The 53,878-nt window shown below is 70.3% G+C and carries 48 protein-coding genes and 2 pseudogenes (1 of these 50 running past the window's edge); 35 read left to right on the top strand and 15 right to left on the bottom strand.

All coding sequences use genetic code 11. The features are described from left to right. Positions 1-250 precede the first annotated feature (250 nt). Entirely contained in the window at positions 251-664 is a 414-nt protein-coding gene (locus ABT063_RS36110; RefSeq protein ID WP_351064425.1) for a pyridoxamine 5'-phosphate oxidase family protein, read from the bottom strand. 111 nt (positions 665-775) lie between these two features. Between ABT063_RS36110 and clpB the strand changes: the two genes are divergently transcribed. Next, complete coding sequence (gene clpB, locus ABT063_RS36105; RefSeq protein WP_351064423.1) at positions 776-3,397, top strand: ATP-dependent chaperone ClpB; 2,622 nt, start codon at positions 776-778, stop codon at positions 3,395-3,397. Positions 3,398-3,591: 194 nt separating this feature from the next. Continuing rightward, positions 3,592-4,119, top strand: a complete 528-nt coding sequence (locus ABT063_RS36100; protein WP_351064421.1) for a YbjN domain-containing protein — start codon at positions 3,592-3,594, stop codon at positions 4,117-4,119. A gap of 31 nt (positions 4,120-4,150) precedes the next feature. On the opposite strand, the gene ABT063_RS36095 is transcribed toward ABT063_RS36100, so the two are convergent. After that, positions 4,151-4,537 (bottom strand): hypothetical protein, encoded by a 387-nt coding sequence (locus ABT063_RS36095; RefSeq protein WP_351064420.1) that lies wholly within the window; start codon positions 4,535-4,537, stop codon positions 4,151-4,153. Continuing rightward, positions 4,524-4,949, bottom strand: a complete 426-nt coding sequence (locus ABT063_RS36090) for an HAD-IA family hydrolase (protein WP_351064419.1) — start codon at positions 4,947-4,949, stop codon at positions 4,524-4,526. Before ABT063_RS36090 ends, ABT063_RS36095 begins: the two co-directional genes overlap by 14 nt. Before the next feature lie 8 nt (positions 4,950-4,957). Between ABT063_RS36090 and ABT063_RS36085 the strand changes: the two genes are divergently transcribed. From ABT063_RS36085 to ABT063_RS36070, 4 genes are all read left to right on the top strand, one after another. Then, on the top strand, positions 4,958-5,224 hold the full coding sequence (locus tag ABT063_RS36085) for a hypothetical protein (protein ID WP_351064417.1): 267 nt from the start codon (positions 4,958-4,960) through the stop codon (positions 5,222-5,224). Between the two features lie 779 nt (positions 5,225-6,003). Beyond that, on the top strand, positions 6,004-8,958 hold the full coding sequence (locus tag ABT063_RS36080; RefSeq protein WP_351064415.1) for a CHAT domain-containing protein: 2,955 nt from the start codon (positions 6,004-6,006) through the stop codon (positions 8,956-8,958). Positions 8,959-8,985: 27 nt separating this feature from the next. Continuing rightward, on the top strand, positions 8,986-9,324 hold the full coding sequence (locus tag ABT063_RS36075) for a CU044_2847 family protein (protein ID WP_351064413.1): 339 nt from the start codon (positions 8,986-8,988) through the stop codon (positions 9,322-9,324). A 335-nt stretch (positions 9,325-9,659) separates the two neighbouring features. Then, on the top strand, positions 9,660-10,007 hold the full coding sequence (locus tag ABT063_RS36070; RefSeq protein WP_351064411.1) for a DUF1330 domain-containing protein: 348 nt from the start codon (positions 9,660-9,662) through the stop codon (positions 10,005-10,007). Positions 10,008-10,031: 24 nt separating this feature from the next. Here the strand turns inward: ABT063_RS36070 and ABT063_RS36065 are convergent. Beyond that, positions 10,032-10,469 (bottom strand): annotated as a pseudogene (locus ABT063_RS36065) (aminotransferase class I/II-fold pyridoxal phosphate-dependent enzyme); the annotation flags it as partial. A 173-nt stretch (positions 10,470-10,642) separates the two neighbouring features. Between ABT063_RS36065 and ABT063_RS36060 the strand changes: the two are divergent. The 3 genes from ABT063_RS36060 (at position 10,643) to ABT063_RS36050 (ending at position 14,480) form a co-directional block, all read left to right on the top strand. After that, positions 10,643-11,197 (top strand): Uma2 family endonuclease, encoded by a 555-nt coding sequence (locus ABT063_RS36060; protein ID WP_351064409.1) that lies wholly within the window; start codon positions 10,643-10,645, stop codon positions 11,195-11,197. A 322-nt stretch (positions 11,198-11,519) separates the two neighbouring features. After that, positions 11,520-13,613, top strand: coding sequence for a hypothetical protein (locus ABT063_RS36055; RefSeq protein WP_351064407.1), 2,094 nt, complete (start codon positions 11,520-11,522; stop codon positions 13,611-13,613). 120 nt (positions 13,614-13,733) lie between these two features. After that, entirely contained in the window at positions 13,734-14,480 is a 747-nt protein-coding gene (locus ABT063_RS36050) for a UPF0158 family protein (RefSeq protein WP_351064405.1), read from the top strand. A 222-nt stretch (positions 14,481-14,702) separates the two neighbouring features. Here the strand turns inward: ABT063_RS36050 and ABT063_RS36045 are convergent, their stop codons facing one another. After that, on the bottom strand, positions 14,703-15,893 hold the full coding sequence (locus ABT063_RS36045) for a pyridoxal phosphate-dependent aminotransferase (RefSeq protein ID WP_351064403.1): 1,191 nt from the start codon (positions 15,891-15,893) through the stop codon (positions 14,703-14,705). A gap of 129 nt (positions 15,894-16,022) precedes the next feature. On the opposite strand from ABT063_RS36045, the gene ABT063_RS36040 reads away from it, so the two are divergent. From ABT063_RS36040 to ABT063_RS35945, 20 genes are all read left to right on the top strand, one after another. Further along, on the top strand, positions 16,023-16,376 hold the full coding sequence (locus ABT063_RS36040) for a hypothetical protein (protein ID WP_351064401.1): 354 nt from the start codon (positions 16,023-16,025) through the stop codon (positions 16,374-16,376). Positions 16,377-16,937: 561 nt separating this feature from the next. Next, on the top strand, positions 16,938-17,516 hold the full coding sequence (locus tag ABT063_RS36035) for a DUF2617 family protein (protein ID WP_351064399.1): 579 nt from the start codon (positions 16,938-16,940) through the stop codon (positions 17,514-17,516). Positions 17,517-17,576: 60 nt separating this feature from the next. After that, positions 17,577-19,214: a polyamine aminopropyltransferase gene (locus tag ABT063_RS36030; protein ID WP_351064397.1), complete on the top strand. Its 1,638-nt coding sequence runs from the start codon at positions 17,577-17,579 to the stop codon at positions 19,212-19,214. Between the two features lie 84 nt (positions 19,215-19,298). Next, positions 19,299-20,084 (top strand): SRPBCC domain-containing protein, encoded by a 786-nt coding sequence (locus ABT063_RS36025; protein WP_351064395.1) that lies wholly within the window; start codon positions 19,299-19,301, stop codon positions 20,082-20,084. 71 nt (positions 20,085-20,155) lie between these two features. Then, positions 20,156-20,944: an aldose epimerase family protein gene (locus tag ABT063_RS36020; RefSeq protein ID WP_351064394.1), complete on the top strand. Its 789-nt coding sequence runs from the start codon at positions 20,156-20,158 to the stop codon at positions 20,942-20,944. A 10-nt stretch (positions 20,945-20,954) separates the two neighbouring features. Next, complete coding sequence (gene pyrE, locus ABT063_RS36015) at positions 20,955-21,503, top strand: orotate phosphoribosyltransferase (protein WP_351064392.1); 549 nt, start codon at positions 20,955-20,957, stop codon at positions 21,501-21,503. A gap of 177 nt (positions 21,504-21,680) precedes the next feature. Continuing rightward, positions 21,681-22,712, top strand: coding sequence for a class II fructose-bisphosphate aldolase (fbaA, locus tag ABT063_RS36010; protein WP_351064390.1), 1,032 nt, complete (start codon positions 21,681-21,683; stop codon positions 22,710-22,712). An 80-nt stretch (positions 22,713-22,792) separates the two neighbouring features. Then, entirely contained in the window at positions 22,793-24,292 is a 1,500-nt protein-coding gene (locus ABT063_RS36005) for an MFS transporter (RefSeq protein WP_351064388.1), read from the top strand. A gap of 330 nt (positions 24,293-24,622) precedes the next feature. Beyond that, a complete protein-coding gene (locus ABT063_RS36000; RefSeq protein ID WP_351064386.1) occupies positions 24,623-25,036 on the top strand; it encodes a DUF3151 domain-containing protein in 414 nt (137 codons plus the stop codon). Between the two features lie 161 nt (positions 25,037-25,197). Beyond that, entirely contained in the window at positions 25,198-26,037 is an 840-nt protein-coding gene (locus ABT063_RS35995) for a tryptophan 2,3-dioxygenase family protein (RefSeq protein WP_351064384.1), read from the top strand. Continuing rightward, on the top strand, positions 26,030-27,298 hold the full coding sequence (kynU, locus tag ABT063_RS35990; protein ID WP_351064382.1) for a kynureninase: 1,269 nt from the start codon (positions 26,030-26,032) through the stop codon (positions 27,296-27,298). Before ABT063_RS35995 ends, kynU begins: the two co-directional genes overlap by 8 nt. A gap of 240 nt (positions 27,299-27,538) precedes the next feature. After that, a complete protein-coding gene (locus tag ABT063_RS35985; RefSeq protein ID WP_351064381.1) occupies positions 27,539-28,459 on the top strand; it encodes an alpha/beta hydrolase family protein in 921 nt (306 codons plus the stop codon). A gap of 394 nt (positions 28,460-28,853) precedes the next feature. Then, positions 28,854-29,894 (top strand): alpha/beta hydrolase, encoded by a 1,041-nt coding sequence (locus ABT063_RS35980; RefSeq protein WP_351064380.1) that lies wholly within the window; start codon positions 28,854-28,856, stop codon positions 29,892-29,894. Between the two features lie 25 nt (positions 29,895-29,919). After that, complete coding sequence (locus ABT063_RS35975) at positions 29,920-31,137, top strand: acyltransferase family protein (RefSeq protein ID WP_351064434.1); 1,218 nt, start codon at positions 29,920-29,922, stop codon at positions 31,135-31,137. Further along, on the top strand, positions 31,130-32,590 hold the full coding sequence (locus tag ABT063_RS35970) for a sensor histidine kinase (protein ID WP_351064378.1): 1,461 nt from the start codon (positions 31,130-31,132) through the stop codon (positions 32,588-32,590). The genes ABT063_RS35975 and ABT063_RS35970 overlap by 8 nt, the downstream gene beginning before the upstream one ends. Beyond that, positions 32,587-33,261 carry a response regulator gene (locus tag ABT063_RS35965; protein WP_351064376.1) on the top strand — a complete coding sequence of 225 codons (675 nt, stop codon included), beginning with the start codon at positions 32,587-32,589 and terminating at the stop codon, positions 33,259-33,261. The genes ABT063_RS35970 and ABT063_RS35965 overlap by 4 nt, the downstream gene beginning before the upstream one ends. A 138-nt stretch (positions 33,262-33,399) precedes the next feature. Then, a complete protein-coding gene (locus tag ABT063_RS35960) occupies positions 33,400-34,734 on the top strand; it encodes a sensor histidine kinase (protein ID WP_351064375.1) in 1,335 nt (444 codons plus the stop codon). Continuing rightward, positions 34,731-35,396: a response regulator gene (locus ABT063_RS35955; RefSeq protein WP_351064373.1), complete on the top strand. Its 666-nt coding sequence runs from the start codon at positions 34,731-34,733 to the stop codon at positions 35,394-35,396. The genes ABT063_RS35960 and ABT063_RS35955 overlap by 4 nt, the downstream gene beginning before the upstream one ends. 68 nt (positions 35,397-35,464) lie before the next feature. Then, positions 35,465-35,899 carry a VOC family protein gene (locus tag ABT063_RS35950; protein WP_351064371.1) on the top strand — a complete coding sequence of 145 codons (435 nt, stop codon included), beginning with the start codon at positions 35,465-35,467 and terminating at the stop codon, positions 35,897-35,899. 45 nt (positions 35,900-35,944) lie between these two features. Beyond that, positions 35,945-37,162, top strand: a complete 1,218-nt coding sequence (locus tag ABT063_RS35945) for a cytochrome P450 (RefSeq protein ID WP_351064369.1) — start codon at positions 35,945-35,947, stop codon at positions 37,160-37,162. 143 nt (positions 37,163-37,305) lie between these two features. Here ABT063_RS35945 and ABT063_RS35940 read toward each other — a convergent pair whose 3' ends face one another. Both ABT063_RS35940 and ABT063_RS35935 read right to left on the bottom strand, forming a co-directional pair. Further along, positions 37,306-38,910: an ABC transporter permease gene (locus tag ABT063_RS35940; protein ID WP_351064367.1), complete on the bottom strand. Its 1,605-nt coding sequence runs from the start codon at positions 38,908-38,910 to the stop codon at positions 37,306-37,308. Then, a complete protein-coding gene (locus ABT063_RS35935) occupies positions 38,907-39,839 on the bottom strand; it encodes an ABC transporter ATP-binding protein (protein WP_351064365.1) in 933 nt (310 codons plus the stop codon). Before ABT063_RS35935 ends, ABT063_RS35940 begins: the two co-directional genes overlap by 4 nt. 103 nt (positions 39,840-39,942) lie before the next feature. Between ABT063_RS35935 and ABT063_RS35930 the strand changes: the two genes are divergently transcribed. Continuing rightward, entirely contained in the window at positions 39,943-40,434 is a 492-nt protein-coding gene (locus tag ABT063_RS35930) for a GbsR/MarR family transcriptional regulator (protein ID WP_351064363.1), read from the top strand. A gap of 45 nt (positions 40,435-40,479) precedes the next feature. Here the strand turns inward: ABT063_RS35930 and ABT063_RS35925 are convergent, their stop codons facing one another. Both ABT063_RS35925 and ABT063_RS35920 read right to left on the bottom strand, forming a co-directional pair. Next, a complete protein-coding gene (locus ABT063_RS35925; RefSeq protein WP_351064361.1) occupies positions 40,480-41,154 on the bottom strand; it encodes a class I SAM-dependent methyltransferase in 675 nt (224 codons plus the stop codon). A gap of 158 nt (positions 41,155-41,312) precedes the next feature. After that, on the bottom strand, positions 41,313-41,753 hold the full coding sequence (locus ABT063_RS35920) for a UCP032817 domain-containing protein (RefSeq protein ID WP_351064360.1): 441 nt from the start codon (positions 41,751-41,753) through the stop codon (positions 41,313-41,315). A 162-nt stretch (positions 41,754-41,915) separates the two neighbouring features. Between ABT063_RS35920 and ABT063_RS35915 the strand changes: the two are divergent. Further along, positions 41,916-42,296: pseudogene (locus tag ABT063_RS35915) on the top strand (PDDEXK family nuclease); the annotation flags it as partial. A gap of 140 nt (positions 42,297-42,436) precedes the next feature. Here ABT063_RS35915 and ABT063_RS35910 read toward each other — a convergent pair. Continuing rightward, positions 42,437-43,282, bottom strand: coding sequence for a diacylglycerol kinase family protein (locus tag ABT063_RS35910; RefSeq protein WP_351064358.1), 846 nt, complete (start codon positions 43,280-43,282; stop codon positions 42,437-42,439). A gap of 212 nt (positions 43,283-43,494) precedes the next feature. Between ABT063_RS35910 and ABT063_RS35905 the strand changes: the two genes are divergently transcribed. After that, positions 43,495-44,778, top strand: a complete 1,284-nt coding sequence (locus tag ABT063_RS35905; protein WP_351064357.1) for an adenylosuccinate synthase — start codon at positions 43,495-43,497, stop codon at positions 44,776-44,778. An 84-nt stretch (positions 44,779-44,862) separates the two neighbouring features. Here ABT063_RS35905 and ABT063_RS35900 read toward each other — a convergent pair whose 3' ends face one another. From ABT063_RS35900 to ABT063_RS35880, 5 genes are read right to left on the bottom strand one after another with little or no spacing between them, the layout of a single operon-like run. Beyond that, on the bottom strand, positions 44,863-46,617 hold the full coding sequence (locus ABT063_RS35900) for an RICIN domain-containing protein (RefSeq protein WP_351064356.1): 1,755 nt from the start codon (positions 46,615-46,617) through the stop codon (positions 44,863-44,865). A 41-nt stretch (positions 46,618-46,658) separates the two neighbouring features. After that, positions 46,659-47,420 (bottom strand): carbohydrate ABC transporter permease, encoded by a 762-nt coding sequence (locus ABT063_RS35895; RefSeq protein ID WP_351064432.1) that lies wholly within the window; start codon positions 47,418-47,420, stop codon positions 46,659-46,661. Between the two features lie 56 nt (positions 47,421-47,476). Beyond that, positions 47,477-48,454, bottom strand: coding sequence for a carbohydrate ABC transporter permease (locus tag ABT063_RS35890; protein WP_351064354.1), 978 nt, complete (start codon positions 48,452-48,454; stop codon positions 47,477-47,479). A 10-nt stretch (positions 48,455-48,464) separates the two neighbouring features. Further along, complete coding sequence (locus tag ABT063_RS35885) at positions 48,465-49,709, bottom strand: sugar ABC transporter substrate-binding protein (RefSeq protein ID WP_351064431.1); 1,245 nt, start codon at positions 49,707-49,709, stop codon at positions 48,465-48,467. A 59-nt stretch (positions 49,710-49,768) separates the two neighbouring features. Next, the gene (locus ABT063_RS35880) at positions 49,769-51,682 is read right to left on the bottom strand and encodes a glycoside hydrolase family 127 protein (protein ID WP_351064352.1); all 1,914 of its coding nucleotides are present in this window, start codon (positions 51,680-51,682) and stop codon (positions 49,769-49,771) included. Between the two features lie 182 nt (positions 51,683-51,864). Between ABT063_RS35880 and ABT063_RS35875 the strand changes: the two genes are divergently transcribed. The 3 genes from ABT063_RS35875 to ABT063_RS35865 form a co-directional block, all read left to right on the top strand. After that, a complete protein-coding gene (locus tag ABT063_RS35875; protein WP_351064351.1) occupies positions 51,865-52,914 on the top strand; it encodes a LacI family DNA-binding transcriptional regulator in 1,050 nt (349 codons plus the stop codon). 114 nt (positions 52,915-53,028) lie between these two features. Next, complete coding sequence (locus ABT063_RS35870) at positions 53,029-53,430, top strand: effector-associated constant component EACC1 (protein WP_351064349.1); 402 nt, start codon at positions 53,029-53,031, stop codon at positions 53,428-53,430. Positions 53,431-53,456: 26 nt separating this feature from the next. After that, positions 53,457-53,878: the beginning of a caspase, EACC1-associated type gene (locus ABT063_RS35865; protein ID WP_351064347.1), read on the top strand. The gene runs 4,441 nt beyond the window's last position; only the first 422 of its 4,863 coding nucleotides appear in the window; its start codon is at positions 53,457-53,459; the stop codon falls past the right edge of the window.

Raw genomic sequence — 53,878 nt, 5'->3', positions numbered from 1 at the left:
CCCACACCCCCCCCCCCCCCTCCCCGCCCCGACACCCCCGTCGTAACCCATCCCCCCGGCGCTACCCCCCGCCCCGGCGACCCCGTGACCTGAACACGGTGACGCCGCTGCAGTTTTGCGGGACATTTCCGGGTACGGGGTGAATCTGGCAGTGGCTGAAAGCTGTCGATCACGAGAGTTTTTTTACCGGCCGATACCGACCGTCCATGCGTTTTTCTGCGCGCCACCCCAGCCCCACCCATCGCCGCCCTCAGCCCCGCCCCATCGCCCGCGTCAAGTGGATCTCGATCACCACCCGGGACGGGTTCGGCGCGGGCGTGCGTTCGTAGCGTTCCGCATATCTGCGTACCGCCTCCGCGATGCGCTCCGGCTCGGTCCGGACGAAGGCGCGGCCCTCCAGCGTCGCCCACCGCCGCCCGGCCACCTGGCACACCGCCACCCGGGCGCCCTCCGGTCCGGCGGCCAGTACATGCCCCACCTTCGCGCTGGTCTTGTTCGCTATCACCCGAGCAAGGCGCGCCTGAGGGTCGTATGTCACTCCGACGGGCACCACGTGCGGGCTGCCGTCCGGGCGCGGGGTCGTCAGCGTGCACAGGTGGCGTTCGCGCCAGAAGCTGAGGTAGGGCGCGTCGGGAGCGCCGGGATCCTGAGGGTATGCGGTCATGGGCCCGGAATTTAGCCGCCTCCCGGCTCCCACACTTCATCTTGAGTGGAATAGACTCAACTTTGTGTACGTTCATTGGGTCACGGCTGACGCAAGGAGGAGAAAGCGAACGTGGACGCCGAGCTGACCAACAGGAGCCGGGACGCGATCAACACGGCCGGCAACCGCGCCGTGTCCGAAGGGCACCCGGATCTCACCCCCGCCCACCTGCTCCTCGCTCTGCTCCAGGGGCAGGACAACGAGAACATCATCGACCTGCTGATCGCGGTCGACGCCGACCAGGCGGCCGTACGCGCCGGGGCGGAGAAGGTTCTCGCCGGTCTGCCCAGCGTGACCGGGTCCACCGTCGCGCCCCCGCAGCCCAACCGCGAGCTGCTCGCCGTCATCGCCGAAGCGCAGGCGAAGGCGCAGGAGCTGGGGGACGAGTACCTGTCCACCGAGCACCTGCTCATCGGCATCGCCGCCAAGGGGGGCGCGGCCGGTGAGGTGCTGTCCGGGCAGGGGGCGAGCGCGAAGAAGCTGCTGGAGGCGTTCCAGAAGGCGCGCGGCGGGCGCCGGGTGACCACCGCCGACCCCGAGGGCCAGTACAAGGCCCTGGAGAAGTTCGGCACCGACTTCACGGCCGCCGCGCGGGAGGGCAAGCTGGACCCGGTCATCGGCCGGGACCAGGAGATCCGCCGGGTCGTGCAGGTGCTGTCCCGCCGTACGAAGAACAACCCCGTCCTCATCGGCGAGCCCGGCGTCGGCAAGACCGCCGTCGTGGAGGGGCTCGCCCAGCGGATCGTCAAGGGTGACGTGCCCGAGTCGCTGAAGAACAAGCGGCTGGTCGCGCTCGACATCGGCGCGATGGTCGCGGGCGCCAAGTACCGGGGTGAGTTCGAGGAGCGCCTGAAGACCGTCCTCGCCGAGATCAAGGACTCCGACGGGCAGATCATCACCTTCATCGACGAGCTGCACACGGTCGTCGGCGCGGGCGCCGGCGGCGACTCGGCGATGGACGCGGGCAACATGCTCAAGCCCATGCTCGCCCGCGGTGAGCTGCGCATGGTCGGTGCCACGACCCTGGACGAGTACCGGGAACGGATCGAGAAGGACCCGGCGCTGGAGCGGCGCTTCCAGCAGGTGATGGTCGCCGAGCCGACCGTCGAGGACACGATCGCGATCCTGCGCGGGCTCAAGGGCCGGTACGAGGCCCACCACAAGGTGCAGATCGCCGACAGCGCGCTGGTGGCCGCGGCGACGCTCTCCGACCGCTACATCACCTCCCGCTTCCTGCCCGACAAGGCCATCGACCTCGTCGACGAGGCCGCTTCGCGGTTGCGCATGGAGATCGACTCCTCCCCGGTGGAGATCGACGAACTCCAGCGTGCCGTCGACCGGTTGAAGATGGAGGAGCTGGCGCTGGAGAAGGAGACCGACCCGGCCTCCCGCGAGCGCCTGGAGAAGCTGCGCCGCGACCTCGCCGACAAGGAGGAGGAGCTGCGCGGCCTGACCGCCCGCTGGGAGAAGGAGAAGCAGTCCCTCAACCGCGTCGGTGAGCTGAAGGAGAAGCTCGACGAACTGCGCGGCCAGGCCGAACGAGCCCAGCGCGACGGCGACTTCGACACGGCGTCCAAGCTGCTCTACGGCGAGATCCCCGCCCTGGAACGGGACCTGGAGGAAGCCTCGGCCGCCGAGGAGGAGGTCGCCAAGGACACCATGGTCAAGGAGGAGGTCGGCTCCGACGACATCGCGGACGTCGTCGCCGCCTGGACCGGCATCCCGGCCGGCCGCCTCCTGGAGGGCGAGACGCAGAAACTGCTGCGCATGGAGGAGGAGCTGGGCAAGCGTCTGATCGGCCAGACGGAGGCCGTGCAGGCGGTCTCGGACGCGGTACGGCGCACGCGCGCCGGCATCGCCGACCCGGACCGCCCGACGGGCTCCTTCCTCTTCCTCGGCCCCACCGGCGTCGGCAAGACCGAGCTCGCCAAGGCGCTCGCCGACTTCCTCTTCGACGACGAGCGGGCGATGGTCCGCATCGACATGTCGGAGTACAGCGAGAAGCACAGCGTGGCCCGCCTGGTCGGCGCCCCGCCCGGCTACGTCGGCTACGAGGAGGGCGGCCAGCTGACGGAGGCGGTGCGGCGCAGGCCGTACAGCGTGGTGCTCCTTGACGAGGTGGAGAAGGCCCACCCGGAGGTCTTCGACATCCTCCTCCAGGTGCTGGACGACGGCCGGCTGACGGACGGTCAGGGCCGCACGGTCGACTTCCGCAACGCGATCCTGGTGCTGACGTCGAACCTGGGCAGCCAGTTCCTGGTCGACCCGATGACGAGTGAGGCGGAGAAGAAGGAGCAGGTACTGGAGGTGGTCCGGGCCTCCTTCAAGCCGGAGTTCCTCAACCGCCTCGACGACCTGGTGGTCTTCTCGGCCCTCACGAAGGACGAGCTGACCCGCATCGCCCGCCTCCAGATCAACCGCCTGGCCAAGCGCCTCGCCGAACGCCGCCTCACCCTGGAGGTCACCGAGGAGGCCCTGGCCTGGCTCGCGACCGAGGGCATGGACCCGGCGTACGGCGCCCGGCCGCTCCGCCGCCTCGTCCAGACCGCCATCGGCGACCGCCTCGCCAAGGAGATCCTCTCGGGCGAGATCAAGGACGGCGACACGGTCCGGGTGGACGATTTCGGGGACGGACTGATCGTGGGGCCGGCTACTGGCACGGCGACCGGCACGGCGACGGGGAAGACGCTGTAGGTCTGCCGGACACCGGGGGCGGGCTCAGGCCCGCCCCTGGTACCCGCCGTACCCGCCGTACCCGCCGTACCCGCCGTACGGGCTGCCCCGGTGACCGGATCGAGTCAGCCGAGGGCTGACAGACCCGCCTGGGGTTGCCACCCCCCTCCCCGCATGGGGGAGGATGGCGGGATCCGTACGAAGGGAAAATCACGGTGAGCATCGACCCGTCCTCGATTCCGAACTTCGGGGGCCAGCCCGAGCCGCAGCCCCAAGGACCGGCGGGCCCCGTCGTCCCGGATCAGGATCTCGTGAAGCAGCTCCTCGACCAGATGGAGCTCAAGTACGTCGTCGACGACGAGGGTGACCTCGCGGCGCCGTGGGAGCAGTTCCGTACGTATTTCATGTTCCGTGGCGAGGGTGACCAGCAGGTCTTCTCGGTGCGGACGTTCTACGACCGCCCCCACAAGATCGACGAGAAGCCGCTGCTGCTGGAGTCCATCGACGATTGGAACCGGCGGACCCTGTGGCCCAAGGTCTACAGCCACACCCACGACGACGGCACGGTCCGCCTGATCGGCGAGGCGCAGATGCTGATCGGCACCGGCGTGAGCCTTGAGCACTTCGTCTCCTCGACGGTCAGCTGGGTGCGGGCCGCGATCGAGTTCGACAAGTGGCTCGTCGAGCAGCTCGGCCTCGAGCAGGAGGTAAACGAAGCGGAGAAGCCCGAGGACGAGGAGTAGGCCTTCTTCTCTTGAAGAGGCGCGTCCGCGATCACGACGGCGTACGCGTCCTAACGAACCCGAGCCCGGCCAGGGCGCCGGCCACCACGGCCGCGTGCTTGGGCCGGGCTCTGGCCGTACGGGCCGGGTGGCCGGCCGGTGGGGGCGTGATGCTCGTCCACAGGCTGTGGGTAACTTTTCCGTGCCTGGGGAGGACCTCGTACGCCGCTGCGCGCACGGGCGCCGCGACCGGGAACCCGTTGGGCGGGGCCGGGCCCGCCGCCGCGGCCAGTGGCGCCCGCCCGCAGCCGATGCATAACGCCAGGTCGCTGTGGACGACGTCCGGCTGGTCCAGGGGTCGCGGTGGGTACGGCGACCTCGACGTGCGGGCGGCGGCGGACAGCTGCTCGTGCCGGGAGGGGACGTCATGCGGGCTCACGGTCACGGAGGAGGGAATCCAGGAGCGCCGCAGTGGCCGCAGGGTCCGTCGTATGGTGCACCGTCCGGATACCCAAGGCCTCGGCCGGAGGCAGATTCCGCGCGTGGTCGTCCACGAACACGCACTCCGGTCCGCTCAGGTCCAGCGCCTCCAGGGCCCGCCGGTAGATGAGCGGCGACGGCTTGCGCACGCCCTCCAGCTCCGACAGCACGACCGCGTCGAAGAAGTCATGATGCCTTGCGATGCCAACGGATGCGCCCTCTGGTTGGCTGCCCGTCCCGCTCGCCTGGCCCTCGGCGGGGTGAGCGCATGAGCTATGACCGAGACGCTTTTCCCACGCCGCCTCCGGGGCTTCGGCTGCTGCCGTGGCAGACCGAGGCCGGCAAACCGTGCTTCCTGTCCACGGGTGCACCCGGAGGCATGCTGTCTCGACTTGCGGACGAGATCGAGGCGGACCAACTCCGGGACGGTGCCGTCGTCCTCAAGGGTGTGCGGGCCGTCCTGGACGATCGCAAGGCCGGGGAGTATGCGCTACGGCGCGCACTGCGAGCGGCCGTACAGGCGCTCGGCGATGTGCTGCGCGTAGCCGACAGTCGGGGCGCCCGGCTGCCCGGGTCGGACCACGACGCAATATACGACCAGGACGACGGCGACGACGGCCTGCCACTCGTTGAGGCGTGCGGATAGCCCGGGCAACGGATCGCGCGTGGTCATTACTGGGCCGAGGGGCCCGGAGACCGGTGCCGATACGACCACGCCCGTGCAGCGGCTCCAGCAGACCGGAAGCCGCAGGGACCAGGCGTCGCTGTCGGCGGAATGCGCGCTCGCACGGCGGCCGGAGTACCGAGGGCTGCACCAGGAGTGCCGCCAGGCCAAGCGTGCCCCTGCCTCACAGCGTGGGCCTGTTGCTGATGTCCCGCTGCACATGCCACTGCCACAGACAGAGTCAAGAGGGCGAGTGGTGAACGCCGGGACCCGGCCGCCGAGCTGTTCGACGGCAGGGTTCACCAACCGGCCTGGTACAACGTCCTGGAGGAGACCGGGGACGGCCATCAGCATTGCCCTACAGGTTGCGGCGAAGTCCGCTCGCCAGGGCCATAGCTGTCTTGCAGCGTAGCTGCGAGAGCGGATCGACGCATCGCGGGCAGAGAAGATCAACCGCCAGCCCTCCCCTACGCCTGTGGTGCAGCGGGCCGTTTCCCCGTCTGCCGCCTGCGGTTTTCGTCTCTCTGCCGTCGCTGGGGGACGCTTGGGGAAAGGAGGCCTGATCTTCGCCCACGGCACCGTATGACCGCCTGATTACACGACGAACAAGGGCCGTCAATGTTGACGATTCAATATCGGGTCGACGTGCAAACTCCTTGGCCTCGCCGCATCATGGAGGCGTAGGCGGACGACCGCTTTCCGTCATGATGGTTACTCTGCGCGATTTTACGGCCGTGTGGGTGTGCCAGGAACGGGGTGCGATGCCCACTGTCCTGGAACTGCAGATCTGCCAGCTTCACCCGGGGGAGTACGAGGTGCGGGTGGTGAAGGCCGCTGCTGGCGGGGAGCCGCGAGCTACGCTAAAACTCAACGTTGACGACTTGCTGGCGCAGCGCCCTGTACTAGAGGAAAAGGTAGTCTTCTCCGCCACTGCAACTCGTCGATTGGTGCCGCCGAATGAGCAGGCTGTACAACGTGTGGGACGCCAACTGTTCGACGCACTCTTCGGCGGGCCGGTCTCGGTAACCTACCGCGAGAGTCTTCGCGTGGCGAAAGAGCGACAGGAAAGCCTGCAAATAGTTTTGCGGCTGGATGATTCACCAGAGCTGACGCTCCTGCCCTGGGAGGCTCTATTCGACCCGCAGGCCGACTCCTATGTGTGCCGGCAGGAGCCGATGGTCAGACACCTTGAGGCTTCACACACGCCCAACCCCCTGCCCGTGCAGCCGCCGCTGCGGATCCTGGTAGTGATCGCTTCTCCAAACGATCTCCCCAAGCTGGACACCAACTCCGAATGCGGACACTTGAAGGAGGCGCTGACAGAGCAAGTCGAAGCCGGCCGGGTCGAGTTGGACTGGTTGCCAGACGCAACCTGGGCGAGTTTGCACACCCGTCTCCTCCATGGCCCGTGGCACATACTCCACTTCATTGGCCATGGTGATTACGACATTCTTTCCGAGGAGGGGCGGATTGTACTGGTCGGTGCGAGCCGTATTGCTGACAAGGTAGGAGCGTCTCGCCTGGCGGACCTTATCGGGGACGCTAAACCCGTGCCTCGGCTAATTGTGCTAAATACTTGTGCATCCGCTCAAGGAGGGGTTCGCGACAAATTCTCGAGCGTCGGAGCCTCCCTCGTTCGTCGCGGAATAAGCGCAGTGGCAGCAATGCAGTTTTCGGTCAGCGACCAGGCCTCAGTGTGCTTCGCTCAGGGGCTTTACAATGCACTGGCGCGGGGTCGTCGAGTCGACGATGCCGTCCGGAGTGGACGAATATCCATGCTTGGCGTCAACCAGTCTTCTTTGGAGTGGATCACTCCTGTGTTGTACGTTCGAGGCGAGGCAAACCTTCTGTTTAACTTGACCGCCCAGCCGCAGCCGCCGGGAGGCGCCCAACACAACGCTAGACTGCGCCGGGTTTACACCAAGGCCAGTGAAGAACTGCGGATAGGCCACCTTGGCAAGGCCATCGAGTTGCTTGACGACTTGCTCCTTTTCGACCCGGACAATAGCGACGCCATTAAGTTGCGTGATCAGGCGGCCAGGCAGGAGCAGCTCATCAAGATCTATGATCGAGCAGCAGAGGCTGAGGAATCTGAAGACTGGTCCGCCGCGATCGACTGCTATGAACAGATCATGCAGGGGGACCCGGATTACCGGGATACCGCCTCTCGACGCGACTTCTGCCGCGACCGTCAGCACATCGCCCACCTCCAGGAGGAACTGCGCTCCCACGCGAGCGAAGGGAGATGGCAGGCCGTACTCGAGGTCAGTGAAGCAGTTGACCAACTGGACCCGGCTGCCGCCGACCCCGACGGACTGGTCACGCGCGCTCGCCAAGAAGTGGCAAAAGAACAGCGCACAGCGTATCTAGAAAGCCTGTACGCCCGGGCTCGTGCGGCTGAACGCTCCGAAGACTGGTCCGCTGCGATCGACTGCTATGAACAGATCATGCAGGGGGACCCGGATTACCGGGATACCGCCTCTCGACGCTACCGCTGCCGCGACCGTCAGCACATCGCCCACCTCCAAGAGAAACTGCGAAGCCACGCGAGCGAAGGGCAATGGCAGACCGTACTAAAAGTCAGTGAAGAGCTTGACCAGTTGGTCCCCGGTGCCGCCGACCGCGACGGACTGGTCACGCGCGCTCGCCAAGAAGTGGCAAAAGAACAGCGCACAGCGTATCTAGAAAGCCTGTACGCCCGGGCTCGTGCGGCTGAACGCTCCGAAGACTGGTCCGCTGCGATCGGCTGCTATGAACAGATCATGCAGGGGGACCCGGATTACCGGGATACCGTCACTCGACGCGATTTCTGCCGCGACCGCCAGCACATCGCCCGGTCAACCTCGAGCGGTCGCGATTCATCGCTTATCTTCGTAATAAATACCCTCGGCATCGCCGCCCCTTGCGGTGCTATAGCGTGGGGATCAAGTGGTCAGTCCCTAGCCGTCGACATTTGGGCTGATGCACGGATTCGCGTTTACGACATGTCCGGTGTTGAGCGGTTGAACATCAAGACAGGAAAGAAGGGGGCTCCTTACATTGCGGCGTTCAGTCCGGACGGCACGCGTCTCGTCAGCAAAAGCAGAAAAGGCGCCACAATATGGAACGCCTATACAGGCGAGAAACTTCTTCACGTACCGGCCGGGAACGAAGTGGCCGCAGCCGCTTTCAAACCGGATGGCACATGTCTCGCCACTGGATCTTACGACTTGGCTTGCATCTGGGATGCTGAGACCGCCGAGAAAATTTTCTGGGCTGAGCAGCGGTCCGTACAAGCAGTGGCCTTCAGCCCGGACGGTAACCGCTTGATCGTGGCTGATCAACGCGGGCTACATGTGTGGCAAGTGGATACTGGCCTAAAAATATTTGAAGATCGCCGAGGTTTTTTGAAATCAGTGGCGTATAGCCCAGATGGGAAACGCGCCGCTGCAGGCAGCAGTACTGATAGCAAAGCCTACCTTTGGAACCCAGGTCAGGTCCACGAACTGGCTCACGATGCACCTGTCACATCTGTGGCATTCAGCCCGGATGGTACCCAGCTCGCCACTGGTAGCGAAGATGGAATAGTGCGCAACTGGGATGCAACCAACGCGCGTATGATCTGCAAAATACTTCATGATGGTCCTGTTCTTTCGTTGGCATTCAGTCCAGACGGCACCCGTCTAGCAACCGGCACTCGACGCGCCGTCACGGTGTGGACATTTCGATATATCTAGCGGTCTCCCCGAAAAAGGAGGACAGCCATGGGGCGGCTTGTTGAATTCCCTGCCGAGGATGGCAGCACCGTACTCGTCGAGGTCAGCGACCAATCGACTGGAGTGGTGACGCGCGGAATTTATGGACCCAACATCTCCGAACGCGCTCAACGCACCTTTGAGGATGCTATATACCGCGTGCAACCCGCCATCCATGCGGTAGTCTCCCATATTCAATCCGCAGCGCAGTCTCCCAACGAGGTACAAGTCGAGTTCGGACTGAACCTGCATGCCGCGGCAGGCGCGTTTATTGCTGCAGCGAGCGCCACTGCCAATTTCACTGTCACACTCACCTGGTACCGGAACGAGCCGCGGCCCGCCGAATAACTCGTTTCTGCGAGGCAGCCTTCGAGCAGAGCGGGGCGGTACTGGACCTTGCGGAGACGAACGGCGTACCGCGAGGATCAAGCCCTGCCAGCGGCTACGACAACCCGAGTTCAAGCTCAGTAAGCAAGATCTGCAGCCGTTTCCGCGGGTCAGGCACCGTGAGTGGCCGTTACGCGACGTCCACCGGTTCTGTCTGCTCCCGGCACTCGAGGCACAGGGCGGCGACCGCGCCCTCGATCTCGCCCTCGAGTCGATTACCTGCCAGGTCATCGCCCCCGGCGCAGCCGGATGCCACGATCATCCGCGTACGGAGCCCGACCGACCGGAAGGACGCCATGCCCGCCTACGTCATAGCTCACCTGCAAGAGGCCGCCCCGCACCCGGAGATCGCCGAGTACATCGAGCGCATCCCTGCCACCTTCGAGCCGTACGGCGGCCGCTTCCTCGTGCACGCCGCACAGCACGAGGTGAAGGAAGGCAGCTGGCCCGGGCACGTCGTGGTGATCGGCTTCCCCGGGATCGCCGAGGCGCGGGCCTGGTGGGACTCACCCGCCTACCAGGAGATCGCACCGCTGCGCTCACGTCACATCGAGGGCGACATCATCCTGGTCGAAGGCGTCCCCGAGGATTACGACCCGACCGCCACCGCGAAGGCCATGCGGGAGGCCCTGCCGGCCGAGTAAGCCCCGGGCTCGGGCGTCAGTACGTCAGGGAGCGAGCCGCTTGAGGCGGGCCACCGCCTCGTCCAGGACGTTCAGCTGCTTGCAGAACGCGAAGCGTACGAACGGCGCGCCCGCCTCCCGATGGTCGTAGAAGACCGCGTTGGGAATGGCGACCACCCCGGCCCGTTCCGGCAGCGCGCGGCAGAAGGCGAAGCCGTCCGTTTCGCCGAGGGGGCGGATGTCGGTGGTGATGAAGTAGGTGCCCGCCGGGCGGAAGACCTCGAAGCCCGCCTCCGCGAGGCCCGCCGCCAGCAGGTCCCGCTTGGCCAGCATGTCCTCGCGGAACGCGGTGAAGTAGGTGTCGGGGAGGGAGAGGGCTTCGGCGACGGCGTACTGGAACGGGCCCGACGACACGTACGTCAGGTACTGCTTCGCCGAGCGCACGGCCGCGACCAGCCCGGGAGCCGCCGTCGCCCATGCGACTCCTCGTTGGCCTACCTATTCCTATGTCGTGCGACAGGCCCCGCTGCGGATCTCCGGCACCGGCGGCGAGCGGGCCGCACAACCTGTCCGGACCGGTCTGCCGGCCGTACCGACGGGCTCGGTGACGCGGCACTGTCCGTCGTATCCTGACCACACACGGGAAGGAGCCGTCCATGAGCGTCGACGCGATCGTGCACACCGAGTTCCCCAAGGGGTACACGGTCCTGTTCGGGGCCGACGGAAAGGTGATCATGACCCCGCAGAGCGAAGAGCACTCCAGCACCATCAGGTCGATGCAGATCGACTCCGCTCTCGCCCTCGGCCGTCACGCGAAGGTCACCTCCGACGTCTACATCGACTTCCCCGCCGACGAGAACTCCGCCCCCGACCTCGCGATCCTGCGCGAGGACGCACGCAAGGAAGGCAAGCGCTACAGCTTCGAGGACGTCCTGCTGATCTCCGAGGTCGTCTCGACCTCTTCCGCACGCAAGGACTACGACGACTGCACCGCGAAGTATGGCCGCTACGGAATCCCGATCTACCTGATCGTGGACCCCTACGCCCAGGAAGTCGTCCTTCACACCCAGCCGACCGCCACCGGTTACATCGCCGCACACACCCACAAGTACGGCACGGGCAAGCTCCCCATCCCCCTGGCCGACGGTCGCACCTTCACCCTCGACCTCGACGAACTCCCGCGCCCGGAGCCCGAGGCGGACGCCCGCTGACGAGGGACTCCCCGCTGGCCAGGCCCGTGTCGTTGGCACCGTTGTCTTCGGACGTGGTCGTTCCTGGTCGGGGCAGCCGGCTGGGATGGCCTGGCCTTTCGTCGATTGGGATCGGCCAGGGGGGCGTGCCGTTCTGTGCAGTGAGTCCTTGTGACGAAGTCCGGTTCACCGCAAGGAGGTTCGAAGCCGCGTTTGCTGCGGGTGACAACCACCACGTACTGCTCTGAGGTAGCGGGCCGCTCGTCCTCGGCCGAGTTGCCGGCCCCGGTTCGGCGATAGCGTGGCACGGCAACGACTGCTGCAGACAGGTGGACGAGATTTCATGCGGATGCGGTTCGAACCCGAGGCCGAGGAGGAGTCCGAGGCGGCGTGCGGGCTGTTGGTCGACCGCGTGGTTCGGTGGGCCGGGGAGCAGGGACTGCCGGTGGACGGATTCACTGCCGAGGCGGCCCTGGACTACCGACACCGGGCGACTGCCGACGGCCGGCTGGGGCTGTGGGAGCCGCGCCATGTGGAGGAACTGCTGCTCTCCTGGCTTCCCGAGCAGGTCACGGAGCTTCCCGGGGAGGAACGCGCCGACGCCCCGGGCACACTGCGCACGCTACTGCGCTATCTGCACGCCGCGCAGTTGGCGGACCCGCGCGGCCCCTCACTCCAGGATTCCCTCGCCGTGGTCGACAGGGTCACGGAACAGCATCTGGCGGCGATGACGGACCGCACTCGCTGGGGATTGGCGAAGTTCTGGGCGATGACGGCCGCGGAGCAGGGCGTGGACGTCCAGGACGGGGCAGCGTTGCAGCGCTTCGCGGACCGGGCGCAGCGCGGGGAGGTCTTCTACGATCAGCAGGCTCTCGCTGCGATCATGGAACGGCGGCTGACCGGCCGTTCGCTGTCCGGCGTGGCCCGGGCCGAGCCGCAACTGCCCGTGATGCTTCCCCCGGACGACGAACTGCGCCGACGGGCCGAGGCGTCGACGACCGTGGCGCAGTTGCGCGGACTCGCCGGATGGGCGGGGCAGGGCGGCCGCCCGGTGACGGCGACGGGGCGGCTGCGGATGGTGGAGGCCCGCGAGCTGGTGGACGGACTCGGCACCGGCGACAGGATTGAGGGGGTGCGCTCTTCGGCCGACCTGCCGCGGCTGGGACTGCTGGTGGAGTGGGCGAAGAAGGCGCGCCTGGTCCGGGTGGTCAAGGGGCGTCTGTATGCGGTGGCCAAGGCCCGGCCGGTGCTGGCCGACCCGCTTCGGCTGTGGCTGCGCGCCTTCGACGCGTGCTTCGAGCTGCGGCAGGCCCTGATCGGGGCACGCAGCGGCTGGCACGTCGAGTCGATGCTCTTCGACGTCTACGAGCACATCCTGGACGACGTGCTGAACACGCTCTACAGCCTGCCGTACCCGATGCCCTGGCCGCGGCTGCGCGACACGGTACACCTGGCCTATCGGACCTCCTTCCAGCTCGACGCCGGGTTGGACCTTCAGCACCGGATGTGGTTCGAGCACGCCGACCGGGACCTGCGCGCGGTGCTCGACCTGCTGGACGACCTGGGCGCGATCGAGCGTGACCGTGGGATGGCCGATCCGGTGTTCCTCGACATCGACCTCTCCGATGCCGGTCCCGAGCTGCTCGCGGACATGCCGGCGGAGCTCGCGGAGCTGCTGGGCGTCGCGGGGGCGGCAACGGACCCGGTGGCGCGGGAGCGTGCCGATGCCCGGCGAGAGGAGCTGACCGCCGGGCCGGTCGAGCTCATCCGTCTCACCGAGCTCGGTACCCGGGCCGTACGACAGCGGTTGCTGGAGGCCGGCAGGGACGCACCGTTGGTCGGTGAACTGGCCCAGGCGTCGGCGGCCGGCCTGCTGGGGGTGCTGGCCGAGGACTACGACCCGGACGCCGCCCGCACGGAGCTGGCTGGCTGGATCACGGCCCGCGGCGAGCGGGAAGGTGCCCTGCGGCAACTGACCGACGCCGTAAGGACCATGACCTTCCGCACGCGTGCGCAGACGATGCTCGACGTGCTGCTGACGGCGTTGCCGGACGGCGAGGGCGAGCGGCTGCTGTGCACGCTGCGGCGAGACACACAGCTGGCGCCGCTGGCGCTGAACGCGCTGGCGCACCGTGAGTTGCTGTCCCCAGAGGACATGAGCGATGCAGAGTCTCTGCTGGTGCTCGCCGAGAGCCTGCTTCAGCTCGTGGAGTTGGCGGGCAGCGGGGACGGCGCCGAGGAGACGCTGCGCGCCCAGGGCCTCCAGGCCAGGGACGCGGTTGCCGCCGCGTTGGACTCCGCGCACCCGGACCGGGCCGGACTCGACGAGCTCAGGCAGCTGGCGGCCCGGGCACTGGGTACCCACGGCGCCCGCCTCGGCCGCGCCCGGAAGGCTCGGCGCTCCTCAGGCACGAGCGGCCGCAAGCGGCGCCGCTGACCGGGCAACACCGCCTGGCCCCCAGGCGCCGGGTGCGCTGGCACTGGCACGGAGCCGGGCGGAGGGAAACCGATGGGTCCCGGCGTCGTACGTCCTCGGGGGCGCGTTACCGTCGGGGTCGTGGCTGAGGGATGGGACGAGGACGGGCTGCGGGCCCTGCGTGGCGCGCTCCACGCGCAGGACGGCGTGGCGCTGCTTGCCGCGTTGCACCGTGGCCCCGTGCGCGAGGTGCTGCAACTGGCCGGCGATGGTGTGAGGGTGGCCGCGGCGCAGGGCCTGCCGGGGGCTGCGGAGATGGCGGCCTTGTTTCTCGGCGCGCTCCAGGAGCGCGGCTTCCGGGGCGATGAGGAGCTGGCGGACCGGTTGCGCGCGGCCACGGGAGACGCGGCGAGCCCCCTCCTGCGCCCGCTCGCGGTCGATCTGGAGATGCTCGCCATGCTGCTGGAGGGCGACCCGACCGAGTCCGGTGGCCGGATCGATCTGTCCACCGGGGAGTGCTGGCCTGCGTTCACCGATGAGCTGGGGCCTGGGCCCGAGGCCGAGGAGGACGACGATCCCGAGCGATGGCTGTACGCGCCGGCTCTGGGGTCCCGGGCCGGTTACCGGGACATGGAGCTGTTCATCGAAGAGGTCGAGGACGCCGCCCTTGCCGACAGGCTGCGGATCGCCATCGGTGGGCGGGGCGCCTTCCGGCGCTTCAAGGACGTCCTCGCTGGTGACGAGCGCTCCTGGAGCCGGTACCACCGGTTCCGCGATGAGCGACAGCGCGGCCGGGCCCGCGCCTGGCTGGCAGAGGAGGGCTACTGCCCGCACATCACCTTCTTCGTAGAGCCCAGCTCGGGTTCGCATCCTTCGGGGCCGGTATGACTCTTTGCTGCCCCTGTCCTGCATGATCCGGGGGCGCTGTCACCGGGCCTGGCGGCGCCGGTTGATCGCTGATGGAAGCGTGTCCGCCCACAGGCGGGCTGCGTGATATGACTGCCGATCACCGGTGTCCCGGTCGACCAGGCAGCAGTCGAGTGCGGGTGCGCGGCGGCTCGGAGCAACCAGGCCGTGTGGCCGGTACATCTGCTGGTACGTCTGTGGCTGTTAGGCGGCCAGCGTCTTGAGTCGGGAGGCCGCCTCCTCCAGCACGCCGGTCCGCTTGCAGAACGCGAAGCGGACAAAGGGTGCGCCCTGCTCACGGTGGTCATAGAAGACCGCGTTGGGGATCGCGACCACCCCGCAGCGCTCCGGCAGCGCACGGCAGAAGGTGAAACCGTCGCTCTCACCAAGGGGCCGGATGTCGGTGGTGATGAAGTACGTGCCGGCCGGGCGGAAGACCTTGAAGCCCGCCCGCTCCAGGCCGCCCGCGAGCAGGTCCCGTTTGGCCAGCATGTCCGCGCGGAAGTCCGCGAAGTACGAGTCGGGCAGGCGCAGGGCCTCGGCCACGGCGTATTGGAAGGGCCCTGAGGCGACATACGTCAGGAACTGCTTGGCCGAGCGGACGGCGGCTACGAGATCGGGGGCGCCGGTAACCCAGCCCACCTTCCAGCCGGTGAAGGAGAACGTCTTGCCGGCCGAGCCGATCGAGACCGTCCGGTCGCGCATTCCCGGGAAGGTCGCCAGGGGGAGGTGTTCGGCCTCGTCGAAGGTCAGGTGCTCGTACACCTCGTCGGTGACGACGAGCAGATCGCGCTCGACGGCCAGCTCGGCGATCGCCGTCAGCTCCTCGCGGGTGAGGACGGTGCCGGTCGGGTTGTGCGGGGTGTTGATCAGCAGCAGCCGGGTGCGGTCGGTGACGGCGGCGCGCAGCTCGTCGAGGTCGAGGCGGAAGCTGCCCTCGTGCGGGCGCAGGGTGACCGGCACACGGGTGCCGCCCGCCATCGCGATGCAGGCCGCGTAGGAGTCGTAGTACGGCTCGAAGGCGACGACCTCGTCACCGGGCTCGACGAGCGCGAGCAGCGCGGCGGCGATGGCCTCCGTGGCGCCGGCCGTGACCAGCACCTCGGTGTCGGGGTCGTACGACAGCCCGTACCGCCGCTGCTGGTGCGCGGCGATCGCCGCGCGCAGCTCGGGGATGCCCGGACCCGGCGGGTACTGGTTGCCGCGGCCGTCGCGCAGCGCCCGTACGGCCGCCTCCCTGACCTCCTCGGGACCGTCCGTGTCGGGGAAGCCCTGGCCCAGGTTGATCGACCCGGTCTGCAGGGCCAGGGCGGACATCTCGGCGAAGATCGTCGTCCCGAACTCGGCGAGCCGGCGGTTGAGGAGGGGGCGTGCGCTGGAGGTCATGCCGGTCATCCTCCGCCCAAGCTCTGGACTTCCTCAACTCTGCTTTGGCCGGTGAGCCGGAGGGGCATCTCCACCGCACGCACCAAGCGAGGCGCCCACGGGGGGCCGCTTCGGGGGAACTGGAAGGAGGGTGAAGCCATGATCATCGGCATCATCCTGGCGGTTGTCGTCTTCATTTCTGTCGCGGCCCTGGCCGTCCGCCGAGGCCGTCGGCGGAACGTGGTGACGGCGGCCCGCCGCGGCGGCGGGACGCGCCGGTCGGCGGGCAGCGGCAGCTCCAGCCACAACAGCAGTGGCAGCGACAGCAGTTGGTGGGTCGCCGGGGGACTGGCGGGCGTGGGTGACAGCGGTTCGGGATCGTCCGGATCGTCCGACGGGGGCTCCTCGTCTTCGTCCTGCGGCAGCAGCGGCTCGTCCGGTGGTGGCCACTCCTGCGGCGGCGGCTCGTCCTGCGGGGGCGGCGGAGGCGGATGCGGCGGCGGAGGCAGCTGACACGGGGCAGCTGAGCTTCCCACCGCATCGGTACGGCGGGGACCGTGGGCCCATACGGGGGTGGGCCCCACGGTCCCCGCACTTGCGTCGAGGCGGCACCCGAGCCCGCGTCTCGCGCCCGCCGGGTCCCGCGCCCGGGTCTCGCGCCCGCCGCGTCTCGCGCCCGCCGGGTCCCGCGCCCGGGTCCCGCACCCGCCGCGTCTCGCGCCCGCCGGGTCCCGCGCCCGGGTCCCGCACCCGCATCGCGCGCCCGCCGGGTCCCGCTTCCGGCGGGCGCGACCGCGCCCGGGCGCACGCCTCCGTCCGCCCCGGCGCACAACTGGGTTGAACAGTTGAGCTGTAGAGCCCTCTCAAGTATGGAAACCCCACGAAGTTGGGTAAAAACCCTGTGGCGGCGCCACAGTTCATGATTCCCTCTAAAGCACCAACGCGGCCCCTCGGACGCCCCGCGGACACCCTCCCCGACCCTCCGGACTGGGCCGACCGGGCCGAATCCCCTGGTGCCGACCAGGGTGCGCCGGACCACACCTCCCTTTCTTTGCGTGCTAGCGGAGCCGACCCATGCTCACGACCCTGAACACCGCCTACACCGACACGCGCGCGGCCGACCTCGCCTGGGCCCTGGGGCGCGAGCCGCTCCCCGCACTGGCCACGCTCGACCTCGAACTGACCGGAGCGAAGCTTCAGTTGAGACTCCTCGGCGCGTCCCACCAGGTGCTCCTGGAGGAGGAGCAGGGCAAGTGTTCGGAGACGGTGGCGTGCATCGCCGGCAGCAGCACGCCCCTGCCGCTGGGCGTCGCCAAGCGCGTCGGCGACTGGGAGTACGAGTTCGCGGCCCGGGTCGAGGTCCTCTCGCCCGGCTCCTTCGCGGGCCGCGCCCAGGAGTTGCTCGCACTGGTCTCCGACCATCCGAACGGGCTGGCGGGCGTCTTCCCCGGCAGCCCGCACGCCTTCACGGCGATGCTGGCCCAGCGCCATGAAGGGCAGGTGCACTGGCGGACCTGGCACGCCTACCCGCAGGACGGGGAGTTGGTGGCGACACGGACGCGGGTGGGGGCGAGAGCGCGGACCAAACAGCAGACCGAACGGCAGACCGAGCGGCAGGCTGAGCAGCGGACCAAACGCAGGGTGCTCAACTGACCGTCAGTTCCACACGTGTGGGTGACGAAGCGTGCCGCGACAGTGACGTAACGTCTCAGCGTGATCGAACCGCACGCGCCCGCCCCGCCCGGCACCCCGCCGCCCTGGGCGGGCCCCGCGCGGCTGCCCGTCCGCCCCGGCACGGGCCGGTTCCTCGTCCTCGCCTGCGTCTTCGTCTGCGCCGCCTGCGGACTGGTGTACGAACTCGAACTCGTCGCCCTCGCCACGTACTTGATCGGCGATTCGGTCACCCAGGCCTCGGTCGTCCTGTCCGTCATGGTCTTCGCGATGGGCATCGGCTCACTCGTCGCCAAACGGCTGTGCTGGCGCGCTGCCGCCGCCTTCGGCGCGGTGGAGGCGGCGCTCGCCCTGGTCGGCGGATGCAGCGCGATGGCGCTGTACGCCGTCTTCGCCTGGACCGGCCACTGGGGCGGCCTGTGGGCCAGCGGCCCCCGCTGCCTCCTGGTCGCCGCCTCCCTCGCCATCGGCCTCCTGATCGGCGCCGAGGTCCCCCTGCTGATGGAGCTGATCCAGCGCATCCGCAGACAGGACGCGGGCGGCGCGGTGGCCGACCTGTTCGCGGCGGACTACGTCGGCGCACTGGTCGGCGGCCTCGCCTTCCCCTTCCTGCTCCTGCCCCTCCTGGGCCAGCTGACCGGCGCGCTGCTCACCGGCGCGGTCAACCTGATCGCCGGCGGGGCACTCATCCTCGGCCTGTTCGGCCGCGACCTGACCCGCCGCGCCCGCTGGCTCCTGCTGCTGGCCAACGGGGCCGTCCTCGCCGTCCTCGCCACCGCCGCTGTACTCGTCGACGACTTCGAACGGGCCGCCCGGCACGCGGTGTACGGCCAGGACGTACGGGTGGCGCTGCAGACCGACGTCCAGGAGATCGTCCTCACCGGCGGCACGCACGGCCGTCCCCTCAACCTCTTCCTCGACGGCCGGCTGCGGGTCAGCGGCCGCGACGAGCACCGCTACCACGAGGCACTGGTCCACCCGGCGATGACCGGCCCGCACGCGCGCGTGCTCGTCCTCGGCGGCGGCGACGGACTGGCCGCCCGAGAGGTGCTGCGGCACACCGGCGTGCACCGGGTCGACGTCGTCGAACTCGACGAGGCGGTGGTACGGCTGGCCCGCCGGGACCCCGCACTCGCACGGCTGAACGGGCACGTCTACGGCGACCCGCGCGTCCACGTGACCACGGCGGACGCCTTCCACTGGCTGCGCGGGGCGCCCCCGGCGGCGTACGACGTGGTGATCGCGGACCTGCCCGACCCGGGCATCACGGCGAGCACGAAGCTGTACTCGCAGGAGTTCTACGGCCTCGCACGACGGGCACTGGCCCACCACGGCCGCCTGGTGGTGCACGCCGGCCCGGTCTCCTCCCGCCCCCGCGTCTTCTGGACGGTGGACACGACCCTGCACTCCGCCGGCCTGCGCACGGCCCCCTACCGCGTCGGCGGCCGCCACTCCGGCTTCGCGGCCGGGCCCGACCGCTCGGTCGACAGATCGCGGGGGCCGCACGACTGGGGGTTCGTACTGGCGGCACCGGGCGAGCGCCCGGACCTGCGCCTCGACCCCGACGGCCCGCGCCCTCGGACGATGACGCAGACGTCGCTGACTGCGGACGCGCGGGCGGCGGCGGGGACGCGGATCGGGGGGTTGCCGGTGTCGACGGTGGTGCATCCGCGGTACTGAGCGGCAGCGAGGCCGACGCCGACGCGCGGTCACTTTCGACCAACCGGGGTGCACGACGGCCCCCACTGGGTAGGCTCGCGAACCATGGAGCATGAGGTGTTCGTTCCGGTTCCGGCCGAGCGGCTCAGGGAGGCGCTCGCCGATCCCGCGCGAGTTGCCCGGGCGGTTCCCGGGCTCCAGCAGGACGCCGGCGCCGAGCCCGTCACCGGGCGGCTGAAGGTGCGCGTCGGCAGTCACTCCGTCACCTACCGGGGCTCCGTACGCGTCTCCGGGCAGGACAACGGTTCGTACGCCGTCGAGGGCGACGCCACCGAGGCACGCGGCACCGGCTCGGTCAAGCTCGCGCTCACGCTCCGCGTCCGGGACACGGACGGCGGCTCCACCCTCACCTTCGAGGGAACGGCCTCCGCGGACGGCCGCGTCACCGATCTGCCGCCGGATGCCGTGGCCTCGGCCGCGACCCGCCTGCTGAGCCGCTTCGCGGAGAACCTGGGGGTCGCGGCGGGCGAGGAGCAGGAGGCGGCGCAGGAGCAGCAGCCGAGTCCGGCTGAGCCCGAGGCCCCCGACCCGGCCTCCGTCTTCGACACCGAGGTTCCCCCGCCGTCCCTGGCCGAGGACGTCTCCGAGGATGTCCCCGAGAACTTCACGGAGCCCCCGGAACCGCCCGCCGAGGCAGCCCACGCGCGGCGGACGATGATCGGGCGCAGCGCGGAGGAGGTCGACCACGCCCCGCCGCGCGGTCGCTACGCCCCCGTTCCGGCCCCGCAGACGGTCGTCCCCAACCAGACGCTCCGCTGGGCGGCACCGGCCGCGGCGCTGGTGCTGGCGTCGGCGATCGTCGTGGGCCGGGCGTGGCGCAGACGCCGCTGAAGCCGTCCTCGAACGCTGCTGCCAACGGCAGCCCCGGGGCGGCGTCTTGATCGGGCCAGTAGGGTCGTCCCGTGAGTAACGAAGACATCACGCTGACCGCGGGTGACGCGGAGGTGACCGTGCAGCCGGGCAACGGCGGCCGGGTCGGAGGGCTCCGCGTCGGCGGCAGCGAGCTTCTCCGCCAGGGCGACCGTTTCGGCTGCTTCCCGATGGTTCCCTGGTGCGGCCGGATCAGGGACGGCCGGTTCCTGGACGGCGCGACCGTCCACCAGATGCCGCTCAACTCCCCGCCGCACGCCATCCACGGCACCGCCCGCGACGGCGCCTGGAGCACGGCCCGCGTCACCGCGAACGAGGCGGTGATCACGTACGACCTCGTCGACCCCTGGCCCTACCCCGGCCGCGTCACGCAGATCGTCGCCCTGACCGAGGACGCCCTGACGCTCACCATGTCCGTGGAGACGTACGAGACCTCCTTCCCGGCGCAGATCGGCTGGCACCCGTGGTTCAACCGGAACGTGCGGGGGGTGGACGTACGGCTGGACTTCGCGTCGGCCTGGCAGGAGGAGCGCGGCGACGACCATCTGCCCACCGGCAACCGCCTCGACCCCAAGCCCGGCCCCTGGGACGACTGCTTCGGCATGCCCGGCGGCGTCGACGTCACCCTCACCTGGCCGGGGCAGCTGGAGCTGAAGGTGACCAGCCCCGAGCAGTGGGTCGTCGTGTACGACGAGCAGGAGGCGGCCGTGTGCGTGGAGCCGCAGACCGGGCCGCCCAACGGGCTGAACACCCTGCCGCGACTGGTCACGCCGCTGGAGCCCCTGGAAGCCACCACCACGTGGACCTGGCGGCGCCTCTAAGCTGGCTGGCATGAGTGACGTACGCGGCGCGCTGCTGCAGCAGATCAAGGACAAGGCCGTGGTGCACGGCAAGGTGACCCTGTCGTCGGGTCTCGAGGCCGACTACTACGTCGACCTGAGGCGCGTCACCCTCGACGGCGAGGCCGCTCCGCTGGTGGGACAGGTGCTGCTGGACCTGACCGCCGACCTGGACTTCGACGCGGTCGGCGGCCTGACCATGGGCGCCGACCCCGTGGCCGCCGCCATGCTGCACGCGGCCGCCGCGCGCGGGAAGAGGCTGGACGCCTTCGTCGTACGGAAGGCGGCCAAGGCGCACGGGTTGCAGCGGCGGGTGGAGGGGCCGGAGATCGCGGGGCGCCGGGTGCTGGTCGTCGAGGACACCTCCACCACCGGCGGCTCCCCGCTCACCGCCGTCGAGGCCGTGCGCGAGGCGGGCGCGGAGGTCGTGGCCGTCGCGACGATCGTGGACCGGGCGACCGGTGCCGCCGAGAAGATCCAGGAGGGTGCGGGCGTGCCGTACCTGTTCGCGTACTCGAAGGACGAGCTGGGTCTGGACTGATCGGTCCGGACTGAGTCGTCCGGTTGTCCACAGGCGGTTATCCACAGGCTGACACGGGGGCGGGATCATCCGGCCAAGTCTGGAAAGATGGGGCCGACGATGACGTCGCACCCAAGGTCTAGGTCAGGGCCGTAAAACAACTCAGTACGCCAACCCGCACACCCAAGGAGCGGACGAATGCCCATCGCAACCCCCGAGGTCTACAACGAGATGCTCGACCGGGCGAAGGCAGGCAAGTTCGCCTACCCGGCCATCAACGTGACCTCGACCCAGACCCTGCACGCTGCGCTGCGCGGCTTCGCGGAGGCCGAGAGCGACGGCATCATCCAGATCTCGACGGGTGGCGCCGAGTTCCTGGGCGGCCAGCACAACAAGGACATGGTCACCGGTGCCGTGGCCCTGGCCGAGTTCGCGCACATCGTCGCCAAGAAGTACGACATCACGGTCGCCCTGCACACCGACCACTGCCCGAAGGACAAGCTCGACGGGTACGTACGGCCGCTGCTGGCCGTGTCCGAGGAGCGCGTCGCCCGCGGCGAGAACCCGCTGTTCCAGTCCCACATGTGGGACGGCTCCGCCGAGACGCTCGCCGACAACCTCTCCATCGCCCAGGAGCTGCTCGAGCGCGCCCGCGCCGCCAAGATCATCCTCGAGGTGGAGATCACCCCGACGGGTGGCGAGGAGGACGGCGTCTCCCACGAGATCAACGACTCCCTGTACACGACGGTCGACGACGCGATCCGTACGGCGGAGGCGCTCGGTCTCGGCGACAAGGGCCGCTACCTGCTGGCCGCGTCCTTCGGCAACGTCCACGGCGTCTACAAGCCGGGCAATGTCGTCCTGCGCCCCGATCTGCTGAAGCAGCTGAACGAGGGCGTGGCCGCCAAGTACGGCAAGCCGGCCGGCTCCCAGCCGTTCGACTTCGTCTTCCACGGCGGCTCCGGCTCGACCGCCGAGGAGATCGCGACCGCGCTGGAGAACGGCGTGGTCAAGATGAACATCGACACCGACACCCAGTACGCCTTCACGCGTCCGGTCGCCGACCACATGTTCAAGAACTACGACGGCGTCCTGAAGGTCGACGGCGAGGTCGGCTCCAAGAAGACGTACGACCCGCGCACCTGGGGCAAGCTGGCCGAGGCGAGCATGGCCAAGCGGGTCGTCGAGGCCTGCGCGAACCTGCGGTCGAGCGGCACGAAGATCAAGTAACCGGCGCTTTCTGTAAGGGCTTTGGGCGAGCTCGGTGCTACGGCGCCGGGCTCGCCGTATGTCCGGGTATACCTTGGGGCATGCCCGACGTCCGGCTGGCCTCGCCGCAAGGCAAGTGGATCCTGCTGACCACCGTCCTCGGTTCCAGCATGGCGCTGCTGGACTCGACGGTCGTCAATGTCGCTCTGCCGCGCATCGGCCGCGACCTCGACGCGGACCTCGCCGCCCTGCAGTGGACGGTCAACGCGTACATGCTGACGCTGGCCGGGCTGATCCTGCTGGGCGGTTCCCTGGGCGATCGCTACGGCCGCCGCAAGGTCTTCGTCGTCGGCGTCCTGTGGTTCGCCGCGGCCTCCCTGCTGTGCGGCCTCGCCCCGAACGCAGGTGTCCTGGTCGCCGCCCGCGCCCTGCAAGGAGTCGGAGGCGCGCTCCTCACCCCCGGCTCGCTCGCCCTCATCCAAGCCTCCTTCCATCCCGACGACCGGGGCCGGGCGGTCGGCCTGTGGTCCGGGTTCGGCGGAGTCGGCGCGGCGGTCGGCCCGTTCGTCGGCGGCTGGCTGGTGGACGGCCCTGGCTGGCGCTGGGTCTTCCTGCTCAACGTGCCACTGGCACTGCTGTGCGTGCCCGTCGCCCTACGGCATGTCCCCGAGTCGCGCGACGGGCGCGCGCACGGGGGCTTCGACGTGCTGGGTGCGGGGCTGGGGGCGCTGGCCCTGGGCCTGGTGACGTATGCGCTGATCGAGGCACGCACGGCGTCCGTCGGAGTCGTCCTCACGGCGGTGGCGGGTCTGGCCGCCGCGGTGGCCTTCGTGTACGTCGAGAAGCGCCGCCCCGATCCGATGATGCCGCTGGACATCTTCGCGTCCCGCCAGTTCACGGCCGTGAACCTGGTGACTTTGTGCGTGTACGCGGCCTTCGGTGGCTTCTTCTTCCTCACCGTGATCCAGCTCCAGGTCGTCGTCGGCTACTCCGCCCTCGGGGCCGGCACGGCCCTGCTGCCGACCACCGCCCTGATGCTGCTGCTCTCCGCCCGCTCCGGCGAACTGGGCGAGCGGATCGGGCCGCGTATTCCGCTCACCGTCGGGCCGCTGCTGTGCGCCGCCGGCATGCTGCTGATGCTGCGGGTCGGGCAAGGCGCGTCGTATCTCGCTGATGTCCTCCCCGCGCTGCTGGTCCTGGGCCTGGGCATGGTCACACTGGTCGCACCGCTCACGGCGACGGTCCTCGGCTCCGTGGACACCGCGCGGGCGGGCCTGGCCAGCGGCATCAACAACGCGGCGGCCCGGGCGGCGGGCCTGATCGCGGTGGCGGCGTTGCCGCTGGTCGCGGGGATGGGGGAGGAGGCGTACCGGTCGCCGGGGGCCTTCGACGACGCGTTCGGGCGGGCGATGGGTGTGTGCGCGGGGGTACTGGTGGTGGGTGCGTTGGTCGCGTTCGCGACGGTGCGGCGGCCGGCACCGGACTGCCGGAAGCCGGAGTGCCGGACGCATGGGGCGGTGGCTGTGCCGCCGTTGGAGGGGCAGCGGGGGAGGACGGGGCTTTCGACGCAGGCCGGCGATGCCGGGGCGTCCGGCGGTTGAGGGCGGGAGAGGCTGTTTCGCCTTCCGGCTCGTGCGGAGGCTCAGCGCGGCACAGCCACGCCGGCCGGAACACCTGGTGCAGTGCACCGGGCGGAGCCCCAGGGCGAGGGTCACCTCTCGAGGTACCGAGTCGGGTGGTGGGTTGGCATCGGCCCGGGGGTCCAGGGGGCGGAGCCCTCTGGGGGGCGAAGGGGCAGCGCCCCTGGTGATGGGGACGGGTAGGGGCGGCGGGGGCGAGGAAAGCCGTACCGCACCCCCGGCGCCCCCCGGCCCACGAACGACCGCCCCGCCCACCCCGCCGACCCCCCTCCATGGGCCAGACTGGGACCCATGTCCATTCACGAAAACCTCCTCGGGGGCCCGCCCCCGACCCACCTCCCCGACGACCCGGAGCCGCGCGAGCTGCTGGCGGGCGGCACCGCCCCCGCCGACGTCGCCGCTAAGTACCCGACCTCCTCCCTGGCCTGGGCCCAGCTCGCTGACGACGCGTTCGAGCGGGGCAGCGTCGTGGAGTCGTACGCCTACGCCCGTACGGGCTACCACCGCGGCCTGGACTCCCTGCGCCGCAACGGCTGGAAGGGCCACGGCCCCGTCCCCTGGGAGCACGAGCCGAACCGCGGCTTCCTGCGCGCCCTGCACGCCCTCGCCCGCGCCGCCGGCGCGATCGGCGAGCAGGAGGAGTACGAGCGCTGCACGCAGTTCCTCAAGGACTCCTCCCCGACGGCGGCCCAGACGCTGGGCTAGACCGTCGTACCGCCGCATTCCCCGGGCCCGCCTGCGCTTCACTGATCAGGCGGGCCTTGCACTTTTCGGTGACGATTGCGGAGTATGCGGGTGGGGACCGGGGCCCCGTGTCGGTAACGGCAGGGCGGACCGCTACCCGGAGTAAACATCAGGAGACAGCGATGTCCCATGAGGCCCACGAGGCTCACGAGCCCGAGAGCCCGCATCTCGACTTCGCAGGCACGACGCCGTACGAGGACTACGTCAAGGCGGACGTGCTCACCCACCTCCAGCACACCCTCTCCGACGACCCCGGAGAGATGGTCTTCCTGGTCACGACCCAGGTGATGGAGCTGTGGTTCACGGTCATCGTCCACGAGTGGGAGACCGCCGGGCGGGCCCTGCGCGGCGACGACGTACCCACCGCGACCGCCGCGCTCAAGCGTTCCGTACGGGAGCTGGAGGCGCTGAACGCCTCCTGGAGGCCGCTCGGCCAGCTCACGCCGGCCCAGTTCAACGCGTACCGCAGCGCCCTGGGCGAGGGCTCCGGCTTCCAGTCGGCGATGTACCGCCGGATGGAGTTCCTGCTCGGCGAGAAGTCCGCGTCCATGCTGGTCCCGCACCGCGGCGCGCCGCGCGTCCACGCGGAGCTGGAGAAGGCGCTGCACGAGCCGAGCCTGTACGACGAGGTGCTGCGGCTGCTCGCCCGCCGCGGTCACGCGATTCCGTCGTCCGTCCTGGAGCGTGACGTGTCGCGGCGCTACGAGCCGTCGGACGAGGTGGAGGCGGCCTGGGCGGCCCTCTACTCGGGTGACGAGAACGACGAACTCGCCCGGCTGGGCGAGGCGTTGACCGACGTGGCGGAACTGGTGTGGCGCTGGCGCAACGACCACCTGGTCGCCACCCGGCGCGCGATGGGCGCCAAGGCCGGCACGGGCGGCTCCGCCGGGGTGGCCTGGCTGGAGAAGCGCGCGCAGAAGAACGTGTTCCCCGAGCTGTGGACGGCGCGATCCCATGTCTGAACTGGGTGTGAGGGCGGAGAAGCTGGACGCCGCCGACGAACTGGCGGGTCTGCGCGCGCAGTTCGTACTCGACGCTGTGTCCGGTCATGCGGCTGACGCCGCCGGCGTCTACCTCGACGGCAACTCGCTCGGCGCGCTGCCGGCTGCCGTCCCCGGACGCGTCGACGACGTCGTACGGCGGCAGTGGGGCGAGCTGCGCATCCGGTCCTGGGACGAGAGCGGCTGGTGGACGGCGCCCGAGCGGATCGGCGACCTGATCGCTCCGCTGGTGGGGGCGGCGGCCGGGCAGATCGTGGTCGGCGACTCGACAAGTGTCAACGTCTTCAAGGCGGTTGTGGGAGCGGTACGGCTGGCCCGTCTCGCCGCTCTCAAGGGGTCCGGTACGACCGGTACCGGTGTCCGCGACGAGATCGTCGTCGACGCCACGACCTTCCCCACGGACGGGTACATCGCCGAGTCGGCGGCCCGGATGACCGGCTGCACGCTGCGCCCGGTGACGCCGGCCGAGGTGCCGGGGGTCCTGGGCGACCGTACGGCCGCGGTGCTGCTCAACCACGTCGACTACCGCACGGGCCGGCTGCACGACCTGCCGTCGCTGACGGCCGCGGTGCACGCCGCCGGGGCGTACGTCGTCTGGGACCTGTGCCACAGCGCGGGCGCCCTGCCGGTCGGGCTCGACGAGCACGGGGTCGACCTGGCGGTCGGCTGCACGTACAAGTACCTGAACGGCGGCCCGGGCGCACCGGCGTACCTGTACGTGCGCCGGGACCTCCAGGACCGTTTCGACTCCCCGCTGCCCGGCTGGACCTCCCACGCCGACCCCTTCGGCATGCGGCCCGACTACGAACCGGCCGCCGGCGCCTTGCGCGGCCGCGTCGGCACGCCCGACATCCTCTCCATGCTCGCCCTGGAGGCGGCCCTGGAGGTGTGGGACGGCGTCCCGATCGAGAGCGTCCGGGCCAAGTCCCTCGCACTGACGGACTTCTTCCTGGAGTGCGTCGCGGAGTACGTTCCGTCGGGCCGGGTGGAGTGCCTGACGCCGGTCGCCCACGAGGAGCGGGGCAGCCAGGTGGCGCTGCGCTGCGAGGACGCGGGCGACGTCATGCGGCGGCTGATCGAGCGCGGGGTGGTCGGGGACTTCCGGCACCCGGACGTGCTGCGGTTCGGATTCACGCCGTTGTACGTCGGTTTCGCGGACGTGGAGCGGGCGGCTCGGGTGCTGGCGGAGACGCTGCGGGTCAGTGGAGGAGGCGGCGGCTGACGAACCGGGTGGCCTCGCTGACGGCGGTGAGTACGGCGGTGACGCCGCCTGCTCCCGCCGCCAGTGAGGTCGGCTCTGCCCCGCTGCGGAACGGAGGGACCGTTTGCCCCTCACCGAGCGTGACATCCCCGTGTCCGCGCACGTCATGGGCCTGATAGCGTCCCGGCCAACGGCCGAGTTCTCTCCTGGTCCGCCCTGTCCGTTCCGTCCAAATCCGTTTCGTCGCTGAGAGGTTGGAGCATGCCGGACGATGCCGCAGCACGCGATGCCGCAGCACCGCAGAACGCAGCTGCCCGGGCCGCCATGGAAGAGGAGTCGGCCTTCTCGCACCCGGCGGTCGACCCCGACACCACGGCCGCGTACGGCGACCACCCCGACCAGCTGATCGACTTCTACGCCCCGCACGGCGAGCGCGGATCGGGCGGTCCGGCTCCGCTGGTGGTCGTGCTGCACGGAGGTGCCTGGCGGGCGCCGTACGATCGCCGGCACATCTCGCCGTTCGCGGACTTCCTGGCGCGCCGGGGGTTCGCGGTGGCGAGCGTGGAGTACCGGCGGGGGCGTGCGGGTTCGGATTCGGGTGCGGAGGGGACCGGACCCGTCGCGGGCCGCTGGCCGGACACCTTCGACGACGTCGCCGCTGCGCTGGACGCGCTCCCCGGGCTCGTCCGCGAGGCCCTTCCGCAGGCAGACTCGCGCCGCACGGTCGTCACCGGCCACTCGGCGGGCGGCCACCTCGCCCTGTGGGCGGCCGCCCGGCACCTACTGCCCGCCGACGCCCCCTGGCGCGCTGACCGGCCCGCCCCGCTGCGCGGCGTGGTCGCCCTCGCCCCGATCGCCGACTTCACGGTCGCCGACAAACTGGACGTGTGCGGGGGCGCCGTACGGCAACTCCTCGGCGGCGACGAGGACTTCGCCGAGCGTCGGCCGTACGCGGACCCGGCGCTCCTGCTTCCCACCGGCATCGCCACCACGCTCGTCCAGGGACGCGCGGACCTGGACGTCCCGCAGGCGGTCGCCGAGTCGTACGCGGACGCGGCGGCGAAGTCCGGTGAAGTGGTGGGCCTGACGCTCCTGGAGGACGTCGGCCACTTCCCGCTGATCGACCCGGCGGCGGACGCGTGTGCGGTGGTGGCGGAGGAGATCGCGCAACTGGCGTGGTGAGGGCTGTTGTTGGCCCGGGCGGGGACGCCCCTGAGAGCGGGCAGGGGTACCCGTAATACCTGAGAGCTACGGCGCAGGTGAGCTCCCTGGCGTGACGCGGACGACGAGCGCGGATTCGTAACTTCCCAACCAGACAGGCCCGATGAGCGGGCGGACTGGGAGGAAGACGACCGTGGGACTCGAAACGGGGGAGACCGCAGAGGCGGCAGCGACGACCGCCGGGGGCATCGAGGGCACCGGAGGCACCGGAGGCACTGCGGGTGCCGGGGGCGCAGGGACCATAGGGGACGCACCGGGACGGCGAACCGGCATGCGGCGCCGTACGTCCGGCCGACACCGCATGTCTGGGGGGCACCGCATGCCTGGCGGGCACCCCACGCCCGATGGGCACTGCATGCCTGGCGGGCACCCCACGCCCGGCCGACACCGCACGCGGAATTGGCTCCGCGGCCTCCTCGCCGCCCTCGTCACCGCCGCCGTCGTGGCCCCCCTCTCCGCCGCCGCGCAACCGCAGACCCCCGCCCCGGCTCCGGCCGCCCTCGCCCCGGTGACGGCGGCCACGCTGGACGAGGCGTACGCGGCGCACCGGGCCAACGCCGCGGAGGCGTCCCGCATGGCCGCCGCCCACGGCGACCGGGGCCGCGCCGCGACCGACCGCGCCATGGCCGACCCGTCCCGTCACTTCCTCGCCTTCGACGGCCGCGGTTCGGGCCGGGCGACGGAGGTCTTCGGCGACCTGGCCCACGCCGACCGCGTCGCGGTCCTCGTCCCCGGCTCCGACACCTCGCTCGAGACGTACGCCCGCTTCCGCGCGACCGCGACGCACTTGCGGGACGAGCTGACACGGCAGGCTGGCGCGGACTCCGCCACCGGAACCGGAACCGACACCGACACCGGAACCGGCAGCACCGGCCCCCGCACGGCCGTCGTGGCCTGGCTGGGCTACGAGACGCCGGGCACGATCAGCGCGACCGTCACCACGACGGGCCGCGCCGAGCAGGCGGCCCCGCACCTGCGCGAGTTCATACGGCACCTGCGCGGCATCGTCGGCGAGCAGGCCCGGGTCTCCCTGCTCTGCCACTCGTACGGCTCGGTCGTCTGCGGCCGCGCCGCCTCCGGCCTGGACGCGGACGACATCGCCCTGGTCGGCAGTCCCGGCACCGGCGCCGACACGGCCGCGGCCCTGCACAGCCGGGCCCGGATCTGGGCGGCCCGGGGCAGCGACGACTGGGTGCGGGAGGTGCCGCACGTCAAGGCCGACCTGTTCGGCACCACCGTCGGCTTCGGCACCGACCCCGTCTCCCCGTCCTTCGGGGCCCGCGTCTTCGCCGCCGGCGACGGCGGTCACAGCGACTACTTCGCACCGGGCTCGCTCTCCCTGACCAACCTGGCCCGGATCGTCCGGGGCGAGACCTCAGAGGTGACCCATGCGTGAGACGACCCGTGAGATGACCCGTGAGATGACCCGTGAGCCGGCCCCGCACCGCGCGTGGCAGGGGATACGGCAGGGCGCCGACCGGGTCGACGCCGCCACCCCCGCGGACCGGGACCGCGCGGTCGACGCCCTGCGCGCCTTCGCGATCCTCGGTGTCGTGCTCGGCCACTGGCTGGTGACGGCGCTGGTCGCGGACGGCGGCGGGCTGCGCACCGCGAGCCCGTTGCGGCACATGCCCTGGCTGGCCCCGATCTCCTGGGTCTTCCAGACGCTGGCCGTGTTCTTCCTGGTGGGCGGTCATGTGGCGACACGCGGCTATGCCTCGGCCCGCGCCCGTGGGACGACGTACGGCCAATGGCTGGCCACCCGTATGTCCAGACTCTTCAAACCGGTCGCGGCCGTCCTGGTGCTGTGGACGGTGATGGTGATCGCCCTCCTCCTCACGGGCGCCGAGTTCGCGACGGTGCACACGCTGGTCAAGCTGGCCCTGTCCCCCCTGTGGTTCCTCCTCGTCTTCGCGGCCCTGACGGCGGCGACTCCGTTGTTGACGCGACTCAACCCGCTCTGGCCGTTGGCGATCGTTCTTCACGTGGACCTGCTGCGCTTCGGCCTCGGCGGCCCGTCCTGGCTCGGCTGGGTGAATGTGGCGGCGGGCTGGCTGGTGCCGTACACCCTGGGCGCTGCCTGGACCCGCGGGGAGCTGGAGCGCCGCCGCGCGGGCTGGGTGCTGCTGACGGGCGGTGCGCTGACCACGGCGGTGCTGATCGCCTGGGCGGGCTACCCGGCGTCGATGGTCGGCGTCCCCGGCGCCTCGGTCTCCAACCTGAACCCGCCAACGCTGGCCGCCGTCACCTTCGGCCTGGCCCAGTGCGGCCTGGCCCTGCTCCTGCGCGACCGGCTGCGCCGAGCGATGAACCGTCCCCTGGCCTGGGCGGCGGTGGCCCTGGCCAACCTCTCCGCAATGACGATCTTCCTCTGGCACCAGACGGCCCTGATGGCCACGACGGCCACGGGCCTCCTCGCAGGCCGCCTCCCCGGCCTGCACACACTCCCCGACGGCTTGGACTGGGTGGCGGCCCGACTGGCCTGGCTCCCGGTCTTCACCCTCGCCCTGACGGTGTGCTGGGCGGCCTTCCGCTCCTACGAACAGGGCCCGCGCCGCCGTGTCGGCCGCCCGTCCCGAGTCGTCTGTGTCCAGCGCCGCCCGCATTCCAGGGGAGCGCGGGCGGCCCGCGATGCCTAGGGTTGACGACGTGACGGAGACGGGGACCCAGCACGGGATCGCGAGCCGCGTCCTGCGCGGGCTGCGGGTGCTGCGCGACGACCTGTGGACCCTCCGGCCGGACCCGCTGCCCGCCGTCGGATGGCTGCGCCGGTTGCCGCACGTCGTGATGTTCCTGGCCGCGCTCGGCATCACGATCGGCGGCACGGCCCAGCTCACGGACAACGGGAAACTGGGCTTCGGCCTCGCCTTCCTGATCGCCCTCGCGCAAGGCGGCGCGGTGCTGCTCGCGCTGTGGCGGCCCATCCCCGCGTGGTGGCTGTCGATAGCGGCCACGGTGGTGGGCGCCGTCGCGGTGCGTGGCCGGCTGCTCTCCGGCGCGGCGCACGACTTCGCCTGGCCCTGGACAGCGGCCGGCATCATCGCGCACCTGCTCGTCCTGCTGCTGCTCGCCCTGCGGGTGCGCACGCGGGTCTCCGTCGAGGCGCTGGCCCTGACCGTGCTGGCCACCTATGTCCTCCAAGGGCTGCTGGGCGCGCCGGACTTCCAGGACACCGGGGTGCTCGTGGTCGCCCTGTCCGCGGTCGTCGTGGTCCTCGGCACCGCGCTGCGCGGTCGCCGCGAGGCGCGCGCGGAACTCGGCCGGCAGGCCACGCTCACCGCCGAGGAGCGGGCGCGGCGCACGCTGCTGGAGGAGCGCAACCGCATCGCCCGGGAGCTGCACGACGTGGTGGCCCACCACATGTCCGTCATCTCGATCCAGGCACAGGTCGCTCCGCACCTCGTCGACGACCCGCCCGATGAGCTCAAGGACAATCTCGCGGGAATCCGGCAGAACGCGCTGGAGGCGCTGACCGAGCTGCGCCACGTCCTGGGCGTGCTGCGCCAGGAAAATCCCGACGCCCCGGAGCCGTCCGACGGATCCGACACCGGCACCGCCCCGCACGCCCCGCAGCCCACCCTGGACCGGCTCGACGCGCTCGTGGCGAACACCCGGGCCGCGGGCCTGGCCGTCACCGTGGAGGTCGTGGGGAAGCGGCGGTCGCTGCCGCCCGGCGTGGAGCTGTCGGCGTACCGGATCGTGCAGGAGGCACTGAGCAACGTCCTGCGCCACGCGCCCGGCGCATGTGCGCGCGTCGAACTCGCCTACCTCTCGGGCGCGTTGAACGTGAAGGTGATCAATTCGCGGCCGACGCAGCCCGCCCCGCAGTCGCCGGGTGCCGGACACGGGCTGCTCGGCATGCGGGAACGGGCCACGATGCTGGGCGGTGCCCTGCGCGCGGGGCCTGCGCCGGACGGCGGCTACCAGGTGTCCGCCTACCTCCCGGCGGCCGAACTCTCCGACGGCCTGGGCTACACCTCCTCGGGCGGCATCGCCGTCACCGGGCCGGGCACGAACCCCGTCTCCACCAGCGATACGGTCACCCACCCGGCCCCCGATCAGGCCACGGACCCGAAGGACGACACCGCATGACGAGCGGCACCATCCGCGTACTCATCGCCGACGACCAGCAGATGGTCCGGCAGGGCTTCACCGTGCTGCTCAACACCCAGCCCGACATCGACGTGATCGGCCAGGCGGTGGACGGCCTGGACGCCGTCGCCAAGGTCGCCGAACTCGCCCCGGACGTCGTGCTCATGGACATCCGCATGCCCGAGCTCGGCGGCATCGAGGCCACGCGCCGCATCACCGGTGAGCGCCCGGACATCAAGGTGCTGGTGCTCACCACCTTCGACCTCGACGAGTACGTGTACGAGGCGCTCAGAGCCGGCGCGTCCGGGTTCCTGCTGAAGGACGCGTCGGCGGACAAGCTGGCCGAGGCGGTGCGGGTGGTGGCGGCCGGTGACGCGCTGCTCGCGCCGGGCATCACCCGCCGGCTGATCGCCGAGTTCTCCCGGCTGGGCGACCGGCCCCGGGCCCCGCTGAAGGAACGCGTCGGCGGTCTGACCGAGCGGGAGACCGAGGTACTCGCCCTGATCGCGCAGGGCCTGTCGAACGCGGAGATCGCCGAGCGCCTCGTCGTAGCCGAACAGACGGTGAAGACGCACGTCGGCCGGATCCTGGTGAAGCTGGGCCTGAGAGACCGGACACAGGCGGCGGTGTTCGCGTACGAGTCGGGGCTGGTACGGCCCTCGGGGTACTGACCTGCGGCGGGCCGGTCCGGTCCGACCCCGTCCGGTCCGATCCGAGTGCGGATGTACCCGTAGTACCTGAGAGGGACGCCGAATGACCCTTCTCACTGGTGACGCCCGCGACCCCCGCCCCCGCCTACCGTTCTGTACGTGACCGAGACGACCCAGATCCACACCACGCCGCCGGGCGACGGGGCCAAGTCGCGCAGCCCGGAATTCCGGCTGGCCGCGGGCGCCCTGCGCGGGCTGCGGCAGGACCTGTTCCACGACGCTTTCGCCTACCGCCCGCTCCCTCGCATGCGCGGCGACGGCCCGCTGACCAAGCGGCTGCCCGCGCGCCTGCGGGAGTACGCGGTCTGGACGCCGCACGCCGTGATCAGCACGGCCGCCCTGCTCGCCCTGCTCATCGCCACCGTCGATCAGGGCGCCGGCCTGCTGCTCGGCCCGCTCGCCGTGATCCCGATCCTGCTGACCATGGCCCGGCCGGTCGGAGCGTTCTGGCTGTCGATGGCGGCAGCCCCGCTCGCTCTGCCGTTCGGAGACCGGTGGGCCGAGTGGCCGTGGCTGCCGGGCAGCTTCGCCTGCCATCTGACGGTGCTGACGGTCGTGGCCGTGCGCACCAGGCCGCGCACGGCCGGGTGGATGTGGGCGCTGACCGCGGCGTACGGCATCCTCGCGGAGACGTTGTTCGGCTCGGGCCGCTACTCCACCAACACCGGCCCCATGCTGGTCGTCTCGGCACTGGTCCTGCTCTGCGTCGCCGTCTGGCACATCCGCCGCACGGCCGAGCAGGAGGTGACCGCCCAGCAGACGGTGACCGCGCACGAGCGCTCCCGCCGCACGCTCCTGGAGGAGCGCACGACGATCGCCCGCGAGCTGCACGACGTGGTCGCGCACCACATGTCGGTCGTCGCCATCCAGGCGGAGGCCGCCCCCTACCGGGTGGAGAACCCGCCGCCGGAGCTGGAGCGCGCCTTCGCGACGATCCGGGAGAACGCCGTCGCGGCCCTCACCGAACTGCGCCGCGTCCTGGGCGTCGTCCGCGCCGAGGACTACGAGGCCCCGGACGCCCCGCAGCCCACCCTCGCCGACCTGGACGGCCTGCTCGCCAATGTGCGGGACACGGGCCTGAGCGCCGAGAAGGTGGTGATCGGAGCGGTGCGGGACCTCCCGCAGGGCGTCGAGCTGTCGGCGTACCGCATAGTCCAGGAGGCGCTGAGCAACACCCTGCGGCACGCGCCCGGCGCGAGCGCCCGCGTCGAGATCGGCTACGTCCTCGGCGGCCTGGGCCTGCGCATAGTCAACGGTCCGCCGCCCGCGCCGGCCCTGGTGAAGCCCTCGCCCGGAGCGGGGCACGGCATCACCGGCATGCGGGAGCGCGTCTCCATGCTGAACGGCGAGATGACGGCGGGCCCGACGGACGAGGGAGGCTATGAAGTGGCGGTGTTCCTGCCGGTGACCGGTGTGAGCGAGGGTGACGCATGACCATCCGCGTCCTGATCGCGGACGACCAGATGATGGTGCGCGAGGGCTTCTCGGTCCTGCTGAACGCGATGCCGGACATCGAGGTCGTGGGCGAGGCCGTCAACGGCCGCGAGGCGGTCGACCGCGTCCGCGAGCTCACCCCCGACGTGGTCCTGATGGACATCCGCATGCCCGAGCTGAACGGCATCGAGGCGACCCGGGAGATCGTCGCCGCGGACGGCGCGGCCAAGGTGCTGGTGCTCACCACCTTCGACCTCGACGAGTACGTGTACCAGGCGCTCAGGGCGGGAGCCTCCGGTTTCCTCCTCAAGGACGCCTCTGCCCGCCAACTCGCCGACGGAGTACGGGTGGTGGCCTCCGGCGAGGCGCTGCTCGCGCCCTCGGTGACCCGACGGCTGATCACCGAGTTCTCCAAACTGTCCACCACTCCACGCCTCCCGCCCACCGCGCAGGCGGCGTACGGAGACCTGACCGAGCGGGAGACGGAGGTCCTGGTCCTGATCGCGCAGGGCCTGTCCAACGCGGAGATAGCGGAGCGGCTGGTGGTGGCCGAGTCGACGATCAAGACACACGTCAGCAGGGTCCTGGTGAAACTGGGCCTCAGGGACCGCACGCAGGCGGCGGTGTTCGCGTACGAGGCCCGACTGGTCACACCGGGCTGAGCGGTCCGCGCGTTCTGCGTCCGCGCGGTCTGCGCGGCCGGGGCATGGGGGAGAAGTACGGTGAGGGCATGGAACAGCGCATCACGTTGATCACGCTGGGTGTTTCCGATCTCGCGCGCGCCAAGGCCTTCTACGAGGCCCTGGGCTGGCGGGGCCAGGAAGTCGAGGAAACCGTCTTCTTCCAGGCGGGCGGCCTGGGACTGGTCCTGTGGAGCCGCGACAAACTCGCGAGGGACTGCGGTCTGGAGCCCGGCCCGGCGGGCGGTTTCGACGGCATCGTCCTGGCCCACAACGTCCGTTCCGACGCGGAGGTCGACGCACTGCTGGCAGCCGCGGAACGGGCCGGCGCCACCATCACCAAGCCCGCGGCCGTCAACGTAGTCGGCTTCTACTCCAGCGCCTTCACCGACCCGGACGGCCACGCCTGGGAGATCGCCCACAACCCTGGGTTCCCGCTTGCCGAGGACGGCACGATCACGCTGCCGGATTTCGGTGGCGAATAGGGACACCCCTGGTCAGCGTGGGAGTCGGCAGGCTAGCGTCCCCGCATGGCAGCTGTTTCCGACCTCGCGTTCGATCCCTGGGACCCGGCGTTCGTCGCCGACCCGTACCCCGCCTACGCCGAGCTGCGGGCCCGGGGCCGGGTGGTGTACTACGAGCCCACCGACCAGTGGCTGGTCCCGCACCACGCGGACGTCTCGGCGCTGCTGCGGGACCGCCGCCTCGGCCGGACCTACCAGCACCGGTTCACGCACGAGGACTTCGGGCGGACGGCGCCGCCGGCGGAGCACGAGCCGTTCCACAGGCTCAACGATCACGGGATGCTCGATCTGGAGCCGCCGGACCACACGCGGATCCGGCGTCTGGTGTCGAAGGCGTTCACCCCGCGCACGGTGGAGCAGCTGAAGCCGTACGTCCACGGGCTCGCGAACGACCTGGTGGCCGCCTTGGCGGAGGCGGGCGGCGGGGACCTGCTGACCGATGTCGCCGAGCCGCTGCCGGTCGCGGTGATCGCCGAGATGCTGGGGATCCCGGAGGCCGACCGGGCGCCGTTGCGGCCCTGGTCGGCGGACATCTGCGGGATGTACGAGCTGAACCCGTCGGAGGAGGTGGCGCGGCAGGCGGTGCGGGCCTCGGTCGAGTTCTCGGAGTATCTGAAGGAGCTGATCGCCGAGCGCCGCAAGGAGCCGGGTGAGGATCTGATCTCGGGGCTGATCGCCGCGTACGACGAGGGTGACCGGCTGACCGAGCAGGAGATGATCTCGACCTGTGTACTGCTGCTGAACGCGGGGCACGAGGCCACGGTGAACGCGACGGTCAACGGGTGGTGGGCCCTGTTCCGCAATCCGGAGCAACTGGCGGCCCTCCGTGCGGACCACTCGCTCGTGCCGTCCGCCGTGGAGGAGCTGATGCGTTACGACACCCCGCTCCAGCTCTTCGAGCGCTGGGTGCTGGACGAGATCGAGATCGACGGGACGACGATCCCGAGGGGCGCGGAGGTCGCGATGCTCTTCGGCTCCGCCAACCATGACGCTGAGGTCTTTCAGGACCCCGAGCGGCTCGACCTCACCCGCGAGGACAACCCGCACATCTCCTTCAGCGCCGGCATCCACTACTGCATCGGCGCACCCCTGGCCCGTATCGAGCTGGCCGCGTCGATGACGGCGTTGCTGGAGAAGGCTCCGACGCTGAGGCTTGCGGCGGAGCCGCGGCGGAAGCCGAACTTTGTGATCCGGGGGCTTGAGGGGCTGCGGGTCGAGGTGTGACGGTGTGCGGGGTGCCGCCTGCTGTCCAGTTGCCCGGCGTGGGTGCAGGGCGGGGATGGGGCGCGCGGCCCGGCGCTACGGGGGTGCCGCCTTCTGCGGGTCGGGAGCCGCCCCAGCGGCACGACTGCCCGCAGCGGGGCGGCTCACGTCGTCAGGTCCCGCCGTCGCAACCCGGCCAGCCCCACCCCGACCAGCGCGACCGCCAGCAGCAGGAGAACCACCACCGGCCCCCACTCCATCCCCCCACCCGGCAGCTTCGGCAGGTGACCGAACGGCGACAGGTCCAGCACCGCCTGCGGAGCGTCCAGCGCGGGCCCGACCCAGCCGATCAGCAGCACCGCCCCGGCCACGCCCCAGGCCGCCATCGCCGCCCGAGGCGCCACGCCGTGCAGGAGTACGGTCAGCCCGCCGATGGCCCACACGGCCGGGACCTGCACGAGGCATGCCCCGAGGATCGGCCCGGCCTCTTTGCCGTAGCCCACGGCGAAGCCGAGACCGGCGAGCAGCATGATCAGTACGGTCCCGCCGAAGGCCACCGCCAGATGACCGGCGGCCCACCGCAGCCGGCCCACCGCGTTGGCCAGCACCGGTTCCGCGCGCCCGGAGGTCTCCTCGCCGTGCAGCCGTAGGACGGAGGCGACGATGTAGAGCGCGGCGATCAGGCCGAGCATGCCGATCATCGCCGACAGGAACGCGTCCGTGATCCCCGCCCGGCCGCCCATCCGTTCGATGATCTGGCGGGCGTTGTCGTTGTCGCCGACGAGGTCGGCCGCCCCCTCGGTCAGGCCGCCGTAGACGACCCCGGCGAGGAAGAAGCCGATGCTCCAGCCGAGCACGCTGCCCCGCTGCAACCGCCAGGCCAGCGCACCCGCCGACGCCAGGCGGCCGAAGGCCGGTCCCGGCCGGGTCGGCAGGAAGCTCATGCCGATGTCGCGGCGGCCGGCCAGTGCGTAGGCCACGGCGCCCTGGGCCACCACCGCCGCGACGAACAGCAGCAGCACCCACCAGCGCTCGTCCGCGAACGCCCGTACGTTCTCCAGCCAGCCGAGCGGTGACAGCCAGGTCAGTACCGACGAGCCGTCGTCCGTTGCCGAGTCGCCCGCCGCGCGCAGGACGAACGCGGCACCGAGCACCGCCGCCGTCAGTCCGCGGGCCAGGCGCGCGCTCTCCGTGAGCTGGGCGACGATCGCCGCCATCGTGGCGAACACCATGCCCAGGCCCGCGATCCCGAGCCCGAGCGCCAGCGCGCCCGAGGCTCCCTGGCCGGCCAGTCCGGCGGTCAGCAGCAGCGCCAGTACGGCGTTCGCGACCGCCGCCGTGAGCAGGGCCGCCGTCAGGGAGGCCCGGCGGCCCACCATCCCCGACGCCACCAGCTCCTGACGGCCGCTCTCCTCCTCGTCCCGGGTGTGCCGTACGACGATGAGCAGGCTCATCACGGCCGCCAGCGCGCCCGCGTAGAGGCCGGCGCGCCAGGCGGTCAGTGCGCCGAGCGAGTCGCCGAAGACCGGGCCGACCATGGCGCGCAGCGAGGCGTTGGTCTCCATCTGCCGCAGCAGGTCGGCGCGTTCGGCGGCGGTGCCGTACAGGCCCTTCAGGGTGTTCGGCATGGAGAGGACCATCAGCGCGTTCACCGCGACCCAGAGCGGGATCATCGCGCGGTCGCGGCGCAGGGCGAAGCGCAACAGGGTGCCGGTACCGGCCAGTTGGCGCGAACTGGCGGGCCGTACGTCGAAGGCCGTGGCGGTCATCGGGCCACCGCCTCTCCCTGTACGTCTGCCCGTACGTCCTCCTGGTAGTGCCGCATGAACAACTCCTCCAGCGTCGGCGGGGTCGACGTCAGCGACCGCACGCCGGACTCGCTGAGCGAGCGCAGTACGGCGTCCAGCTTGTCGGTGTCGACCTGGAGCCGGACCCGGTTGCCCTGGATGTCGAGGTCGTGGACGCCGGGGAGGTGGGACAGTCCGTTGGGGGCGGCGGCGAGTTCGGCCGTGACGCTCGTGCGGGTCAGGTGGCGCAGGTCGGCGAGGGAGCCGGTCTCGACGGTGCGGCCCTTGCGGATGATGCTGACGCGGTCGCAGAGCTCCTCGACCTCACTGAGGATGTGCGAGGACAGCAGGATCGTGCGGCCCCGGTCCCGCTCCTCCTCCACACACCGCTGGAAGACCTCCTCCATCAGCGGGTCCAGGCCCGAGGTCGGCTCGTCCAGGATCAGCAGGTCGACGTCCGAGGCGAAGGCCGCGACCAGGGCGACCTTCTGCCGGTTGCCCTTGGAGTACGTGCGGCCCTTCTTCGTCGGGTCCAGCTCGAACCGCTCGATGAGCTCGGCCCGGCGCTTCTTGTCGAGTCCGCCGTCGCGCAGACGGCCGTAGAGGTCGATGACCTCGCCGCCGGAGAGGTTGCGCCACAGCGTCACGTCCCCGGGGACGTACGCGATCCGGCGGTGCACCTCCACGGCGTCCGTCCACGGATCGCGGCCGAGTACCCGCACGGCGCCCGAGTCGGCGCGCAGCAGGCCGAGCAGAACACGGATGGTGGTGGACTTGCCGGAGCCGTTCGGGCCGAGGAAGCCGTGGACCTCACCGGTCTCGACGTCCAGGTCGAGGCCGTCGAGCGCGTGCGTCCTGCCGAACGACTTGTGCAGACCGGATACCTCAAGGGCGGGGTTTGCCTTCGTCATGATTCAGAACGTACGCTTCCTTCAGAAATTTGTGAAGTTAAGGAAGCATCAAAATGGCGGATAGACTCGTGGACGGTGTCTGAGCAGGGGAGATGATCGAGGCATGACGGAAGGGCCGGGACGGGACACGGAGGCGGTCTCGCGGTTCGTGGAGCACTTCGCGGCTCAGCTCGTCGAGGCCGGCCTGCCGCGGATGCCCGCCCGGGTCTTCGCCGCGCTGCTCGCCTCCGACACCGGCACCCTGACCTCCGCCGAACTGGGCGAACAGCTGCGGATCAGCCCCGCGGCCGTCTCCGGGGCGGTGCGCTACCTGGCGCAGGTGCACATGGTCTCGCGCGAGCGGGAGCCCGGCTCGCGCCGGGAGCGGTACCGGGTGCACAGCGACCAGTGGTACGAGGCACTGACCAACCGCAACGCGATCATCAAGCGCTGGGAGGACGCCCTGCGCGAGGGCGTCACCAGTCTGGGCGCGGACTCCCCGGCGGGCCGCCGGCTCGCGGAGACCCTCGCCTTCTTCGAGTTCGTCGAAGGCGAGGTCGAGGCCATGATGGAGCGCTGGCGGGTGCACCGGGACGAGATGTTCGGCCAGGGCTGAGCCGCAAACCACACACGGCCTTCGGCCGGAGTCTGCCTCACTGCCTTACGCAGGGACGTGGGCGCGTACCAGGAGCGTGCCCAGGTTTTCCGGTTCCGGGGCCTTGATGACCTGGGCGTCGATGTCGGTGAAGCCGTGCCGCTTGAGGATGTCCGCCCACGTCTCGGGGGCGTACTGCCAGCGTCGTACGGTCAATTCGCGCTCCCGTCCTTCGAGCCACTTGCCCCTCATCTGCTGAGGACCGTAGGAGCCGGCGACCGGTTCGGCCTGCGAGAACGCGAAGACCCCGCCGGGGGCCAGTCGTTCGAAGACGCGCGGGAACAGGTCCTCGGGATCCGTGAACCAGACGGCTCCCCATACTGAATAGATCGCGTCGTACTCCGCAGGGGTGGACGAAAGGTAGGCGCAAGCCTCGCCGTGGACGAAGGACAGCCCGGGGGTGTCCTTCCACCAGGCGCGGGCGCGTTCGACCTGGACGGCGGAGAAGTCGATCCCGGTCACCTCGACACCCTGGCGGGCCAGATGGGCGGCTTCCTTGCCCTCTGCCGACCCGAGCTCCAGCGCGCGGCGGGGATGGCCGAGGACTTCGGCACCGGGTCCGTGCCCGGAGTACTGGGTCCAGTCGAACCGGTGGGCCTGCGGTGCCGGTTGCACGCCCTCGCCCTTGTAGGGCTTGTACTTGTCCCAGTATTCGGCCGGTGTCATGGGCGCGTGGGGCATGAGGCTCCTCGGGAGGGCGGAGTGACCGGTGTCCATCGGGCTGGACACGGTATCGGTGCCCCCTCCCGAGGGCTGCCGAATGACACTGCCTCTTCCGTATGGGCACACGAAGAGGCCCGAGAGCGTCACGTACGCTCCCGGGCCCGATCGGGTTCGGATCAGTGGCAGTTCGACCCCGGACTGCACGGCCCGCACTTGCCGTAGTCGCGTTCCCAGAGCTTCCAGTCCACGTCGAAGCCCGCGCCGGCGATGATCTGCGCCGTGCGCTCCACCGAGCCGTCGTACTTGAACTCGATCTCCGGGATGTGCTCCAGGAACTTGCCGTCGAAGTGCTCGGCGCAGAACTCGCGGTAGTTCTTCGTGTCCAGGATGAAGGCGTGAACCGCCAGGTCGACCAGCCGGCCACAGCACATCTCCAGGCCCTGGCCCCACTTCTCCATGGCCGTGATCAGGTACGAGACCGCCGCCCCGAACAGCCGGTTGGCCATCACCTCGTCCACGGGGTGATCCCGCATCAGGAGCTGGATCTCCCGGTCCCACACGTCACGTTTCACGTAGTCCCGGGGGTCTCGGACCTTGGTCTCCAGTGCTGTCGTCATGCTGTCCTCCGTGGTGTCGTCGGAGCCCTTCGCCCAGAGCGGGCTCGTACTCGTACGACACCACCGGCTGACGGCGGACGGTGGTCAACTAGCTTGCCGCGCGCGTCGCTTTCAGATCCTGCACGCGCCATCGACGCCCCTGCGCGGGCTGGCTACCGTTGAATGGCCCGGCCCCGGCCAGTGGGAGGCGCGATGCGCACCATGGACCCGCTGTGGAGTTCCGCCCAGGCCCGTGCGCTCGTCGACCGCCAGGACCCAGGTGGACTCATCCGTAGCCTGTCGCCGTGGCCGAAAGGCTACTACGCCCTCGTGATGGACCGGGTGTCTCGGCAACTGAGCCCTCGCCTGCCAGAAGGTCACGTGATGTGTGAGGGACCGCTGCTGTACGTCTTCCCGAGGGACGAGTGCGCGTACGAACCGGACATCCATGCGGCGCACCGACGCACCCACGAGACGACCAGTAACCGCCTGGACGGTGAGGCTCTCTCCTTTGTCGCCGAGCTGACCTCGCCCTCCACCCGGGACGACGATCTGACCGACAAGGTTCAGGTGTACGCCAGGGCGGGGATCCTCACCTACCTGGTGCTCGACCAAGCCGTTCGGCGAGGCGCTCCACATCCCGGACCCCTTCGACTGCGTGCTCGATACCGCAGGCTTCCAGACTCCCCGAGCCACGGATCGGCTCACGCCGACGAAGGCAACGTAAGCCCCCAAGCCCCCTCCCAAACCGTCCAAGTCCGCCTCCGCACCGGCCCCGCCACCCCCGCGTCCGACCGGTACCGGAAATCCGCCCCCACCACGGTCACCGTCCTCCCGGACGCCCGCAGGGGCGATGCCTCCGCGCCCACCGAAGCCGGCCGTACCTCGACCTCGGCCACCCCGGAGGACCCCGGCGTCACCGACACCGAAGCCACCGGATGGCCCAGATCCACCAGCGTCACCCCGTCGACCTCCACCCGCAGCCGGGACGGGCCGGGGCCGGTGACGGGGGTCTCCCGCGCGGGTCGCACCGGCACGAGCGTGCGTACGAGGGACTGGCACGTCCGTAGCCAGGGACGCGCGGAAGGGCCGTCCGGCGGAGCCTCCGGAGACACCGGCGGAATCCGCAGCTCGCCCAGCACCACCCCGTCACTGTCGTCCACGAGCAGGTCCAGCCGCCGCTCGACCCCGTCCAGGACCGCCCGCGCCGCCGCCACCGCCCCCGTCGGCACCCCCAGCGACCGCGCCAGCGACAGCGCGCCTCCGACCGGTACGAACGACAGCGCGCACTCCGCCAGCTCCCGCCGCCTGTGCAGCAGCGACACCGTCCGGACCAGCGCCCGGTCGTCGCCGATGACCACCGGCCGCCGAGATCCCCGTCGCGCCAGCGCCCGGGCGAATTCCTCCGGGTCCTCCGGCAGGCACACCTTCGTATGCGCCGCACCCGCGCTGACCACGTCTTTCGCGATCCGTACGGACTCGCCGTCGGTCCTCCGGGCGACCGGATCGATGACCACCAGCAACTGGTCGGACGTCGCGAAAGTCGCCACCTCGGTCCTGCCTCGCTTCCTCGGGTAGCATCTTTGTGCAAGAGCCCCTTGCGCTATTGCGCCAGGGGCTTCGTCTATTCCGGGGCATCCGGTCCGACGGGTTGCGGCCAACGAAGGCCGCCGGTGTACGAAACACGCTGTGCGAGTCACAGGCAAGTGTTCGCGTACGCCTCTGACCTTGGACATGCCCCGCCCGGAAGGGGTGTACGCGCGTGCCCGCACTTGTGCTGCTCGGTGCTCAGTGGGGTGACGAAGGCAAGGGAAAGGCGACCGACCTGCTCGGTGGCTCGGTGGACTATGTGGTGCGCTACCAGGGCGGCAACAACGCCGGCCACACGGTAGTCGTGGGTGACCAGAAGTATGCCCTCCACCTCCTCCCTTCCGGAATCCTGTCCCCGGGGTGCACCCCGGTCATCGGAAACGGTGTCGTCGTCGACCCGTCGGTCCTGCTCTCCGAGCTGAGCGGATTGAACGAGCGTGGCGTCGACACGTCCAAGCTCCTGATCAGCGGAAACGCTCACATCATCACGCCTTACAACGTGACCGTCGACAAGGTGACGGAACGCTTCCTCGGAAAGCGGAAGATCGGGACCACCGGCCGCGGTATCGGGCCGACCTACGCCGACAAGATCAACCGCGTCGGCATCCGCGTGCAGGACCTGTACGACGAGTCGATCCTGACGCAGAAGGTGGAAGCCGCCCTCGACGTCAAGAACCAGATCCTCACCAAGCTGTACAACCGGCGTGCGATCGCCGTCGACCAGGTGGTCGAGGAGCTGCTGGGCTACGCCGCGAAGATCGAGCCGTACGTCGCCGACACGGTGCTCGTGCTCAATCAGGCGCTGGAGCAGGACAAGGTCGTGCTCTTCGAGGGCGGCCAGGGCACGCTCCTCGACATCGACCACGGCACGTATCCCTTCGTGACGTCCAGCAACCCCACCGCGGGCGGTGCGTGCACCGGCGCGGGCGTCGGCCCGACGAAGATCAGCCGGGTCATCGGCATCCTGAAGGCGTACACGACCCGGGTCGGAGCGGGTCCCTTCCCGACCGAGCTCTTCGACGAGGACGGCGAGGCGCTGCGGAGGATCGGTGGCGAGCGGGGTGTCACCACCGGCCGTGACCGTCGCTGCGGCTGGTTCGACGCGGTGATCGCCCGTTACGCCACCCGCGTCAACGGCCTCACCGACTTCTTCCTCACCAAGCTCGACGTCCTCACCGGCTGGGAGGAGATCCCGGTCTGCGTGGCGTACGAGATCGACGGCAAGCGCGTCGAGGAGCTCCCGTACTCCCAGTCCGACTTCCACCACGCGAAGCCGGTCTACGAGACCCTCCCGGGCTGGTCCGAGGACATCACCAAGGCGAAGTCCTTCTCCGACCTGCCGAAGAACGCCCAGGACTACGTCAAGGCGCTGGAGGAGATGTCCGGTGCCCCGATCTCCGCGATCGGGGTCGGGCCGGGGCGGGACGAGACGATCGAGATCAACTCGTTCATCTAGTCACGGTCATCCGGTCATAGCCTCATGACATGCCTGTGCCCCTGGCCGCCGACATCGGCCAGGGACACAGGTGTCTTTACGGGGCTAGCGTGACGTCAGCCTCCACAGGTGGTCCGCCGTGCCGTTGTCGCTCCACTGAAGGACCTGGGCGCCGGGGGATGTGCTCATCTGGTCCACGCCCAGCAGCAGCCCGCTGTTGTAGTTGGCGATCTTGTAGTAGCCGTCGCGGGCCGGGATGAGTTGCCAGAGGTGGTCGGCGGTGCCGTTGTCGCCCCAGATCAGGGCGGTGCCGCCGTCGGAGGTGCTCATGGTGTTGATGCCGAGCACCAGCCCGCTCTTCTGGTTGACGATCTTGTACAGGCCCGAGCCTGCGGACACCAGGGTCCAGTTCTGGTCGGTGGCGGTGGTGGGCGTTCCCTGGAGCACCGGGGTGCCCTGAGCGGTGGCACCGTTCTGGGTGCCGAGGGCGAGACCGCTGTTCCTGTTGGTGATCTGGTAGCGCCCCGCCAGCGAGGTGTTGGTGCCGCTGGGGGTGACCACCACGCGGTATCCGTCGGACGCGTTCATCGTGACCGGCACGGTGATGGAGCCGCCGGAGACCGTGTAGTCGGCGTCGGAGATGGTGATCGGGCCGGGGGACGCGGTGGTGCGGCCGGTGTGGGGGGAGTACTCCACCCTGACGTGGACGGTGCTTCCGAAGGCCGACAGCGCGGACAGTCCGTTGACCTTCACCGCGCAGGAGCCCGTGCAGCCGCCGGCGACGACGCTGATCTGGTTGCCGGCGCTGTTGCGGGAGGCGAAGCCGTCGATGCCCGTCTGCGCGGGGGGCGTGGTGACGAGCATGTTCCCGGACATGTCGCCGTACCACTTGTACGTCCAGTACGAGCCGTTGGGCGAGCCGCCGGTGCCGGTCAGGGTGTCGCCGAGGGTGCCGTACTGGTTCCAGAAGGCGAGTTCGGCGTCCTGGACGCCGGTCCGCTCGAACTTGGCGACGTAGGGAATGAGAGCGCCGGAGTTGCCCATCTCGGCGGGCGTGCCGTACTCCTCGATGGAGATCGGACGCGGGCTGATGCCGAGGCTGCGCTCCAGCGCGCGGTACGCGGAGACGTGGGCGGCGATGTCCCTGCTGCCGCTGAGTTCGTGCCAGGCGATGATGTCGGGGACGGTGCCACTGGCCTTGGCGTCGGTGAGGAACTGGGTCATGCGGGACTGGTTCCAGGACGCGTCACTCGGGCCCTGGATCGGGGTCCTGGTGTCCTTCGTCCGGATCTGCTTGTAGGTGCGTGCCCAGCCCGCGTTGAAGGAGCCCGCCTTGGCGGTGTCCCAGGTCCAATCGGGCTCGTTCCAGATCTCGTACGCGCTGATGTTGGTGGCGCCCGAGGACTGCACGGCGGCGACCTGCTTGTCGACCGCCGACAGCCAGTCGCTCCAACTCACCCATCTGTAGGGGAAGTTCGGGTACCAGTCCGGCATGCGGACGACCACCTTGGCGCCCGCGCGGGCCGCCTTCGACGCTACGACGAGTGCGTCGCCGCCGGGCTTGGACGCGCCGTTGGGCAGCTGGCTGCCGCCCGGGGCCATCTGCACGAAGGTGTGCGGCTTGAGAGCGTTGACCAGGCTGTCGGAGGGGGTGGACCCGTCGGCGAGGCCGTAGAGGCTGCCGCTGGCCACATGGGTGACCGGGCGCAGGGTCTGGTCGGCGTTGACGACCAGGGTGGTGGCGGTGGTGGGAACGGCGTGGGCGGCCGGCGCGGCGGTGGCGAGGGCCGTGACGGCGAGGGCGGCCGCGCCCAGGGCGGCGGTGAGGCGCCCGGAGGTGGGGGGTCTTGAGCGGCTCATGACAGATGATCTCCTCAATGGAGGCTCAATGGAGGGAAGGTTCAGTCCTTCACCGCGCCCGCGGTCACACCCGCGGCCACGTAGCGCTGGGCGAGGACCAGCAGCACCGCTGCGGGGACGGAGGCGACGACGGCGGTGGCCATGATCGCGTTCCACTCCTGGTTGTTGTTGCCGATGTAGCGGTAGATGCCGAGGGTGATCGGCCGCCAGTCACCGCCGCCGTCGAGGGTGTTGGCGAAGACGAAGTCGGACCAGGCCCACAGGAAGCTGAAGAGCGAGACGGTGACGACCGCGTTGCGGCTCACCGGAAGGACCACCGACCAGAAGGTGCGGAAGGTCCCGGCACCGTCGATGCGGGACGCGGCGATGAGCTCGCCGGGGATGCCCGACATGAACGCCGTGAAGATCATGACGCCGAACGGCACGGCGATGGTGGAGTCCGCGATGATCAGGCCCCACCAGGAGTTGAGCAGGCCGAGGTCGAGGAAGATGCCGTAGAAGCCCATCGCCATGACGATCCCGGGGATCATCTGGGCGACGAGGAGGACCAGGCCGAGGGCGCCGCCGCCGAGCGGGCGGAGTTTCGCCAGCGCGTAGCCGGCCGGGGCGGCGAGGACGAGGGTGAGGGCGACCGTGCCGAGGCCGATGAGCAGGCTGGTGCCGAGGTAGGGCATCTGGTCGTCGAGGACCGCCTTGTAGCCCTCGAAGGTGGGGTGGAGGGGGAGCAGGTCGGGCGGGGTCTTGCGCATGTCCTGCTGTGGGGTGAGGGACACGTTGAGCATCCAGTACACCGGGAACAGCATCAGCGCGGTGAGGAGGACTCCGATGGCGGTGTAACGGCGGGAGGCCGTACGGCGTTTCACGCTTCCTGCCTCCTCTGGACGCGGATGTACAGCAGGCCGAAGACGAGGGCGATGAGGATGAGGATGTTGCCGACCGCCGCCCCCGGGCCGAACTTGGGCAGCAAGGTGCCGAAGCCCAGCTGGTACGACCAGGTGGCGAGGGTGGACGAGGCGTCGCCCGGCCCGCCCTTGGTCATGATCCAGATCAGGTCGAAGACCTTGAGGGTGTAGACGAGGCCGAGGAGCAGGGTGATCGCCGACACCGGGCGCAGCAGCGGGAAGGTGATCCGGCGGAACTGCTGCCAGCCGTTCGCCCCGTCCAGCGCGGCGGCCTCGTAGAGCTCCGACGGGATGTTCTGCAGGCCGCTGTAGAGGATGACCAGGTTGAACGGGATGCCGATCCAGATGTTCGCGATGATCACGGACGTCAGCGCCCAGTCCGGTGAGGTGAGCCAGCCGACCGCGTCCACGCCGAAGAAGTGCAGGAAGTAGTTCACCACCCCCGACTCGCTGTTGAGCATCCACGACCACGTCGACGCCGACACGATCAGCGGCAGCAGCCACGGGATCAGGAACAGGGCGCGCAGGGTGGGCGCCAGACGGAAATGCCGGTTGAAGAAGACCGCGAGGGCGAGCCCGATGGCGTACTGGAAGGCGATCGACACGAAGGTGAAGACCATGGTGTGGCGCATCGCCGGGCCGAACGTCGGATCGTCGAGCACCTTCTGGAAGTTGTCCCAGCCGGAGAACGGCGCGTCCCCCGACACGAACGACCGGACGGTGTAGTCGCGCAGGCTCAGGTCGAGATTGCGGTAGAGGGGATAGACGTAGAAGGCGGCGAGGTAGGCGATCAGCGGGGCGACGAAGGCGAGCGCGGTGAGTTGGCTCCGGCGCCGCTGCCGGCGCCGCAGCGGCACGGAGTCGGTTCCACCCGTACCGCTCGCCTTCGACACGGCCGCCGCCTGCCCCGGGCGGTCGACTCGGGCGATGGTCATGGTGTGGGACCTAGCCCTTCTCGGCGCTCGACTGGGCCGTGTCCAGGGCGTCCTGCGGGCTCTTGCCGCCGGAGAGGGCCGACTGGACGGCGGTCCACATCGGCTCGGAGATCGTGGGGTACTTCGAGCCCAGTCCGCCGCTGGTGCGACCGCGCGCCGCGGCCACGGCGTCCACCCACGGCTTGAGTTTCGGGTTCGCCTTCACCTGCTCGGCCTGCACGGTGGCGGTCGGGGCGATGTACATCAGGGTCGTGTCCGTCGCCAGGAGGTTCGCGTCGTTGGTCAGACACTCGACGATCTTCTTGCTGACGTCGTAGCGCGCGCTGTCCTCCTGCACGGGCACGGTGACGAACTCGCCACCCGTCGGCACCGGCGCCGAACCGCCGTTGCGCGCCGGGATGTTGAGGATGCCGTAGTCGAAGCCGGCCTTGTCGGCGTTGCCGAGCTGCCAGGTGCCGTTCTCGCCGAACGCGTAGTCGCCGGTGGCGAACTCCTGCCAGCTGGTGGTCTGCGTGTTCTGCAGGACGTCCTTCGGGGCGTAGCCCTCGTCGACCCACTGCTTCCACAGGGAGAGGGCGGCGACCCCCTCGTCCGAGTCGAGCTTGGTCAGATCCCCGCCCGCGCCCCAGAACCACGGCAGGAACTGGAAGCTGCCCTCCTCCGTATTGATCGCGGAGAAGGTGATGCCCTTCTTCCCGGCCGTCTTGACCTTCTGCAGGGCGGCGGTGAGGGAGTTCCAGTCCTTGATGGAGGCGGGGTCGACGCCGGCCTCCGACAGAACCTTCTTGTTGTAGTAGAGGGCGAGGGTGTTGGCGCCGATCGGGACGCCGTAGGAGGCGTCGTCGATCGTGCCCGCGCCGATGATGTTCTCCTGGATCGACTTCGTGTCGAGGCCGAGGTCGCTCGTCTTGTTGAGGATCCCCGCCTCGACGAGCGTGGAGACGACCGGGTTGTCGACCAGCATCACGTCGGGCGCGTTGCCCTGCTGGGCCGCGAGCAGCGCCTTGTTGCCGAGGTCGGTGGTGTCGTACGCGGTGCGCTTGAGCGTCACCCCGGCCTTGGTCCCGCACTCGGTGACGCGCTTGCCCCACGGCGAGGAGGCGTCGAACTGCGGATACGGGTCCCAGAAGGTGTACGTCCCTCCGGACGCGTCGGAGGAACCGGACCCGTCGGATCCGCCTCCGCAGGCGGTGAGGGAGGCGAGCGTGCCGACGGCTGCCAGCGCGGCGATCAGGGTGCGGCGGGCGGGGGCCAGAGGGGCGCGGCGGGTGGGTATCACGGGGTGACCTCGTTGTCGTAGGGCGGGGCGGGTGCTCAGGAGGTGGGCAGCCAGACGCGCATGCTGCCGTCCTCGCGGTTGGCCCAGGCGTAGTAGGGGACGGCGATCAACTCGACGGGCTCGCCGTCCTGTTGGCGGAGGTCGTCGGCGGAGCCGTACGGCCACCAGCCCGCGTCGGGGACGATTCGCCGCCTGCCCGCCGCCACGACCGTGGTGACTCCGCCCAGCAGGTCCGGGCGGTGCTTCACGGCGAGCGGGCGGGTGGTGTCGATCACGATGTCGTCCAGGCCGCCGCCGGGGTGATCGACCCCTTCCAGGCAGTGGACGAGGGGCCCGCGTTCGATGGCCACGCAGCCGCGTACGGCGTCCACCCGGGGGTCGGCGGTGGTGAGGCGGGGTTCGAGGGCGAGTTCCAGGACGACCTTGTCGCCGGGGGCCCAGGTGCGGTGCAGGCGCAGCCAGCCGTCGGCCACGGAATCGTCGTACGTCTGCTCGCCGCACCGCACGCGGAAGTCCCGGCACCACCGCGGGATGCGGAGCGAGAGCGTCCAGGGGCGGTCGGTCGGGGTGTCCTCGACGGTGAGGGCGATGGTGCCGTGCCAGGGGTAGTCGGTTTCGGCACTGATGACGGCGAGGTCGCTTTCGTACCGGCCGGTGACGTACTGGTGGATCTGGAGGCCGTCGTCGTCGCTGCTCGCCAGGTAGTGCTCCAGGGAGGCCAGCAGCCGCATGACGTTCGGCGGGCAGCAGGCGCAGCGGAACCAGCGGGTGCGGCGGGCCGACTGGTCGCCGCCGGGGTCGGTGTGGCCGTCGCGGACCTGGAGCGGGTTGACGTACAGCCAGCTCTCGCCGTCCAGCGACACCCCGGCCAGGAAGCCGTTGTACAGGGTGCGTTCGATCAGGTCGGAGTAGCGGGCCTCGCCGGTGAGCAGGGCCATGCGCCAGCTCCACTGGATCGAGGCGATGGCGGCGCAGGTCTCGCAGTAGGCGCGCTCGTTGGGCAGTTCGTACGGGTCGCCGAAGTCCTCCTCGTCGTGGTGGGCGCCGAGGCCGCCGGTGAGGTGGGTCTTGGTGGTGGTCATGGCGTGCCACAACCGCTCGGCGGCGGTGCGGAGTTCGGCGTCGCCGGTCTCGGTGGCGAGATCGGCGGCGGCGGCCAGCAGGTACAGCTGTCGTACGGCGTGCCCCTCGACGTTGGTGGCCTCGCGGACGGGGACGCGGTCCTGGCAGTAGGCCTCGCCGCCGAGCAGGCCGTGCCCGTGCCGGTCGACGAAGTAGGCGGCGAGGTCGAGGTAGCGGCGCTCGCCGGTCTCCCGGTACAGCTCGACCAGGGCGGTCTCGACCTCGGGGTGACCGTCGATGCCGTCGATGGGCTTGCCGCTGCCGGGCGGGCCGAAGACGGAGTCGACGTGGTCGGCGAACTTCCGGGCGACCTCGAGGAGTTCGGGGCGGCCGGTGGAGCGGTGGTGGGCGACGGCGGCCTGGATGAGATGCCCCGCGCAGTACAACTCGTGCCCCCAGCGCAGGTCCTGGTAGCGCTCGCCGCCCTTGACCAGCTGGAACCAGGTGTTGAGGTAGCCGTCGGGCTGCTGGGCGGAGGCGACGAGATCGGTGATCCGGTCGACGTGGGCCTGAAGGTCTGGTGACGCTCCCTGGGCGAGCTGCCAGGAGGCGGCCTCCAGCCACTTGTAGACGTCGGTGTCCACGAAGGGGTACGCGCCCTGGAACTCGCCCTCCGCCGTGCCGGCCGCGAGCCGCAGGTTCTGCAGATTGCCCGCGGACTCCAGCAGTTCGGGGCCCTGCGGGAGGGAGGTGCGGGTGTTGACCTCGCGGCGGGTGTGCCAGAAGCCCGCGGTGATGCCGGCGGGGGCAGGCCGCAGTGCGGCGCGGGCCTCCGGGCCGAGTCGGACCGGGCCCGTGGGGGGCAGGGCGGGGCGTGTGCGGGGCATGGTTCTCCGAAGGCTGGGATGGCTTTTGAGCAACCGTTTTCCTGACGGAAAAGTAGAGGGGAACGGCCAAGTCGGGTCAAGGGCTGCGACAGTATATTTTTCTGGTTTCTCACTGACTGGCGCTCGACCTCGGCGGATGCCACGATGTTGGGCACCCCTGCCGCGAAGGAAAAGGTTTGCTCGTGACGTCAGCCGCAAGTGCTCCAGGCTCCTCAGGGTCGTCCCCCGCCGGCCGGGCCCGGCTCGCCGACGTCGCCGCGCTCGCGGGCGTCAGTGTGGGCACGGCCTCGAAGGCGCTCAACGGTGGCGGAAGGATGCGCCCGGAAACCCGCCAGCGGGTCCTGGACGCCGTGGCGACGCTCGGCTTCCGCCCCAACCAGCACGCCCAGAGCCTGCACACCGGCCGCAGCTGGACGGTCGGTCTGATGACGACGGACGGCATAGGCCGCTTCAGCACACCGGTGCTGCTGGGCGCCGAGGACGCGCTCGGCGCCGGCAAGATCTCGGTCCTGCTGTGCGACACGCGCGGCGACGCGATCCGGGAGCAGCACCACCTGCGCAACCTCATCGACCGCCGGGTGGACGGCATCATCGTCACCGGCCGCCGTACGGACCCGCGCCCGCCGCTGACCGGCATCAGCGGCCTGGAGGCGATCCCGGTGGTCTACGCGCTCTCCCCCTCCACGGACCCGGACGACACCTCCGTCGTCTCCGACGACCGGGGCGGCGCCCAACTCGCGGTGGAACACCTCCTGTCCACCGGCCGCACCCACATCGCCCACGTCACCGGCCCCGAACACCACGCCGCCGCCCGCGACCGCGCCCGTCACGGGGTGGAGCACCTGGAGGGCGCGGGGTTCGGTTTGTCCACCGGCCGGGTCCACTTCGGCGAGTGGAGCGAGGCATGGGGCCGCCGCGCCGCCGAGGCGGTCCTGCGTACGGCCCCGGAGACGGACGCCTTCTTCTGCGGCAACGACCAGATAGCGCGGGGCGTCGCTGACACTCTCCGCGAGCGCGGCGTGAACGTCCCCGGCGACATCGCGCTCGTCGGCTACGACAACTGGGACACCATGGCCCTGGCCTCCCGCCCGCCCCTCACCACGATCGACATGAGCCTCGCGGAGATCGGGCGCATCGCGGCACTACGGCTCCTGGAGGCGATCGACGCGGAGGGGACGGCGCCGGGGATGCACACGGTGCCCTGCCGGCTGGTGGTGCGGGAGTCGACCTGAGGGGCGCGCAGCGTTGGCGTCGCGCAGTGGTGACTTTGCGTGCTTGTTGCCAACTTTCGCTAATGCCCCGAGAGTTGAGGCACATGAACACGTGTGGGCTCGGAAGGGGCACAGGTGAGAGTCACACTGGCCGTGGACGCCGGGAGCGGGGACGGCGTCGGGGCTGCGGAGGATCTGTACCGGTGGCTGCGCCAGGACCCGGAGCTGCGGGCCTTCGTGCGCCGGGAGGCTCCGGCCGCGCCGCCGGTCGGAGCCATGGGCGCGCTGGGAGAGCTGATCTCGCTGCTGCTGGCCCCCGGCGGTCCGACGGCGGCGGTGGGAGCGGCCGTCGTGGTATGGCTGCAGAACCGCCGCGGCAACCAGACCGTCACCATCACGCTGCCGGACGGTACGCAGGTCGTGGTCTCCTCCGAGAAGGTGCGGGGTCTGACCGCCGAGGGCACCAGTGAACTGGCCGAAAAGGTCGCGGAGGCGTTGCGGCAGGAGCGGGCGGGCCGGACGCCCGAGGCCGGCTGATCATGCCCGTACGGGGGAGACCGGATGTGGCGGGGGCCGGCTGCCACGCAGTGGTGGTCGGTACGGCGACCCACCCCGGGCAGCTGTTGCCCGGACTGCCGTCAGCCGTACGGTCGGCGCAGGCCGTGGCCGAGGCGCTGAGCACGGTGTGCGGCATGGGCGACCGGGTCACGCTGCTCACCGACCCGCAGTCACCGAGCGACGTCCTGGAGGCGCTGGCGGCGGCCGTCGAGCGGGCCGAGCCCACTCAGGAGCGGTACGAGGGCGGAACGGTTCTCTTCTACTTCGTCGGACACGGGCTGCGCGGACCCGGCCGGCGGCTGTATCTGGCGACGGCGACGACCAAGTCGCAGACCGACACGGCGCACTCCGTGCCCTACGCCGAGGTCGAGCGCTATCTGAGCGACGCCGCCGCGGACCCGGTCGTGATCCTCGACTGCTGTTTCGC

The organism is Streptomyces sp. NPDC002838 (genome assembly GCF_040295365.1).
In the GTDB taxonomy this organism is placed as follows: Bacteria; Actinomycetota; Actinomycetes; order Streptomycetales; family Streptomycetaceae; genus Streptomyces.
Note: the sequence above shows the minus strand (reverse complement) of the source record. Positions and strands in the feature narration are given on the sequence as shown.

Bases quoted from the DNA above. Each gene is read 5' to 3' on its own strand.
- ABT063_RS36110 (WP_351064425.1), bottom strand. From the start codon at position 664: ATGACCGCATACCCTCAGGATCCCGGCGCTCCCGACGCGCCCTACCTC.
- ABT063_RS36085 (WP_351064417.1), top strand. From the start codon at position 4,958: ATGCTGTCTCGACTTGCGGACGAGATCGAGGCGGACCAACTCCGGGAC.
- ABT063_RS36080 (WP_351064415.1), top strand. From the start codon at position 6,004: ATGCCCACTGTCCTGGAACTGCAGATCTGCCAGCTTCACCCGGGGGAG.
- ABT063_RS36075 (WP_351064413.1), top strand. From the start codon at position 8,986: ATGGGGCGGCTTGTTGAATTCCCTGCCGAGGATGGCAGCACCGTACTC.
- ABT063_RS36070 (WP_351064411.1), top strand. From the start codon at position 9,660: ATGCCCGCCTACGTCATAGCTCACCTGCAAGAGGCCGCCCCGCACCCG.
- ABT063_RS36060 (WP_351064409.1), top strand. From the start codon at position 10,643: ATGAGCGTCGACGCGATCGTGCACACCGAGTTCCCCAAGGGGTACACG.
- ABT063_RS36055 (WP_351064407.1), top strand. From the start codon at position 11,520: ATGCGGATGCGGTTCGAACCCGAGGCCGAGGAGGAGTCCGAGGCGGCG.
- ABT063_RS36045 (WP_351064403.1), bottom strand. From the start codon at position 15,893: ATGACCGGCATGACCTCCAGCGCACGCCCCCTCCTCAACCGCCGGCTC.
- ABT063_RS36040 (WP_351064401.1), top strand. From the start codon at position 16,023: ATGATCATCGGCATCATCCTGGCGGTTGTCGTCTTCATTTCTGTCGCG.
- ABT063_RS36035 (WP_351064399.1), top strand. From the start codon at position 16,938: ATGCTCACGACCCTGAACACCGCCTACACCGACACGCGCGCGGCCGAC.
- ABT063_RS36025 (WP_351064395.1), top strand. From the start codon at position 19,299: ATGGAGCATGAGGTGTTCGTTCCGGTTCCGGCCGAGCGGCTCAGGGAG.
- pyrE (WP_351064392.1), top strand. From the start codon at position 20,955: ATGAGTGACGTACGCGGCGCGCTGCTGCAGCAGATCAAGGACAAGGCC.
- fbaA (WP_351064390.1), top strand. From the start codon at position 21,681: ATGCCCATCGCAACCCCCGAGGTCTACAACGAGATGCTCGACCGGGCG.
- ABT063_RS36005 (WP_351064388.1), top strand. From the start codon at position 22,793: ATGCCCGACGTCCGGCTGGCCTCGCCGCAAGGCAAGTGGATCCTGCTG.
- ABT063_RS36000 (WP_351064386.1), top strand. From the start codon at position 24,623: ATGTCCATTCACGAAAACCTCCTCGGGGGCCCGCCCCCGACCCACCTC.
- ABT063_RS35995 (WP_351064384.1), top strand. From the start codon at position 25,198: ATGTCCCATGAGGCCCACGAGGCTCACGAGCCCGAGAGCCCGCATCTC.
- kynU (WP_351064382.1), top strand. From the start codon at position 26,030: ATGTCTGAACTGGGTGTGAGGGCGGAGAAGCTGGACGCCGCCGACGAA.
- ABT063_RS35985 (WP_351064381.1), top strand. From the start codon at position 27,539: ATGCCGGACGATGCCGCAGCACGCGATGCCGCAGCACCGCAGAACGCA.
- ABT063_RS35980 (WP_351064380.1), top strand. From the start codon at position 28,854: ATGCCTGGCGGGCACCCCACGCCCGGCCGACACCGCACGCGGAATTGG.
- ABT063_RS35975 (WP_351064434.1), top strand. From the start codon at position 29,920: ATGACCCGTGAGCCGGCCCCGCACCGCGCGTGGCAGGGGATACGGCAG.
- ABT063_RS35970 (WP_351064378.1), top strand. From the start codon at position 31,130: ATGCCTAGGGTTGACGACGTGACGGAGACGGGGACCCAGCACGGGATC.
- ABT063_RS35965 (WP_351064376.1), top strand. From the start codon at position 32,587: ATGACGAGCGGCACCATCCGCGTACTCATCGCCGACGACCAGCAGATG.
- ABT063_RS35955 (WP_351064373.1), top strand. From the start codon at position 34,731: ATGACCATCCGCGTCCTGATCGCGGACGACCAGATGATGGTGCGCGAG.
- ABT063_RS35950 (WP_351064371.1), top strand. From the start codon at position 35,465: ATGGAACAGCGCATCACGTTGATCACGCTGGGTGTTTCCGATCTCGCG.
- ABT063_RS35945 (WP_351064369.1), top strand. From the start codon at position 35,945: ATGGCAGCTGTTTCCGACCTCGCGTTCGATCCCTGGGACCCGGCGTTC.
- ABT063_RS35940 (WP_351064367.1), bottom strand. From the start codon at position 38,910: ATGACCGCCACGGCCTTCGACGTACGGCCCGCCAGTTCGCGCCAACTG.
- ABT063_RS35935 (WP_351064365.1), bottom strand. From the start codon at position 39,839: ATGACGAAGGCAAACCCCGCCCTTGAGGTATCCGGTCTGCACAAGTCG.
- ABT063_RS35930 (WP_351064363.1), top strand. From the start codon at position 39,943: ATGACGGAAGGGCCGGGACGGGACACGGAGGCGGTCTCGCGGTTCGTG.
- ABT063_RS35925 (WP_351064361.1), bottom strand. From the start codon at position 41,154: ATGCCCCACGCGCCCATGACACCGGCCGAATACTGGGACAAGTACAAG.
- ABT063_RS35920 (WP_351064360.1), bottom strand. From the start codon at position 41,753: ATGACGACAGCACTGGAGACCAAGGTCCGAGACCCCCGGGACTACGTG.
- ABT063_RS35900 (WP_351064356.1), bottom strand. From the start codon at position 46,617: ATGAGCCGCTCAAGACCCCCCACCTCCGGGCGCCTCACCGCCGCCCTG.
- ABT063_RS35895 (WP_351064432.1), bottom strand. From the start codon at position 47,420: ATGCTGTTCCCGGTGTACTGGATGCTCAACGTGTCCCTCACCCCACAG.
- ABT063_RS35890 (WP_351064354.1), bottom strand. From the start codon at position 48,454: ATGACCATCGCCCGAGTCGACCGCCCGGGGCAGGCGGCGGCCGTGTCG.
- ABT063_RS35880 (WP_351064352.1), bottom strand. From the start codon at position 51,682: ATGCCCCGCACACGCCCCGCCCTGCCCCCCACGGGCCCGGTCCGACTC.